This window comes from Gordonia westfalica (genome assembly GCF_900105725.1).
GTDB classification, from domain to species: domain Bacteria; phylum Actinomycetota; class Actinomycetes; order Mycobacteriales; family Mycobacteriaceae; genus Gordonia; species Gordonia westfalica.
The window spans coordinates 2,875,438-2,932,485 of the sequence record NZ_FNLM01000034.1 but is presented as its reverse complement, the minus strand read 5'-3'; the positions used below and the strand labels follow the sequence as shown (position 1 = coordinate 2,932,485).

The following is a 57,048-nucleotide window of genomic DNA, read 5'->3' as shown; positions in this document are numbered from 1 at the left end:
AGAAGCTCATCTCGGGCGACATCATCAAGGTTGCCGAGATCGTCCGCGACCTCTGGCGTCGTGAGCAGGACCGAGGACTGTCGGCCGGTGAGAAGCGGATGCTGACCCGTGCTCGTCGCGTCCTCGTGGACGAGCTCTCGCTCGCACAGAACACGAACGACGAGAAGGCAACCAGCATCCTGGACGAGGTCCTCGCTGCCGCTTCCTGATCTCAGGTTCACCTGGATCAGGATCGAATACACATGACCACTACGCCGGAGGATTCCGGCGCAGAAGTCTGCGTCATCATTCCGGCTGCCGGGTCGGGAACCCGACTCGGCGAGCCGGTACCCAAGGCCTTCGTCGACCTCTGTGGCCGGAGCATCATCGAACGATGCGTCGACAACATCCCCGCCTCGCTCGGGGCGTCGATCGTCGTCGTGGTGCCGATCGACCTCGTGGAGCGTGCTCGAGAGCTGCTCCCCGGGGTCGTCGTCGTACCCGGCGGCGCTCACCGATCGGACTCGGTGCGCGCGGGAATCGCCGCGGCCGGCGCCGCGCAGATCCTCCTGGTCCACGACGCGGCGCGCCCGCTCACGCCCGCTCACGTCTTCACCGCAGTGGTGGAGGCCGTCGCCGCCGGACATCGAGCAGTGGTGCCCGGAGTGCCCGTCGTCGATACCCTCAAACAGGTCACGCCGGGCTCTGACGGGCTCGAACTCGTGGCCCGGACCGTCGACCGCGAAGAACTCCGCGCGGTGCAGACCCCGCAGGGCTTCACCCGCGAGGCGTTGCTGCGTGCACACGCCGACGACTCCGGTCTCGCGACCGACGACGCCGGCCTCGCCGAACGCTGCGGCATCCCCGTCCACGTCGTCCCGGGAGACCCCCTCGCCATGAAGATCACCACGCCGTGGGACCTCCGCATCATCCGGGATGTCGTCGGTGAACCGGCTCTCGACTCGGAGGTCGGGCGATGAGGGTCGGCATCGGGACCGACGCTCATCGCATCGACGCATCCGCCGAATGCTGGATGGTCGGTCTGCACTTTCCCGACGAGCCCGGCTGTGAGGGCCACTCCGACGGTGACGTCGGTGCGCACGCACTGTGCGACGCCGTGCTGTCTGCCGCGGGACTCGGCGATGTCGGCTCGGTGTTCGGCACCGGGCGGCCAGAGTGGGAGGGCGTCTCCGGGGTCGCCATGCTCGCCCACGTCGCCGAGCTCGTCGCCGCCGAAGGCCTCCGCGTCGTGAACGCCGCCGTCCAGGTCGTCGGGAACCGTCCCAAGATCGGTCCGCGCCGCGCCGAGGCACAGGAAGTGCTGTCGGCGGCGGTCGGCGGGCCCGTCTCCGTGTCGGCGACCACCACCGACGGACTCGGCATGACCGGTCGGGGCGAGGGAATCGCCGCGGTCGCCACCGCTCTGCTCGACGACGCGTGACCGCGCCGCCCGCTCCTCGGCCTCAGTGTGAGGCGGCGTCCAGCAGGGTCTCGCAGGCGCTGGCGACGGCGTCGGCCGGCGGCGTGAGCCGTTCACCGAGGCGCGTGGCCGCCGCCGCGACTGCCGGATCGGTGAGCGGGTCGAGGTCGGACGGGCCGAACCGCGCCAGCTTGTTGCCCGACCCGGCTCCGTTCCGTCGGAGCGCCGCGGCCCACATCGGCTGATCCGCACTGAGCCAGGTGATGACCGACGGGATGCCCGCGCGGGTCGCCGCCGCCGTGGTGCCGGCACCGCCGTGGTGCACCGCACCGCGACACCGGGGCAGCAAGGTCTCGTGATCCACCGGCTGGTCGAGATGGAGCAGCCGATCATGCTGGGAGAGTTGGTGATCGGTGTGTCCGATCACGCGGAGCCCACGATCGAGAAGAGTGGTGACGATGCCGCCGATCTGGTCGGCGGTGATCTTCATGCTGCCGAAGCCGACGTAGACGGGTGCCTCGTCGGCGTCCGCCCATTCGACCGCCGGCGAGGTGGCGTCGTCGCCGTTCGACAGTGCTGCGCGAGTGTCCTTGTCCGGCAACAGGAATCCGACGAACGGACGCTGCGGGCCCCAGTCGTTCTCGAGTCCGGGGAACAGCGCGGCGTCGTAGGCCTGGATCTCGGGCACACCTGCACTCCGAAGCCGTCCTCCCAGAGGTCCTTTCGCCGGTGGGAGCCCGAGTTCGGTGCGCAGTCTCCGGTCGGCGCCCCGCAGCGTGAGCCAGTAGGTCTGATCGGCGAGGCGCCACATCGCCTGTGAGACCGGACGCGGGTACTCCCGGTAGCGGACGTCGAGGCTGGCGTTGGGGCGCAGCGGACAATAGTGCAGCGGAACGAATCCGATGCCGCGACTCTGCGCAATGGCGTCGGCCCGGTCCTGTGCCAGCGGCCCGGTGACGAGCAGATCGGAGACGTCGGCGAGTTCGCCCATGACGCGTTCGGAAGTCGCGCGACCGTGGTCGGCGACCTCGCCCAGGGCCTTGAGCCGAACCCGGGGGTTCTTGGACTTCAGGCGTTCCTTCACGAGTGGGCTCGCCAGCAGCTCCGCGGTCGACGGCGTGAGCACCTGCGTCGGCAACCCGGACGCAGCCGTCAGCTCGACGAGATCCTCGGGCACGGCGACCCGGACCTCGTGGCCGCGGCGCGCGAGCTCGGCCCCGATGGCGACCGCGGGCTGGACATCGCCCCGACTGCCGTGGACGGTGAATGCGATCCTCATGCGCCCCAGTGTTTTCCGTGCAGGCCCCAGGCGGCGAGTTCGGCGGCCACCAGCCGGCGCATGGTCGCGACGTCCGGGATGCGTACCGGGTCAAGTGAACTCACGCTGAACATCACCGTGTCGGCGCCGACTGCGAGCCAACCGCTGATCCCGCCCTTGCGGTCGCGGAGTCGACGGGGGTCGTCGGTGGCGGTGACGGCCCGGACGGAGAGTTCGCCGTGTTCGCCGGTGCCCAGTGTCGCGAACTCGTCGGGAACCAGCCCGACGTTGGAGGCGAGGCACAGTGGCGTGGTGACATTGGCGGCGAGGCGTCGGGTGAGCGATGCACTCAGCACCTGCAGGACCACCGCGCGCTGCGCGACCTTGCCGGAATTCGCGGCCAGGCGGTTGTAGGCCTCCTTGCACGCCGCCCGGACGGCCGTCAGGTCCTCGTAACGGTCCGCCGACGCCTCGACGAACGCGGTGGCGCCCGACGTCGCGTTCGCGCGGCGGTCGTCGGGTGTGCGCGACGAGACGGGTAGCGAGACCGGGACGACGTCACCCGGGGACACCCGGCCGCACCGCTCCAGAACCCCCACCATCAGGGCCGCGAACAGGCTGTTGTCGGTGCCGCCCCGGGATTGCGCCGCGGCCGCGAAATCGACGGTCGGGATCAGGACGGTCACGTTCGGGGCGATCTCGGCGCCGGCGACGTCGGTCTCGGGAGCAGGCCGGCCGGTCACCCGGGCCGGTGAGACCGGCGGCCCCGACCTGCTCGCGCGGGCCATCTGGACCGCGGTCTTCCCGGCGTTCCAGAGCAGGTCGCCGGCGTCGAGGACATTCGACACGAGGCCCGGCGCGGTACCGGGGGTGTAGTCCAGGCCGTGGACGGCCTCGATCACCGCCACCGCACCCGTCCCGCCGTCGGCGATGACATGGGAGATGACCAGCGACACGAGCACGGAGCTGTCGTCCGCTGTCCGCGCGGCGACGAGCCGCCACGCGGGACCGTTCTCGATGTCGAGTTCGGCGTCGGCCTGGGCGCGCCCCCATTCCTCCTCACCGCCGACCGGGACGGGCTCGGCCTGGACGGAGAAGTGGCCGGCGTCGGGGGTGTAGCGCCAGTGGGCGCGGCCAGGACCGCGATGGGTTGCGACGAGACGGCTCAGGCGTCCACGGCGCAGCTTCTCGGCGAGGGACGCGAAGGCATCGATGTCGACCGTGCCGGGGAAACGCCAGAGCGTCTGGTTCACGACGGGAAGGCCGAGGATCACATCCATGCGGACGAAGAGGTCGTCGTCGGCGGTGAGCCGGTCGACGGTCGGGTCCTGTCCTACGCCGGGTGCGTTGCCGACCAGGGATGCGAAATTCATGACTGCGCCTGCCGTTCGTCGAGAGTGATACTTTCCACATTCCGACGGGCGTGGGTCTCTCGATCGCGCGCCGATGCCATGTGCCTTGTGTCACAAAGAGTTCCCATATGAGCGCCTCCCGGGTGTCTTCCTACGATCGCCGGACCGGTGGTGAGCCGGCCGGTGTGAACATGCCCGCCTGATCGGCGTGGACCATCTTCTGTCGGCGGGGCCGGGTGGATGGTCGCGCGAACCTGCGGATTCGGTGATCCGTCATCGGCATCGACAGCACCCGACCCGCGTCGCCGGCGCCGGGACCGTGCAAACCCTACCCGAGAACTCCGTGGTGGCCCGGCCTCGAACAGGTGGGCGAACGGCCTTCCGGTGACGTCTCGAAACCCTCGATATCATGGATCTTTAAGGGTTGCCTTGCTGAAACTCAATTCGTATGCCGAACTATCCAACCGGATGAATTCGGGTTACTGTCGTGACCAATGTGCAGGACCGCCTGATGGGCGGTCCTGGACTTTTTGTTTGAACACCGGTGGTGAGAACTCGGAGGACGCGACGACATGACGGGTATCGCCCGACGCAGTGCCGTTCGTCGCGACTTGACCACGACCGGCCGGCTTGCCCGGAAATCCTCCGGAACAACGTCACAGTGGGGCGATACATCGGGGTCATCGCGCTGCCAGTCGACACGAACATGGGCACAACCGTTCTCGGTTCCGGGGAGGTGTGCCCACGTCGGTCACGACCGACAACATCGCTAGCGCGCGGCAGCGCAGTGGCTCGGGGAGGAGCCGGAGCAAGACCATCAGTCGGGGGCCGAGACGTGTGTCGACACGGGAGGTTTTGATGGAATACACCGAACTCAATGACTATTCGATGCCCGGCGGTACGGTCACCGCCTGGGAACCTGCGGTCGAGGCATCGGAATGGCAGGCCGACTCGCGGCAGCTGTCGTACATGCACCTCGAACACGCCCGACGGGCGGTTCGTGAGGGCGACGACTGGTACAGCCAGTGGATCGGGACCGCATTCCGCATCGAACGGCCGCTCGATCGTGATGCGTTCTCGCGCACGCTCGTTGCGTGGTACCGCAGGCATGAGGCGTTCCGGACCTCGGTGCGCGTCCACGAGGCCGGCCACCTGCAGGGCGATCTGACCCGCATCACCGTCGCGGCGGACGCGATCTCGGTGCGCGAGCGGGCGTTCGGGACAGATCTGGAGCCCGCCGAGGTCTCCGAACTCGTCACCGAGTACTTCAACACCACCGTCACGCCGCTGGCGTGGCCGCACTGCATCGCGGTGACGGTCGAGACGCCCGGCGTCGACGACAGCTTCCTCGTCGTGTTCGCCGCCGATCACACGGTGATGGACGCCTACACGCAGGTGTTCGCGATCCGCGAGCTGACCGCGCTGTACCTCGCCGAGGTCACCGGTGAGACGCACGGACTCGCCGATTTCGGCAGTTACCTGGACTTCAGCGACGCCGAGCGTCGTCTCGGTGAGCAGATCGACGCCAACAACGCGGCGGTCAGCCAGTGGCGCGACTTCTTCGACGACACCGCCACCGCGGTACAGCCGGAGTCGATCCCGCGGTTTCCGCGGTTCGACGTCCCCGCTGACGCACCGCGCACCATCACGGCCCAGCGCACCCCGGACGAGGGCTTCCAGGCGACGCTGTCGCACTGGCTGCTCGACGCCGCGGAGACCAAGCGGTTCGACTCGATCTGCAAGGCGGCCGGGTCGTCGATGACCGCCGGTGTCTACACCGCGCTCTCGATGACGTCGGCCGCGCTGGCCGGCTCCGCGGATCTCCGTTTCATCGGTCCGGTACACACCCGCAACGCGATCGAGTGGGGCGAGGCCGTGGGCTGGTTCGTCGGGATCATCCCCGTGGCGGTCCGTCCGGGCCGGCCGGTGAAGTTCACCGACGCGCTCACCGCCGTCGCGGCCACCTCCGCCCAGTACAAGGATGTGGGCGGCGCCCCGTTCGCCCCGGTCGCCGAGCTCATCGGGGGAGACGTCACGCCTCCGGGATTCGTGGTGTCCTACATCGATCTTCGTCACGCCGAGGGGGCGGCGGAATGGGAGCCGCGGGCGGCACGTGTGCTGCGCAGCGCGACCCGCGACGCCGACGAGGTCTACTTCTGGATCAACCGAATCCCCACCGGCGTCAACGTGTCCTCGCGCTTCCCGGCCGAGGATGCCCCGGCGGTCGAGGTCTTCCTGTCGACCTTCCACGCGCTCCTCAAGCAGATCGTCGCCGACGGTGACTGCGAGTACACCTACCGCACCGCCGAATTGGTAGCCGGAGGGTCGACGGTCGCATCGGACCGCTGATGTCCGGCACCCTGCGGTCCCCACGCGTCTCACCCGGGTTCGGTGTCCCCGGGTCGCTGACCGTTCGACTCCGTCCACACCTTCGTGGTGGACGGATCGTCGAATGGGAACTCGGCGACCCGGAAGGCGCCGCCCGGGCGGCGCGGCGATGGGGCGACGGGGTGTCGTTCCTGCAGTCGGATCATCTGGCGACCATGGCGGACAAGCGATCCGACGGTCGGCCTCACCACGGGTTCCTGCTCGCCGCCGCGCGTTTCGACGGCCCGCTCGACGAGGCGGCGATGAGTGGCGCACTCACCGAGTTCGTCCGCCGGCACGAGGAACTGCGTGCCCACTACCGCAGAGGCGCCACGGGGCCCGAGCGGTGGGTCGCGCCACCGGAGGCGTTCGAGTTCGGTGTCGCCGAGCGCACCGGGGAACCGCTGGTGGTCTCCGACGCCGAACTCGGGCCCTGGGTGGGGCGCCGCGCATCGGAAACGGCTCGCGCGGAACTGGTCCCGGGCACCTGGTGCGCCGCCGCGGTCTCCGATGGCGCCTTCACCTTCTTCTACGCCACCGACCACGCCCATGGTGACGGCTACTCGTCGGCGCTCGCGCTGTCCGAGATCGTCGCGCTGTACCGAGGTAGATGTGCCGGGGAGCCCGCCGGACTCGGTCCCGCGGGTGCCTTCGGTGACGCGATCGCGGCCGAGCGTGCGGCCGCGGAGATCCTGACCGCGGATGACGAGCGCGTCGCTCTCTGGCGGGATGCGTTGTCCGCGAACGACGGTCGGGCTCCGCGGTGTCCTCTGGAGCTGGGCCTGACCGACGGTGAACCGCAACCGGCGGTCGCGGTCGAGCACTGGCTGCTGGCCCCTGACGACCTGGCGCGCTGTGACGCCCGGCTCGCTGCGGTCGGCGGCAACTTCGCGGGACTCCTCTACGCCGCGCTCGCGGCCCGCCATCGTGAATCCACCGGGGAGTCACGATTCTTCGTGTCCACGGTACTGGCGAGCCGAGGCGCCGGGCACGAACGGACGCAAGGCTGGCTCTGCAACTTCGCGCCGGTCATCGTCGACGCGCCGCAGCACCCGGGCGCCTCGTTCGACGACCACGTCCGCGTCGCGACGGACAGTGTGCGTGCCGCCCGCCGCGCCGCCTCGGTGCCGGCCCACGGCGTCCTGGGTCTGCTCGCCGGCGAAGGGGTCTTCAAGGGCCTCGACGGAAGCCCGTACATGATGTCCTACACCGATGTTCGCCGTCTCGGGCTCGGGGACGACCCGGTCCTGTCGACGATGCAGACCTCCAGCGGGGTCGGGCCGACCCGTAATGCCAACCTGTGGTTCACGCGGACCGACGCCGGGCTCGTCGTGCGCTCACACGTCCCCGACAACGACGTGGCGCGCGCTTCGATCCTCGATCTGATCGAGCGCATCGAGTCCATCGTGACCGACTACGCCGCAGGCGACCCCACGCCCGAACCGACCCCCGAGCCCCCATCTGCCGACCCCCGCCAACCGAGAAGGAGTGCGCGATGAAGCTCTCGAGTTCCGAGTCGTGGGAGGTCGAGCCGGGTGAACTGGTCCGGTGGCGTGCCGTTCCGGGCGGGGCGGCCGCCAGGTCGAGCGCACCGGTGTCGGAGAACGAACGGTTCCACCTGTCCTCGATCGCCGCCGGGCAGCCGGGCTGGATGGCGCTGACCCTGGACTTCCCGGAGGTGCTCGAGGCGGATCTGCTCGGCGAGGTGTTCGGCACGATCATCGCCCGCCACGACGCTCTGCGCAGTCACTACGTGCCGACCGACGACGGCGGCGTCGCCCGGTTGCTGCACCCCGGCGTCGATGTCAAAGAGGAGTTCCGCGAGGCGGGAGACGGACTCTCGGCGCAGGCGTTCGCCGCGCGGCTGATCGAACACATCGGTGCGACCTGTAATCCCTTCGAACCGATGCCGCATTTCCTGGCGGCGGTCATCCGCCCCGGCGTCACGACGCTGGTCTGCGCCTTCGACCACTGTTATGTCGACGCCCGATCCCTGGCCGTCGTGTCGACCGAGATCTGCGAACTGCTCGCCGGACGCGGGCTGGCGCCGGCGGAGTCGGGCCTCGACGCACTCCGGGTCCTCGCCGGGGGTGAGGCGTCGGTGACCGCCGACGATCCGCGCCTCGGTGGCTGGGAGCAGTTCCTCACCGCGACCGGCTGGACGGTTCCCGAGTTCCCGCTCGACCTGGGTGTCGCCCCCGGGGACAGCCTGCCCGTGCACACGATGGTCCGGACGCTGCTGTCCGGCGACGACGCCGCGATCTTCAGTTCGTCGGTCCACCGTCGCGGAGCCCGGACCTATCCGGCCGTCCTCACCTGTGCGGGCATGGCCGTCCACGCCGCCGGCGGACCCGACGAGGTGGCCACCGTGGTGCCCGCCGGGACCGGGGCGGGGCCGGGCTGTGTGAGCTGGTCGGTGGGGAACGCGCCGATGCGGATCAGCGCGACCGGCGACCTGTACGCCGCCATGTACCGCAACACCCGACGCCTCGCCGCGGCGCTCCCGCTGGCCGAGATCGGGCTGACCCCGGTCTACGCGGCCTTCGGTGATCGCCTTCGTCCCGGGCGCAGCGACGTCTTCATGATGTCCTACGTCGACTACACGCGACTGCCCACGCCGCGCGGTGACGTCGTCGTCCGGCAGATCTCGAGCCAGAAGCCGACCGACACCGCCCAGTGGTGGTTCTGGCGTGACCGCGACGGCATCCACGTGCGGGTGCGGTACCCGCACACCGAACAGGCCGTGGCGGTCCTCGCGGACACGCTCGACACGATGCAGGCGCTGGTCGACTCGATTCTCGACCCGGTCCTCGCCGCCGACGCGGGCTGATGGCATTCCCGCTGCGGAACGGCCCTCGCCCGGCACCTCGGGCGGTCAGTGGCCCGCTCGTGGTCCGGTAGGATTGCCGGTCGTGACCCTGCGCCTACATGACACCAGCTCCCGAGAGGTGCGCGACTTCGTGCCGCTGCACCCAGGCCAGGCATCGGTGTATCTCTGTGGCGCGACGGTGCAGGGTGTCCCGCACATCGGCCATGTCCGTAGCGGTATCGCCTTCGACATCCTCCGCCGCTGGCTGACCCACCAGGGGCTCGACGTCCTGTTCGTCCGCAACGTCACCGACATCGAGGACAAGATCCTCCACAAGGCGGCCGACGCCGGTCGTCCGTGGTGGGAGTGGGCGGCCACTCACGAACGCGCCTTCGACGACGCCTACCGTGCTCTCGGGGTCCTGCCGCCGTCGGCGGAACCGCGCGCCACCGGCTTCATCACCCAGATGGTGGAGTACATGGAGCGGCTGATCGACCGGGGCCATGCCTACGTCGCCGACGGCAACGTCTACTTCGATGTCCGCAGCCTCCCCGAGTACGGCTCGTTGTCCGGGCACAAGCTCGACGACGTGCACCAGGGCGAGAGCGCCGGCACCGGAAAGCGCGACCACCGCGACTTCACGCTGTGGAAGGCGGCCAAGCCCGGCGAGCCGTCGTGGCCGACGCCCTGGGGCCCCGGCCGCCCCGGCTGGCACCTGGAGTGCTCGGCGATGGCCACCAGTCTACTGGGTGCCGAATTCGACATCCACTGCGGCGGTATGGATCTGGTGTTCCCGCACCACGAGAACGAGATCGCCCAGGCGCACGGTGCCGGAGATCCGTTCGCGCGGTACTGGTTGCACAACGGCTGGGTCACCATGGGTGGCGAGAAGATGAGCAAGTCGCTGGGCAACGTGGTGTCGATCCCCGCGATGCTGCAGCGGGTCCGTGCCGTCGAACTGCGCTATTACCTCGGCAGTGCGCACTACCGGTCGATGCTGGAGTACTCGCCCGGAGCGCTCACCGAGGCGGCCGCCGGCTACCGGCGGGTGGAGTCCTTCGTCGAACGCGTCGCCGCCCGTGTGGGTGATGTGGTGGTCGGCGAGATCGACCCCGAGTTCGGTGCCGCACTCGACGACGATCTCGGCGTCCCGGCCGCTCTCGCGGTCGTGCACAACGTCGTCCGCCAGGGCAACACCGCCCTCGAGGCGGGTGACGGGGCGGCCGCGCTCGCCGCGGCGTCGTCGGTGCGCGCGATGATGGGGATTCTCGGCGTCGACCCGCTCGACGACCAGTGGGCCGGTTCGGCCGACGACTCGGCCGCGAACTCCGCACTGGACGTGCTGGTACGAGCCGAACTGCAACGACGCGCCGACGCGCGTTCCGCCAAGGACTGGGCGACCGCGGATGCGGTCCGAGACCGCCTGGCCGAGGCCGGCATCGAGGTGACCGACACCCCTGATGGTGCACAGTGGGCATTGAAGGGTGAGGCGTGATGGCAGGAAATTCCAAGCGTAAGGGTGCGATCCGCAAGTCGGGCACCAAGAAGGGGCAGGTCGTCGGGTCCGGCGGTCAGCGCAGGCGCGGTCTCGAGGCCCGCGGCGCCACCCCGAAGGCGGTCGACCGCCCCTACCACGCCGCGCACAAGAAGGCCAAGGCCGCGGCGAAGTCGAACACCGGACGTAGCGGTGGCGGCGGGGCGCGAGCAAAGGACGACGGGCCCGAGTACGTCCTCGGCCGCAACCCCGTGGTCGAGTGCCTGCGTGCCGGTGTGCCCGCGACGGCGCTCTACATCGCCACCAACTCCGAGCCGGACGAGCGTGTCGCCGAGGCGGTCAAGATCGCCGGCGACCAGGGCATCGCCATCCTCGAGGTCGGCAAGCCCGAGCTGGATCGCCTGTCCACCAACGGGATGCACCAGGGTGTCGCACTTCAGGTGCCGGAGTACCAGTACACCCATCCGGACGACCTGATGGCCGAGGCCAAGGCGAGCGGCAATCCGCCGCTGCTGGTGGCGCTCGACAACATCACCGACCCGCGCAACCTGGGTGCCGTGATCCGGTCGGTGGCCGCGTTCGGCGGACACGGCGTGGTGATCCCGGCGCGCCGCAGTGCGAGCGTGACCGCCGTGGCATGGCGGACCAGTGCCGGCGCCGCCGCACGGCTTCCGGTCGCGCGCGCCACCAACCTCACCCGCACCCTCAAGGACTGGGCGGACTCCGGTGCCCAGCTCGTGGGACTGGACGCCGGCGGCGACGTGACCCTCGACGACTACGACGGCACCGGCCCGACCGTGATCGTCGTGGGGTCGGAGGGCAAGGGTCTGTCGCGTCTCGTGCGCGAGAGCTGTGACTCGATCCTGTCCATCCCCATGGCCGGTGATGTCGAGAGCCTCAACGCGTCGGTCGCGGCGGGCGTCGTGCTCGCCGAATTCGCACGTCAGCGGCGTCGGTAGCCCCCAGCGCCCCGGTTCACCACCGGCTGCGGGCGACCTCGATCCCGGCTCGGGCGAGGGCCTCGCGGACCGCGCGGGCGTGGCAGACCGCGCCCGGGGTGTCGCCGTGCAGACAGATCGAATCGGCGGCGACGCCGACCACGGTGCCGTCGATGGCCGTCAGGCGCCCGGTGGTGGTCATCTCGACGACCCGCCGGGCTATCTCGGTGCTGTCGGACAGCACCGCACCCTGCTCGGTGCGGGGGACCAGCGTGCCGGCCGGCGTGTAGGCGCGGTCGGCGAAGGCCTCGGTGATGATCGGCAGTCCGGCGCGTTCGGCGCGCGCGAGGACCACCGAGTTCGGTAGGCCCATCACCGCGAGTCCCGGGTTCACGTCGCGGATCGCGGCCACCACCGCGTCGGCCTGCTGATCGTGGTGGACGACCGTGTTGTACAGCGCGCCATGGGGTTTCACGTAGGTCACCGTCCCGCCGACGGACCGGGCGAGGGCGTCGAGCGCGCCGATCTGGTAGACGAGGTCGGCGATCAGATCCGGCGTCGACATCTCCATGAACCGGCGGCCGAACCCGGCGCGGTCGGGGTAGGAGACCTGGGCGCCGATCCGGACTCCCGCGGACACGGCCGCCCGGCACGTCGCCAGGAGATCGGCGGGTGTTCCCGCGTGGAAGCCGCACGCGATGTTGGCGCTGGTCACGATGGTCAGCATCGCCTCGTCGTCGCCGACCCCCTCGCCCAGGTCCGCATTGAGATCGATGCGGATGGGCGCCGGGTCAACGGAAGCCCTGTCGGCGGTCATGGGCCACATTCTAGATCCGTCGCCGGATGACCAGACGAATCGGACGATTCGTCTACGGTGGGGTCATGGCACTGCTCGACACCAAGGTCACCACGGTCAACGGCGTCGTCGGAGGCGCCCGGGGGAAGCGGCTGCGCCGCGGCACGATCAGCTGGCGGGGAATCCCGTTCGCCGCGCCCCCGGTGGCCCACCGCCGCTTCCGCGCACCCGAACCCGCACCCGACTGGCCCGGCGTGCGCGACTGCACCAGGCTCGCCAAGGCCGCCATCCAGGAGAAGCGGTTCACCGCCGTCGCTCCCGGCAGGTTCGCGCCGATGGCCGAGGACTGCCTGACGCTCAACGTGTTCTCGCCGGACGTGGCGTCGTCGCGGCCGCGGCCGGTGATGGTCTTCATCCACGGCGGTGCGTTCATCCTCGGAACCGCCGCGACACCGCTCTACGACGGCGCGTTCCTGGCCCGTGCCCAGGACGTCGTGGTGGTGACGATCCAATACCGCTTCGGCCCGTTCGGCTTCCTCGATCTCTCGCAGTTCGCCACGGACGACCGGCCGTTCGACGCCAACGCCGGCCTGCGCGACCAGATCGCCGCGCTGCGCTGGGTGCAGGAGAACATCGCGGCGTTCGGCGGCGACCCCGCCAACGTGACCGTCTTCGGTGAGAGCGCCGGCGGGTCGTCGGTGCTCTCACTGCTGTCCGCGCCCGAGGCGGGTGGTCTGTTCCACCACGCCATCGCCCAGAGCCCGGCTCCCGAACTGGTTGTCGAACAGGACGAGGCCGGCGTCTACGCCGACGAGTTCGTGCGAATCCTGCGTGATCCGCAGCGCCGGAGCACCACGATGGAGCGGACCGAGGAGCCGATCGATCCGGCCGAGGCGCAACGTCTGCTCACCACACCCAACCCGGCGCTGCTGCTCGAGGCGGGTAACCGCCTCATGCGCTTCGCGGCGAAGTCGGGCGGCGGCGCCATCCCGTTCGCGCCGGTCGTCGACGGGGATCTCCTGCCGCTCTCGCCTCTCGCCACAGCGGCCGCCGGGCGGACGATACCGGTGCCGTTGGTGGTCGGCAGCAACAAGGACGAGGGGAAACTCTTCGCGAAACTGTGGAACGTCCTACCCGATTCCGAACGCATGTTGATGCGAGTCGAGGACGAGGAGGTCCGCCGCGAGATCGCCTCCCACTATGAGAACGGCGACCGCGATCGCATCCGCCTGGCCGGCGACTCGATCTTCTGGGCGCCGATGAGTGCATTCGCCGACGGGCACTCCAAGGTCGCGCCGACCTACGTGTACCGCTACGACTATCGGACGAAGGTGCTGGACGTCACGGGATTCGGAGCGACACACGCGACGGAACTGTTCACCGTGTTCGGTGCCTACCGCGCACCCATGGGCGCGGGCCTTGCCGTCGCAGACTGGCCGGGCACGCGTCGCGTCACCGACAGCATGCAGGGCCGCTGGGGTGGTTTCGCCCGTACCGGTGATCCCGGTCTGGGCTGGCCCGCCTACACCACCGCCGAGCGGAAGGTCCTGGTCATCAACGACCCCGACCGCGTCGTCGCCGACCCGGACACCCTGCGCCGGCAGGCGTGGTACCGGGTGCACGCGCCGTCCGAGGCCTGAGCGCCGGTGCGCGCCCGGTCACTCCGGTAACCACTCGGTGGGCGGATCCGCCGCCAGGAACGACAGGACCAGCGGATTGAACAGCTCCGGGGCCTCCACGGGCAGGATGTGCGTCCCGGGTAAGACGGCGAGGCGCGCGTTCGGCAGGGTCCGGACGATGTCGAGGGCGTGCTCCATCCGGACCAGTCCGCGATCTGCGACCACCACCAGGGTCGGGGCGCGGACATCGGCGAAATCGGCCACCGCATAGTCGGGTTCGGTGGACAGCATGCGGATCGTCTTGTCGTAGACCACCGAGAAGTGTTCCGGCCCATCGGGAGACGTCGCGTCGTGGTGGGTACGCAGGTACTCGACGGTGGTCGGGTTCCGGTTCAACACCAGTTCGACGAACCGATCGGTCTGGCGCCCACCGCTGTTCAGATAGCCGCCGACGTATACGAGCCGGTTGACCAGGTCGGGCCGGTCGCGCGCGACGACGAGCGCGATCGCCGCGCCGTCGGCCCAACCGACGAGGTTCGCCGGCCGCCCGACGACGGACTCGAGGTAGGCGATCGTGCGCGCGACGATCGAGGCACAGGTGAAATCGCCGTCCACATCGGGACTGTGACCGTGTCCGGGACGTTCGGGTAGGAACAGTCGCAGTCCGGCGTCGAGGAAATCGGGGACCTGCGCGCCCCAGGACGCGGCCGACGCGAAGATGCCGTGCAAGAGCACCGTCGGCGCGCCCTGCGGGTTCCCGTCGGAGAAATGCCAGAGCGTCTGGCCGGCGACATCCACATACGTTCCGCCGTCGATCCGGTCACCGACGTGGACTGGGCGCATGGGAGTTCCTCGGGTTCGGCTTTCTCGTGCTCTCTGGGATCGGTCATCGGGTTGTCGGCCCGATCGCCATCGTCGCAGACATCGGTGCCGCACCGTGGAACGTTCGGGATTCGAACCGCGTCGCCGGTGCGCTCCCACCGGGCGGGGATTTCGGAGGCCAACCGCTGTGGCAGGACATTCCCTAGGCTAACTTTGCGGGTGGGGCGGTTCGCGGTGGACGTTGGGGTACTCGGAGGAATGGGATTTGCACGTGTCCTGTGGACGTCGGTCGTATGGTCGCGGGCGGTTGCCGGCCCGCGTGGTGGGTGTCCTGCTGGCGGGCCTGATCCTCGCCCTCGGTGCGGGTCTCGAAACGTTGTCGGCGCCGTCGGCGTCGGCCGCTCCCGGTGACCCGCCGCCCCCGTTGAGCCTGCGTGACCTCGGCTCGTCGGCGACCATCGGATTTCCCGGGCAACAGGGTGAGGTCAGTCTGTCGCTTGCTGTGCCGCCGGGGTTGACCCCCACCGAGATCCGCGGGACGGCGCAGTTCCCGACCTTCGTCACCGGTGGCAATGTCGATGTGCTGCAAGGGGATCGGCTGATCTCGCGCACCCCGATCGATTCCGCGGTGAACTCGCCGATCGCGTTGCCGCTGCGCGGGATTCGCGTCGAGCGCAATTCCGCCGACCTCGTCCTGCGGACGTATCTGCGTACCGCGGGCTCATGTCTGTTCGACGACAGTTCGCGATTCTCGATCCAGAACTCGACCGTGTCGTACTCGGGCCGCGAGTCGACGCCGGAGACCGTCGCCGGGTTCCTGCCGCCGGTCCTGCGCAAACTCACCATCTTCGTACCCGACGACGTGCAGCCGGCCGAAGGCGCTGCGGCCGTGTCGCTCGCGACCGCGGTCGTGGCGAACTACGGGTCGGCGACCGTCGACGTCGAGGTCGCCTCCATACGGCGCGGGAGCACCGCACCGAGGCAGGAGGTGGGCCCGCTGGAACGTCAGGTGGTCATCTCCACCACCATGCCCGAGGGGCTCAGCCTCGGACCCGGTGCCGGTTGGCCGGTGTTGCGTATCGGCGGCAGCGCCGAGGAACTCCCGGCGCAGGTGGAGTTCCTCGCCTCTGATCTGTCGTCGATCGCGGTCAGTTCGGCGGCCGTCGCCGGACCGCCCTTCGCGGCACCGCAACTCGCGCCCGCTGTCAGCAGCCTCGCGGATCTGGGGGTGGGCGATCAGCTCGTCACCTCGTCGGGGTGGCCCTCGATCGGCTTCGGGATCGACCAGGCCCGGCTCGGCCGGCCGTCGAAGGACGTGCGCCTGCAGCTGTCCGGTACGTATACGCCGCTGGGCGGTCAGATCGCGGTGTCGGTGGGTGAGCGCGTCATCGCGTCCTGGCCCGCCGACGCATCGGGCAGCTACAACCGGTGGGTCGATGTACCGGCCGACGTGCTCGGTCGCTACACCGAGGTCACCGTGACCTACAACCACGGCGACGTCGGCGAGGAATGCGGTTCGGGAGTGCGCAGTTCGCTGAGCCTGAGCTCGGCGGGCGAGGTCCGTTCGGAGGCCGCCGATCCGCCGGCCCCGCCGGGATTCGGCTCGCTGCCGCAGGCTCTCATGCCGCGGGCCTCGCTCGCCTGGACGAACGGCGGAGTCGACGATGTCGCGCGCGCCGTATCGATCATGTCGGGTCTGCAGCGACTGTCGGCGGTCCGGCTCGGGGTGGACGTGGTGTCCGTCGACGACGCGATGTCCTCGAGCGCACCTGCGGTGATCATCGCCGCCGACGGGCAGCGGCTGCCCGACCTGACGTTGCCGGTGACCGCCGACGGTCAGACCCTGACCGTGCTGGGCGCGAACGGCCAACCGTCGAACGTGGTCCTGACCCCCGGGGTCAGGTTCGGATCGCTCCAGGTCGCGCGTGACGCCGGCCGGACGGTGCTGGTCGCGACGTCGACCCGAGACGCCGCCGACCTCGACGCCGTACTGCGCTGGCTCTCCGCCGATCCCGATCGCTGGTCGGCACTGAGCGGGCAGGCCCTGATGCAGGTGGCCGGTCAGCAGCCGGTCGTCGTGCCCGCCGGCGAGCAGGCGCAACCGGACGACTCCTCGTCGACCGGGGTGTCGTGGGTGACCGTCGTCGTGGCCGCCGTCGGGATCGCGCTCGTGGCCGCGCTCGCGGCGACACTCGTCCTGCGGCGTCGTCGCCGCGCACACGTAGAGGACTGACCGTCGGTGGTCTCCGCGATCACGAAGGCAGCTGCGGCGGCCACCGAGAGACGGCCCGGCGGGTTCATCGCCCTCCGGTGGCTGTTCCTGGTCGCCTGCACCGTCCTCGCGTTCTGGAACACGATCGTGGCGGTCGTCGAGGAGATGCGGGCGCAGACCCTGATCGTGTATGTGCCGGTGCTGATCATCCTCTGCGTCATCGCGGCGGTGGGGGTCTCCTGGCGGCGCGTCGACGAGCCGCCCATCTACGACCGGCAGACCGACGTGATCGTCGGCATGGTCGTGCTGATCCTGGCTCTGGCGATGAAGTCCCTGGTGAACCCTCGCTACACGCGTTCGTACCTGACGACGCACATGGATCTGCTGGCGCTGTGGTTGTTCGTGCTCGGTGCGGCGATCCTGGTGTTCGGTCTGCGCCCGGTCGCCCGATACCGGTGGGTGTGGCTGCTGTTCCTGCTCGTGTTCCCCGTACCGATGCGCGCGGTGCTGCTCTCGATGGGCGGCACATCGCTTGCGGCGGGGTTCATCCTGGTGCTCGTCGCGATGGCGGCCACCGCGATCGCGGTCGGGACGGGGCGTAGCACAAAGCGGTCGCGGCGCTGGTCGCCGGAGCCGTCGGGTTGGTCGTGCTGGGCGCTCTCTACCTGATCGGTGTCCCTCGAAACCTGCTGATCCCGGTCCCGCCCCTGGTCGCCGCGTTGGTGACCCGGTCCCTCATGCTCTACGACCACCGACGGCGCGGCGGACAGGAGTGGTCGCCGCCTGCGCGCGGCCAGATCTCGGCCCCCAAGGTCGCGGCCGTCGGCCGCCCGCTGTTGGTGGTTCTCGTCGCGGCGATCGCGTTGGCCTTCGTGCCGACCCCGGCGGTCGGCAGCACCTGGCAGAGCAACCGGTATCCGCAGCTCCGGATCGGTGAGCCCCTCGTGGTGCCGGACGGCTGGCGGCAGGAGTCGGCGGAGATCTACCGGTGGGGTTCGAAGATGTACGGCTCCGGGGCCGTGCTCGTCCGGCAGGTCCTGGTCCAGGGCGTCGGGAGCCGGGCCTTCGACAAGTTCGGCCGGCCACGCCGGGTGGTCGTCGACAGCGTCGACTCCAGACGTCCACTGGCACTCGAGGTCTACCCCGATCTCTTCCGCTACGACCTGTCCGACGAGCGGGTCAGCGAGCCCGTCGCCGTCGCGCTGCCGCTCGGTGTCGAGGGAAAGATGTGGAACGTCGTCGACGATGACAAGTACCTCACCTACACCGTGGTCTCGTGGTGGTGGAACAACGGAAGCCGAACCCAGCAGGTCATGCTCTGGGCCGTCGACAACCACGAACCCGAGGCCTATTTCCCGCAACCGCGCATCACCATCGCGGCGAACGTCAGCGCGCTGATGACGGTGCTGTTGCGCGGCAACGCTGTCCTCCTCGACAGCAATCCCCAGTACAAGGACCGGGCGCTTCTCGTCGGCCTCGCTCGCGACCTGATCCAGACACAGCTGGACCCGGATGCGGGGGAGAAGCCATGAGCCGCAACCGCATCGATGCACCGGGGATCGCCCGGAGCACACGTCCGACCCGGCCGGTGCGTGAACTGCTCGTCGACGAGGAGTACCGCGCGGAGGCTCTGCAGGACGCGGTGAACCGCCTGCGTGACGCCGACGAGGACATGTCGGCGTCGGTGCCGTTCAACCGAACCCAGAAGATCATCGGGTTCACGATCGTCGGCGTCGTCGCGATCCTGCTGGTGTTCTTCCCGGTCGGCACGTTCGCAACGCTCATCTCCGTCGCCACGATCGGGTACGTCGTCACGATCGCCGACCGGGTGGTGATCTTCCGGCGCGGGCTGGTCAACGGCGCCATCCGGGTCTCCGATGAGCAGGCCCGCTCGATACCCGACTCGGAGTTGCCGTTCTACACCGTCTTCGTCCCCGCCTACGGAGAACCCGAGGTGGTCGGCGACCTCGTGGCCGCGATGGAGACCATCGAGTACCCGCGCGAGAAATTGCAGGTGCTGCTGCTCCTCGAGGAGGACGACGAACCGACGATCGAGGCGGCTCGCGACGTCGAGAAGACCGGGATCGTGACCGTGGTCCTGACCCCGCCGGCCCAGCCGCGGACCAAGCCGAAGGCATGCAACTACGGGATGCACTTCGCGACCGGCGACATCGTCACCATCTTCGACGCGGAGGACAAGCCCGAGCCGCTGCAGCTACGACGTGCCGTGTACGTGCTCAACAACACCGACGACGAGTCGGTCGTCTGTGTCCAGGGCGAGTTGAGCTTCCACAACGTGCGCGAGAACCTTCTCACCGAGTGGTTCACCGCCGACTACGGGATCTGGTTCGGTTTCCTGTTGCCCGGCATGATGGTCAGCCGCGCGCCGATCCCGTTGGGCGGCACGTCGAACCACTTCAAGCGTGATGTCCTCGACAAGATCGGGGCGTGGGATCCCTTCAACGTCACCGAGGACGCCGACCTCGGCGTGCGCATCGCCGATCACGGCTACCGCACCGTCGTGCTGGATTCGGTGACCATGGAAGAGGCCAACGTCGACGCCATCAACTGGGTGCGGCAACGATCCCGTTGGTACAAGGGCTACATGCAGACGTGGCTCGTCCACATGCGGCACCCGGTCAAGCTGTGGGAGATCCTCGGACCGGTCGCCTTCGCACGATTCACGCTGCTCATCGCCGGCACCCCGGTGATCGCCTGCCTGAACATGGTGTTCTGGCTGATCCTGGCGTTGTGGATCGGCGGCCAGCCGCCGATCGTCGCCGAGCTGTTCCCGGGGCCGATCTACTACCTGGCGCTGGCGTCGATGATCCTCGGCAACGGCGCCGCGATCTACATGAACCTGATCGCGATCCGTGAGGACGACCGGAGTGAACTGCTGGTCTCGGCGTTGCTGATCCCGCTGTACTGGCTGATGATGAGCGTCGCCGCCATCAAGGGTATGTGGCAGATCCTGGTCAATCCGTCGTATTGGGAGAAGACCTACCACGGCCTGTCGACGAGCCACGGGGATTCGACGAGCCATGGGGATTCGGCGGGTGACGGGGATTCGGCGGGTGACGGGGACACGGCCGACACCAGAACCGAAGCCGGAGAGGCGACATGAGCCGCCGGCTGCAGGTCGGGGTGCTGATCTTCCTGGCCGCATGGCTGCCGTACCTGATCATCGGGGTGTACCTGGCGACGGAGGTGCAGTGGTTCTTCGGCGACGCCCTGTCGAGGGTGCAGTCGGCGCAGAGTGTGCTGTTCAGTCGGAGCCCGCATCTGTCGGCCATCGGCTTCGTCTTCACCCCGCTCACCGCGATCGTCCAACTGCCCCTCGTCGCGCTGTCGCCGTGGTGGCCGGAGATGACCACGCAGGCCCTCTCGGCGGTCATCATGTCGTCGGCGTTCATGGCCGGCTCGGTGGTCCAGGTGTCGGGTATCGCACGCGATCGCGGGTTGGATCCCTTTGTCGCGGGCCTGTTCACGGTCTGTTACGCGGCCAACCCGATGGTCGTGTTGTACGCCGCCAACGGGATGAGCGAGGCGCCGTACCTGTTCTTCCTGGCCTGGGCGTCGCGGCGACTGATCCGGTGGATCACCACCGACGACGTGCACGAACTCGTGGTCACCGGAATCGCCCTGGCCCTGGCATACCTCACCCGCTACGACGGGGAGCGGCTGCGCTGGCGGCCGGGCTCGTCGTCGGCTGGGTGACCTACCGCCGCCGCGACGCGCGGAAGAGGTTGTCGCGCAGCCTCGTCGACGTCACCCTGGTCGTCGCCCCGAGCGCTCTCGCCTTCGTCGCGTGGGCGATCACCGGATGGCTCATCACCGGCAATGCCTTCGCCCAGTTCACCTCCGAATACGGCAACGCCGCGATCATCGAGCAGTCGGGCGGTAGCGGATCGTCGACGACGAGCGATGCCATCTGGTTCTCGATGACCGAGATGGCGATCCTCGCGCCGCTGCTGCCGATCCTCGTCCTCGGGCTGATCGGCGTGCGTGCACGGCGGCGCCGGCTCTCGCCGCTGCTGCCCGGCCTCATGATCGTGGCGGTGCTGGCCTTTCAGATCTTCGGCTATGCGCGGGGTTCGACCTTCGGCTTCCTGCGGTTCTACATGACGGTGATACTGCTCGCCGCCATCGTGGCGTTGATGTCGGTCCCGTTGCGTCGGCCGATCCCGATGCGTCGCGCGGGCGCCCGCGCGGACCTGGCGCCGGCGCGGCCCTACGCGTCGCGGTGGGGGTACACGATCGCCTGCACAGTCGCCGTGGTGGTGATGGCTGTCGCGATCCCGGTGACCGCGAAGGGGATGACGTCACCGAAGCACGCACCGCAGGAATTCGCGGTGGGGTCGGTGGTCGATCCGCGCCCGCAGTCCGTGGAGAAGAAGTACCTCGACGAACAGCGCGTGGTGCGGTCCTTCTCGACCGAACGTGCGCTGGCGAAGTATCTGGACTCGCTCGCACTGCCGGACGGGGCGGTCCTGTGCGACACCGTCTACGGCTTCGCGGTGGTCGCCCAGTCCGAGCGGCCCCGGCAGTTCGTCATCCCGTCGGACCGGGACTTCGCGCAGCTGCTGAACGATCCCGTCGGCGGCGGGGTGCAGTACTTCCTCACCGTTCCGGCGGAGGGGCGCGGGTCATCGGATGCCATCAACCAGCGCTATCCGACGATGTACGAGAACGGCGCCCAGATCGGTGTACTCGTTCTCGAGGCCCCCAACGACGGTGCCGATCTACCCGACTGGCGCATGTACCGGATCACGGGTTAGGAGACCCTCGCGCGCACCACATCCCACGCCGGGTCGTGGGGGCCGATGTCGTAGGTGCACCCGGAGGTGCGGGGGTCGGGCACGAATGACCAGAGCAGTGCGCCCGCGGCGCCGGCGTCGCGCCGACGGGATATCGCGGCGTCGAACTGCCGTGCGCGGGTGTCCACCGACAGGCATGATCCGGCCTTGATGCCGATCTCGTTGACCACCAACGGTTTGCCGAGCCGTCGGGACTGGTCCGCCCGAGTGCGCAGGTCGCTGCCCTGCGGCCCGGGAGCAGGGTCGGTCGCGGAGCTGTAGTCGTGGAAGTCGAGGACGTCGATCCCGCTGGAGTCGCCGACCTCGAGGTAGCTGTCCCGGGCGATCCCGCACTGGTCGCCGCCGACGAGTCCGGAGAAGATCGGGCGCGAGTGGTCGAAAGATCGCAGATGGGCTCCGGCCCGGTCGAAGAACTTGCGCAACACGGCAGTGGCGTCGGCGGGACACACGCGACGCCTCCAGTCGCAGGTCTTCCCGCAGATGCCGGGCTCGGGTTCGCCGACGAGTTCCCATCCGACGACGGACGGTTCGTCGTGCCAGCGGGACACCGCGGTCTCGATCCAACCGGCATAGGTCAGTTGATCGCCGGAGGTCTGCGAGAGAGCGGTCTTCGAGAGCCACCCGTCCACATAGAAGTCCCGCTCCTTGAACCGGCCGTCCTCGCAGTCCCCCGAGCCGCCCGCCAGCACCGGCAGCACCAGTTGCTCGTGGCGTGCGGCCGCTTCGAAGACCCGGTCCAGCGGTCCGAAGTTCAACAGTCCGGTGTGTTTGTCGAAGGCGAAGGACGAGTAGAGATCGAACCGTGTCAGGGCGCGCGGCGGGAGCGCACCGAAATAGGCGTCCAGATCGACCTCGGCGCCGCAACCGGCGTTCACCGACCAATCGGTGCCCAGCTGGTAGGCGTTGAAACCGACCGGCCACCAGGGTTTCCCGTCGAGCGTCAGGCCCTCCGGAGTGGCCCGTACGCGGGTTTGGGTCGACTGGGCATCGGGTTCGGGACCGCGGCCGCAGGCGCTCACGCCGAGCAGCAGTGCGACGACCACGACGGCGAGACCGAGCGTCCGCGCGAGCGACGACGACCGGATTCTCATCCCAGGCGATCGCCGGTGAATCACAGCTGCAGGTTACCCGTGGCCTACGGTGGCGGGATGAGGACGAGTCCGGTCGGGGGAAGAACGGCGCGAATATTCGCCGCGGCGGGCGCCGGGTGCGTTGTGACCTCGCTGTTCCTGGTGGCCTGCGGCTCGGAACCCCACGGCACCGTTTCGTCCACCGTCGCCGGCCCGTCGACGACCGAGGTGATCGCGGATTCTGCGCCGACGAGCGCGAGCAGGGGTTCCTCGGTCTTGCCGACCACGCCGACGGTGATCTATCGGCCGCCCTTCATCGAACGCGTCGAGTGGACGGAGACGGAGGTGGGGCCAAGCCTCTCGGTCTTCCCGACCACGTCGGGCCGGTACACGCAGGACCCGACCGGCATGGCCGCCGCGTGGGCCGAGGTCGTCGCACTCGACCCGTCCGCCGACACCCCCGGTATGCAGGCACAGTTCGACTGCCACTGGCGATTCGCGCGGATCATCGAGCCCGAGAAGCCGAGCTGGAACCTGGAACCCGGACGGCCCGTCGTCGCCGAGGAGGACATGATCGGCGCCCGCTGCAATCCGGGCTTCGCCGAGGAGTACTAGCGGCCGCTACCGCGTGACGTGCACGCGACGTGAGCCGATGATCCGGCAGACGACGTAGATCACGAACGAGATGATCGTGACGAACACCGAGACCGGGAGCTTCGGCGCGAGCGACATCAGCAACCCGCCGACCGCGGCGATCTCGGCGAACACGACAGACAACACCAGCGCCCGCATCGGGTTGGCGGTCACCCGCGCGGCAGCCGCACCCGGGGTGATCAGCAGGGACATCACCAGCAGGGCGCCGATGATCTGCACTCCCTGAGCACAGGCGAGGCCCATGATGACGGCGAAGACCACCGACAGCGTGCGCACCGGCACGCCGTGCGCCTGCGCCACCCGCGGATCGGTCGACGCGAACAGCAGCGGCCGGTAGATCACCGCCAGGACCGCGACGACGATCGCCGCCGTGATCGCGATCGCGACCAGGCCGTCGAGTCCGACGCTGACGACCTGCCCGGTCAGCAGCGCGAAGCCGGTGCCGATCCGGCCGTAGAGGGCGAGGAACAGGACACCGATCCCCAGGCCGAAGGCCATCACGACACCGATCACCGAATCGCGTTCGCGGGCCTTGTTGCCGAGGATGCCGAAGACCGCCGCGGCGAGGACCGCGCCGATCACGCCGCCGAGATTGACGCTGAACCCCGCGAGCAGGGCGGCGGCCGCGCCCGTCACCGACAGCTCGCTGCAGCCGTGGACCGCGAACGACATCTGGCGCGCGACGATCAGCGGGCCCAACAGGCCGCCGACCAGGCCCAGCAGCACCATCGCCAGCAGCGCCTGCTGCATGAAGTCGTAGCCCAGCAGGTCGATGGTCGTCGAGAAGTCCCAGAGGTCGCTGAACTGACGTTCGGCGGCCAGCGGAGTCACGCTCATGCGGACTGACTCCCCGCCTCTGCGTCGACGCAGTGGTGTGCGTCCTCACCGCCGATCACGATGAGACGGCCGTTGACCCGGAGGACCTCGACGTCGCTGCCATACAGCTCGCTGAGCGTCTCGGTGGTCATCACCTCGTCGGGTGTGCCGATGCGGAATCGCCCGCCGACCAGATAGAGCACGCGGTCGACGTAGGGGAGGATCGGGTTGATCTCGTGGGTGACGAACACGACCGCGGTCCCGGCGCGTCGCCGGCGCTGGTCGATGAGGTCGACGACAACCTGCTGATTGGTGGGATCGAGGCTCGCCAGCGGTTCGTCGCACAGCAGGAGTTCGGGGTCGCTCACGACCGCCTGGGCCACACGCAGCCGCTGCTGTTCGCCGCCGCTGAGGACCCCGAGCGGGGCGTCGGCGTAGGGGAGGGAATCCACTGCGGCGAGCGCCTGGTCGACGAGTTCGCGACGCCGCGACCGGCCGCGCAGGCCGAGTCCCCACCGGCCGCCGTCGACGCCGAACCCGACCAGGTCCCGGCCCCGGAGGGCCATCGGGTCGGCCTCGTCGGCGTGCTGCTGCGGGATGTAGCCGATGGCGTCGGTGGTCTCGACGGTGCCGCGGTCGAGGGGGTACTGACGCAGCAGGACACGGAGGAAGGATGTCTTCCCGGACCCGTTGGGGCCGAGGACGGCGACGAACTCGCCGGGCTCGATCGTCAGGTCGAGGTCGTCCCAGAGTACGCGGTCGCCGAAGCCGAGCCGTGCGCCTGAGAAGGTGACCACGGGGGCGGATCCCGACGCCATCGCGGTCACTTCTTCTCGGAGTCGAGGGCGGCGGCGAGCGCGTCGATCTGTCCGCGCTGCCAGACCAGGTAGTCGGTGACGCCGTTCGGCAGGGTCTCGGTGAACTCGACGACGGGCACCCTCGAGGACTTCGCGACGTCGAGCATCGCCCCGGTCACCGGGTCGATGGCCTGCACGTTGTAGATCAGGACGGCGACGCCGCGGGAGGCGAGGAGATCCTGCATCGCCGCGCGGTCTGCGGCCGACGGTGACTGGCCCTCTTCGACGGCCTGGGTGAACCCGGCGGGAGCGGCGTCGATGAGGCCGGCCTCGGTGAGCAGGTAACCCGCGAGGGGCTCGGTCTGGGCGACCTTCGTGCCGTCGTGCGCCTTCCGGATACCGGCGAGTTCGGATCGCAGGCCGTCGATGCCGGTGGTGAAAGTCGCGGCGTTCGCGCGGTAGGCCTCGGCGTTCTCGGGGTCCTGCTCGGCCAGAGCATCGGCGACCTTGTCGGCGACCTCCGCGACCACGGGCAGGTCGTAGAAGACGTGCTCGTTCTCGGTTCCGTGGTTGTGACCCGCGCCGTCGTGGTCCGCGTGATCGCCGTGGTCGTCCGCGTCGTGGTCATCGCTGCCGGCGAGGGCGAAGGCGTCGACGACGGTGGCGCCCGAGGACTTCGCGGCCTGCTCCATGTAGGCGTCGTAGTGGCCGCCGTTCATCACGAGGATGTCGGCGTCGGCGATGGTCGCGGTGTCGGCGGCGGACGGTTCGAACTCGTGGGGATCGCCGTCGGCGTTGGTGTAGAGGGCGGTGACGGTCGCCTTGTCGCCGGCGACCGCGGCGGCGACCGAGCCCCAGACGTTGGTCGACGTCACCACGGTCGGGGTGCCGTCGCCGTCGCCGGAGTTGCTCGAGCAGCCGGCCAGCACCAGTGCGGCCGCGGACAGGGCTCCGGCCGCGGCAAGAAGCGTTTTCCTCATGACACCCTTTACGCAAATGACAATCGTTACCGAAAACAGTGTAGGGGATCGCCGGGCCGGACGCGAAGCCGCGGGACCCACTCCGGTGAGCGGGGTGGAAGCGGAGGGCGCGCGTCGTCGCCTACGCCATTTCTCTAAGGTGGAGACCATGACCTCCAGCCCGTTGCCGCGGCGTGTTGCGCTGATCTCCGTGCACACCTCGCCGTTGGCGCAGCCGGGCACCGGCGACGCGGGCGGGATGAACGTCTACGTCTGGCAGACGGCGATCCGGCTGGCGCGGCGCGGCATCGAGGTCGAGATCTTCACCCGGGCGACGTCGTCGGCCGACGCACCCTCCGTCGCGGCAGCGCCGGGTGTGACCGTCCGCAACGTGGTCGCCGGGCCGTTCGAGGGTCTGGACAAACGCGACCTCCCCGCCCAGCTGTGCGCTTTCACCGCGGGAGTGTTGCGCGCCGAGGCGGCGCAGGCCCCGGGGCACTATGACGTGATCCACTCGCACTACTGGCTGTCGGGGCAGGTCGGCTGGTTGGCGCGCGACCGGTGGGGCGTGCCACTCGTGCACACCGCCCACACGCTCGCCGCGGTGAAGAACGCGGCACTTGCCGAAGGCGACACCGCCGAACCGCAGTTGCGCGTCATCGGCGAGCAGCAGGTGGTGGGTGAAGCCGACCGCCTCGTCGCGAACACCGGAACCGAAGCGGCAGAACTGCTCTCGATGTACGACGCCGACGCCGACCGCATCGACGTGGTGACCCCGGGCGCCGACCTGGAGTGCTACACGCCCGGGTCGTCGGCCCAGGCACGGTCGATTCTCGGTCTCGATCCTGATGAGACGATCGTGACGTTCGTGGGCCGAATCCAGCCGCTCAAGGCGCCCGACCTCCTGGTCTCGGCGATTGCGCCGCTGATCTCCGACGCCGTCGGGTCCGGACGCAGGCTGCGACTCCTGATCGTCGGCGGGCCGTCGGGCTCGGGGCTGCAACGGCCGACCGCCTTGATGGATCAGGTCGCCGAGCTGGGGATCTCCGATTCCGTGACCTTCCTGCCGCCGCAGCCGTCGGACCGCCTGGTCCAGGTGTACCGTGCGTCGGATGTGGTCGCCGTGCCGAGTCATTCGGAGAGCTTCGGGCTGGTGGCCATCGAGGCGCAGGCGTGCGGGACGCCGGTGATCGCCGCCAACGTAGGCGGCCTCGGTGTGGCCGTCGACGACGGGCGGACGGGTGTGCTGGTCAACGGTCACGCGGTCGGCGACTGGACCAATGCGCTGGAAAAGCTTCTTGCGCAACCCGATCGGTTCGCAGAACTCGGCCGCAACGCACGCCGCCACGCCGAGAAGTTCTCCTGGGAGCACACCGTGGACCAGCTGATCGAGAGTTATGGGCGCGCGATGCAGTCGTTCGCCGCGCAGACGGGCGCGTCCCAGTCTCCGGGCGGTCCCGCACGAGTACGCCGACGCTGGCGTCGGCGGCGTAACCGGGTGACCGTCTGAACGGTCTCGCCGAACCCTGTTCCCCAGCCGAGAGGATGTCGTGAGTCGCACCGAGGTCGTCGACCTGCTCGAGAAGACACTGACCGAGAACGAGATCGCCTACTCGCGGAAGAGCGGCGGCGGCGCCGACGTCGACCACGTCATCCTCGAACTCCCCGGTGAGCAGAAACTCAAGACGACGGTGCTGCTCACCGCCAGCGAGCACGGGGTCAGAGTCGAGGCCTTCGTGTGCCGCCGGCCCGACGAAAACCACAGCGGCGTCTACAAATACCTGCTGAAGCGCAATCGTCGGCTGTACGGCGTCGCGTACACCATCGACAACACCGGCGACATCTACCTGGTCGGCCGGATCTCGGCCGACGCGCTCGGCTCCGACGAACTCGACCGCGTCCTCGGGCAGGTCCTCGAGGCCGCCGACGGAGACTTCAACACCCTGCTCGAACTCGGCTTCCTCGCCTCGATCCAGCGCGAATGGGCTTGGCGCGTCTCGCGTGGCGAATCCCTGCGCAATCTCCTGGCCTTCGAGCACCTCATCGACAAGGAATCCCTCCCCGAGGCGGGTGCGCCGCTCGAAGGGCGTTATGTCCCAGGCGAATCCGTTGTCGAAGGTGCCCAGACCTCAAGCGACGAGGGCCCGTCCGAGGACTGAGGGCAACGTCGGCCGGCGCCGGTCTCGCTCACCCATTCCGTTCCCGCTCACGTTGCAAAGGTGAGCGGGAACGGAATGGGTGCGCGGGGAATCGCTTACACACTGTGGAGTTGTCAAAGAACGGATGCGGTCCCGGCTGATGTCGGCTACCACTGCTGGTTGAGTAGGTGAGGAGCTTGCGACGAGCCGTATCGAAACCCTGCTGCGCGAAAGCTTCTCTCTGTCAGGCGGCGTCGTCGAGTCGCATGGTGCGGCGGTTGTAAGCGGGTAGCGCGCGGCGTCGGGGGTCGACGTCGGCCGGCGGGATCAGCCACGGATGGCGGTCGAAGCCCATCATGATGTCCCACCCGTTGTGGTGGACCTGGGTATGACAGCGTTGGCAGAGCAGGCAACCGTTGTCGAGTTCGGTCTCACCGTCGTCGGTCCAGTGCTCGATATGGTGCACCTGCGTATGTGATGGTGGGGCACCGCATTTGATGCAGTTCTGGTCGCGGATGATGATCGCCTTACGCAGGTGCGGCGGGAACAAGCGTCGTTCACGCCCCATCTGCAGTGGCACGGTTTCGCCGTCGATGATGATCTCGGTCAGGGTTCCGTCGCAGGACAATCGTTTCGCGGTTGCTTGGGTGGTTGGTCCGGTCCAGGGCAGGGATGCGGGGTTGCCGCCGTCGGCGGGGATGGTGAGCAGGGTTTGGGTTCGCGGTGTGCCGATGGTGTCCATCGCCGCACCGACGGCGGCCTGGTCCAGCAGGGTCTCGAGGGCGTCGGCGCGTCGTTGGTCGGCGGAGCGTCGGTCAAGTGTGCCGTCGGGTTCGGGACGCGGCAGGGAGCGTTCGTCGATCATGGCGATGAACTTCTCGCCGACGGTCTGGGTGACGTTGGCGTGGATGTCGACGCGACTGTCATCAGTCAGGTGGTGGGACAGGGTGTCGAGGGATCGGTCGTCGCACGCGGGGATGCCACCCTGATCGTCGGCGATGGTGTTGCCGATCGTCTGCGCATGTTTCTGTATTTCGGTGGGTGTGGCACCGGATAGTGCTTGGGTGAGGAGTTCGGTCTCATAGACGGCTCGCTCGTCGTCGGAAAGCTGTGTGGGTGAGCGCTTCTCGATCACAGTAATGCCACGGACGATGGCGTCGACGATCTCGCCGGAGAGCCGGCCGTCGGCGGCGTAAGCCTCGACCTTGCTCAAGGTGCCCATCGCGTTGGCGATGCGGGTGGTGCGCGTCGACACCGTGGGTGCGAATCCCATCTCGATCAGTAGCTTCTTGGTGGTCGAGCCGGCCTTCTCTGCGACGCGTAGGCCGTCGAGTGCGGCTGTGTGAGAGACGATCTGGTGGTCGACGGTGTTGCGGACCAGACGCAGGAACTCCAACCGTTGGAAGGTCGAACGGCCGGTGGGGTCATCGGAGGGCGGGGTGATCTCGCCGAGTCGGTCGAGGACGGCGTCGAGCGAATGGGTGTCGATCATGACGGCAGCTTTCCCTCATGGGAGTGTCGATGGGGTTGGTGAGGTCCGTCGTTGGCTGCTGCTCTGTCATCAATGTTGGTGCGTTCAGTTCTACCTTGGGGGTCTGACAAGAACTGCGGTCGACTCTGTCGGCGGATGCGGAAACGGTTGAGGTGCATCGCGAACTGGTGATGGGACATCGTGCGAATAGACCTCGGGGAACTCCAACCGTGCGCACATCCTGCGATGGGTGGGGTGATCTCGCCGAGTCGGTCGAGGACCGCGTCGAGCGAAAGGGTGTCGATCATGACGGCAGTAGTCCCCTCTCGTGGGGGCGTGAAAGCGGTTGGATGGACCGTCGTTGACTACTGCTGCGTCATCAGATTTCTGTGTCTTCAGTTGTACCCCGGGGGTCTGACAAGAACTGCGGAGCTCCGACGGGAGGCATCGTTCCCGGCGCGGCCGTCGAAAGTCCCGACGCCGCGACGTGGATTCGGGAAGACTGGGCCGTGAACGAGGTCCAGGTCACACCGTGTCAATGCCTGTTGATACGATGCGCGGGCGAAACCCACCCACCACTGGAGGTGCCATGAGCTTCACGAGTCCTTTCCCCAACGTCGAGATCCCCGATGTGAGTGTGTTCGACTACCTGTTCGGGTCGATCGCCGACGAGGACCGCGAGCGGACCGCCCTGGTGGACCCGAAATCGGGTACGACGACCACGTACGGTCAGCTCCTCGGCCAGATCGAGGCCGCGGCCGGCGCGCTCGCGTCGCGCGGGATCGGGGTCGGGGACGTGGTGGGAATCCTCTCGCCGAACATCCCCGCATTCGCGACCGTGTTCCACGGCATCCTCCGCGCCGGCGCCACGGCGACGACGATCAACGCGCTGTTCACCGCGTCCGAGATCGCCAAGCAGCTGCGGGATTCGGGCGCGAAGATGCTGGTGACGATCTCGCCGATGTTCGAGCAGGCGAAGGCGGCCGCCGACGAAGTGGGTCTGTCGGCGGAGAACCTCATCGTCCTCGACGGCGAGGGGCAGGAGGCCTCCGGACACCCCAACGCGATCGATCTGCTCGGCCCCAACCTTCCGGCCCCGGACGTCTCCTTCGACCCGGCGACCCATGTCGCCGTCCTCCCGTACAGCTCGGGAACGACGGGAAACCCGAAGGGGGTGGCGTTGTCTCACCGCAACCTGGTGGCCAACGTCGCGCAGCTCCGGCCGTTGCAGGGCATGACCGCTGATGACGTGGTCATCGCGGTGCTGCCGTTCTTCCACATCTACGGTATGACGGTGCTGCTCAACGCTGCCCTGTCGGCCCGGGCATCGCTCGTCGTGATGCCCAGGTTCGACCTCGTCGAGTTCCTGGAGAACATCCAGAACCACAAGGTCACGATGGCCTACATCGCCCCGCCGGTCGCGGTGGCGCTCGCGAAGCATCCGATCGTGGACAACTACGACCTGTCCTCGCTGCACACGATGATGTCGGGAGCTGCACCGCTCGATGACGAACTCGGACAGGCGGTGGCCAAGCGTCTGGACCTGCACATGCTGCAGGGCTACGGCATGAGCGAGCTGTCCCCGGTGTCCCACATCATCCCGTTCGACACCCAGGCCACGCTGGGGCGTGAGGACCCGCCGCTGTCGTCGACCGGGTGGCCGGTGCCGAACACGGTGAACAAGGTCGTCGACCCGGCCACCGGCGAGGACATCCCGCTGCCGCAGGAAGGACTCTCGGAGCCGGGTGAGCTGTGGGTGAAGGGGCCGAACGTTATGCTCGGTTACCTCAACAACGAGCAGGCGACGGCGGACACGATCGATGCCGACGGCTTCCTGCACACCGGTGATCTGGCGCAGGTCGACCCGACCGGCTGTGTGTTCATCGTCGATCGGCTCAAGGAGCTGATCAAGTACAAGGGTTATCAGGTGCCGCCGGCGGAGCTGGAGGCGTTGCTGCTGACCAATGACAAGATCGCCGACGCCGCGGTGATCGGTGTGATCGATGCCGAGTCGGGGGAGGAGATCCCCAAGGCGTTTGTCGTGAAGCAGCCGGATGCGGAGATCGGCGAGGCCGAGGTGATCGAGTTCGTGGCGTCGAAGGTGGCCCCGCACAAGAAGGTTCGTGCGGTGGAGTTCATCGAGGCGATCCCGAAGTCGGCGTCGGGCAAGATCCTGCGCAAGGACCTGCGCGCCTAGGTCTGCCCTCGCGCGAGCCCCCGATTTGGTCTGGCTGCGTCCCGCAGATAGTGTTGCTCCTTGCAACGCGGGGTGGAGCAGCTCGGTAGCTCGCTGGGCTCATAACCCAGAGGTCGCAGGTTCAAATCCTGTCCCCGCTACCAAAGAAATAATGTTAGAACCACGGTCCTCAGGGGCCGTGGTTCTTTCTTTTTCCCACGGCATTGCACCTCTGGGGCGTTCGATCGTCAGGACCCCGGGGATTCGGGCGTCTGGGGCGGTTCTACGGGCGCGCGTCGGCAGGTCTCGGAGGGTTGATTCACCACCCCTGTCGCCGATACCAGTGACCTTTGTCGCTTCGATGAGGTCCGTAGTTCTAACGACGGTGTTCTGGTCCCGCTTCCGTTCGGCTGCCAGCGTCGCGGCCAGATCGTCGTTCATGAGCAACTGGTACGCCGGACTCAGGTCGCTAGCGACGATGTCGTCGTCGTGGACATAAAGGTGCGTGAAGATGCTCTGGTTGAGGTCGCGCCGCGATTTCGCGTCAGCTGACAAGTAGTGTTCATGTGCGTTCCCGAGGAGCGCCAGGCAACCTTCGAGCTTCGTGGTGAGGTGTGATTCCTGGAGATCGAACTCGCCGAGCCTCGCCTCCGACTTCGCGCGCTCAGCCGCGATACGCGCTTGCTCGTTCCGGAGTTCGGGCGTGTCTATCGCGTCGGCATAGAACGCTTCGAGCAGCTTGCGGCTCTCCTGTTCGAGTTGCTGGAGTCGTTCGGAGGCTGACTGTCGTGCCTGGGCTGCGTCAGGGAGCAGGATACGCATGTGGTCGAGGACGAGCGCACGGATCGCGGCGGTCTGCGTCTCGTTGAGTGTCACGGTCTGCCAATGAGCGGTCACGAGGTCTTCGAGGTGCGGCGCTTGGATGGCACGGAAGGTGCAGCCGTTCTTGAGTCGCTGACGGCCGAGGCAGTAGAAGTAGTCGTAGACGGTGCCCACCCGATTGCGAGTCTTCTCAAACGTGAGCGGTTCGCCGCATTGTCCGCAGAAGACCGATCCTTTCAGGTAGTGGTTGTGTACACGCGGCTTCTCGCGGCTTTGGTGGCGGGCCTGGCGGACGCGCTGGACCTCGGAGAAAAGTGCCTCGCTCACAAGAGCTGGGTGGCTACCGGGATACTCGACCCCCTCGAACCGGACGGCACCGGTGTAGTAGCGGTTCTGGAGCATCGCGGTGATATGAGAGTGAGCGATCGGTCGGCTGGGGCGGTTCGGTCGGGTCACGGTGGTCACGCCGCGTTTGTCGAACTCGTCTTTGATCATTCCGGCTGTCCATTCACCGGTGGCGTAACGCTCGAACATCCAGGTGACCCACTGGCCACGCTCGGGGTCGATGATGACGGTCTTCACTTCTCTGCCGTCGTCAGTGCGGGTGCGGCTGTTGAGGTAGCCGAACGGTGCCATGCCTGGGGTGCCGCCACCCTTCGCTTTCTGCAGCATGCCCTTGCGCGATTCGGTGGCCAGGTTGCGGCTGTAGAACTCGGCGATCGAGCTCATGATGCCGTGGAGCAGCATGCCACTCGGAGTCTCGTCGATGTTTTCCGAGCAGGAGACGAGCTGGGCACCAACCGACGTGAGCTGCAGATTGATCTCGACGTCGTCGACGCGGTTGCGTGCGAGACGGTCGACCTTGTGCACGATGACGTACTGGATCTTGTGCGCCTTGACGTAGTCGAGCATCTTTTTCAGTTCCGGGCGATTGGCCGAGCGGGCGCTTTCACCGGCATCGACGAACTCGGCGACGGTCACCGCATCCAGTGACTGTGCCTTGCGCAGACAGGCTTCGCGCTGTGCAGGGATCGAGAAGCCCTCGGCCTCACCGCCTCGCTCGGCTTGGTCTTTCGTGCTGACGCGAAGGTAGTGAACCGCCAGCGGCTTGATTCCAAGTGATGGTGCGGCGGTCATGCGTAGCTCCTCTGTCGGTTTGAACGGGGTGCGCGGATGAACTTCTGGCGCTCGTCATGGTTGGTGTAGATAGGCCGGGCGCAGCGGTTCGCGAGGGGCGCATCGTCGGCCTTGTCGAGGCCGGTTTGCGCGAGACGGACGCGGATCGCGGGTTCGCTGACGCCGAAGTGAGATGCCAGGTCGGCGACGCGCTGTATGCCGTTACCCCAGGCGGCTTTAAGCGATCGCTTAGAGACCAGGGCGCAGCCCGCGAAGTAGTCGGCAGCCGCTTCGGCCTGCTCGGCCGCAGTCATCTTGTGGGTAGTGCGGTAGAGCTGGGCTGTACGCCCGTGATCGATGATGTGCTTGAACTCGTGCAGGAGCGTGAAGCGTTGGCGAACGGTGGGTTCATTAGCGGAGAGCACGATCACCCACTGCTGGCCATTCCAGTAGCTCATGCCGGAGACCGGGATGCGCTCGCGGATGACGACGATGCGAGGCAGCCCAGTGATGTGGTGTTCGAGGATGCCGCGTTCGTCAGCGATCAGGTCGGCGAGCTTGGCGGCCTGAATCTCAGCGGTTCGTAGTGCTTCGAGGAAGCTCGCATCGCGTTGAGGAATGACAGCGCGGAGGCTCGTCAGTACTGATGGTTTGTAAGTATGTGTCATGGTGAGCCTCCTTTCATAGTGGGCTGGTAGTTATTCTCTTTCGTCTTCTCCGTCGTATGGTCCACTCGGGTCGTATCCGTGTTTCGCGGCAATTCGCGCGAAGCTGGCTTCCATTTCTTTTGCTGCCGATTCGGGGAGATCTGCGTACCTGCTTCGCAGGTAGGGAGAGAAGCTCGGCAGTGTCCTCGGCTGGACGTAGCCCGCGAGGTTGAACAAGTCGGAGAGTTCAAGACCCAATACGTCTGCCAGTGACTTCAAGGTTTCTGGTCTCGGCTGAGGGATGTCACCGCGCTCGATACGCAGTACGTTGGAGTCCGTCATACCGGAGCGGCGAGCAACTTCCTTGATGGTTAACTCGAGTTCGGTCCTGCGCTCTTTGAGCGCGTTTCCGAGTTTGACTGCGTTAGTAGTGGTTGCCATAGTGGTTATCTCCGATTTCTTCGTTTCTTATATCTATTTTATTCCCAAAATTGCATAAATGCAGTACTGAAATCGTTGTAGAATCGGCGAGGTTTCCCTCACCTCTATAGGATTTGTCGAGGGATATTGGGGAGTCAGGGAGTTGCTGGCTGCAACTCGACCTGACTCCCCGGTTTTGTGGATGGGTTGACTCACTCCTTGGTCTGGCGGCCACGCGGTGTCGTCCGTTTGCTGGTGCCGAACAGGGTGGCGATGGCGTCGCGTTGTTCGGCAGCTTCACGGTCGATCTCGGCGGTCAGTGCCTCGGCTTTGGCCGCGATCTCTGGATCGGATGCCAGCGTGGCGATACGGCTCTCGATGGCGTCACGGATGGTGTCCGTGAGCGATACGCCACTGAGCTTGGCCAGAATCGACAGACGTGCGTGCTGCTCGTCTTCGAGACGAATTGCCAGTGTTTTCATGAGTCTCCTACTCCTTCCTGAAGGTTGTTTCCGGGTGCCCGGTCACCGTCTTCGAGGTGGTGCGGCCGGTGAGCGGAATGCTCACTGAGACGGCCGCAGTCTCTCGACAACGGATGACCGGCTATTTAGATCACCCGGAAGAGCCAGACTTTGCCGTCCGGTGCGGTCTCGATGTGGACATCGCCGCCGAGTTGGAGGTCACGGGCGAATCCGTCGTAGTCGAACTGGACGTAGGCGCGGAGGTCAGCCGGTACTTCGCGGTCGAGCGCCTCCTCGATCCCACTGCCGTCAAGTACGTCGCGGGCCCAGTCCGTCGGTGAGTCATAGGTGCCGATGAAGCAGTCATCGAACTGGGCGAGCATGTCGGGATTCCCGTCGTGCATCTCAGCCCACGTGGCGAAGGCTGGGCCGTGCGCGACGATCCCGCACGCGACGGCTGAGACCTGCTCGAGCGTGTCGTACTCGCCGACGTGGAAGTCGCCGAAGTCGTCGTAGTCGAAGATGCCCCACTCTTCGGCGTCCGGTTCGTCAGATCCGGCCAGGATGCGATCGACGGCCGCTCGGAGGTCGCTGGGGTCGACGGCGGCGTCACACCAGTCGCCGTGGAGCCGTCCGGCGTTGTAGTCCGCCAAGCTGCCGATCCAAATACGGGGCTGGAGTTTTCGGGTTGATTCGTCCTCGTGATGGGGTTCGTGGGTGTGTTCATGGTTCATAGCACCTCCTTTCGTTTTGTAGGTTGTGGTGTGTTGGGTTGCCGGGTGGTTTGAATCCGCTGTTCCGCAACCTCGACGTAGCGGGGGTTGATCTCGATCCCGAGCCAGTCGCGCCCCGTACGAGCTGCAACGACGGCCGTCGTACCTGAGCCGATGAACGGATCGAGAACGAGTCCGGGTTCGGCGGGTGCATCGCAGGCGCAGCTCGGCCGAGGTGGTTTCCGGTGCGCCTGATCACCGTGCCGCACCAGCTGCCGTGTCCATGGGGATCGGCAGTGGGAGCACCGCAGCCGTGGACAGCCGGCCAGAATCATGCGACGGACAAGTGACTCCGGGTAGGTCGCGATGTGGCTGCTCCGGAAGTTACTGACGCTCATCGCCCAGACATCGCCGGGGTTCTTGCCGAGGGGATGTCCGACTCGTCCGTTGGCTCGGAGATCGAGCAGGCCGCGATCGCTGTGGGTGTTCGGCCCGCGCCCTGCTTTCTCGGCGCGGTTCACTGGTCGAGGTGATCGTCGCGGTGGTTGAGAGACATGCGGGATGCGGATCTCGTCGAGATCGAAGTAGTAGCGCGGCGAACGCGTCAGCAGGTAGACAACCTCGTGCGAAGCGGTGAGCCGGTCCCGCACACTCGACGGCACCGTGTTGGTCTTGGCCCAGACGATCTTGTTACGGACGACCCAGCCGTCTGCAATCAAGTGGAGCGCCAAACGTTCCGGACCAAGCAGCAGACTCTTGCGCTCAGCACCTTCTCTGATATGGGTGCTGTAGGTGTCCCCGAGGTTGAGCCACAGAGTGCCAGTCGGTACAAGGACACGGGCACATTCAGTGAGTACAGCGCGCAGTTGAGCCACCCAGGCGTCGACGTGCGATTCGAGGCCGAGCTGGTCACCGTGGCCGTAGTCCCGCAGCCGGAAGTATGGCGGGCTGGTGATGATGCAGTCGATCCTGGCGTCTGGCAGGAATCTCAACTGAGTGAGCGCGTCGCCGGTCAAGACCTGGTTTCGTAGTGGCCCGCTCACTGCAGCCACTCCTGTGCGCTGGTCGCGAAACGGTCGGCCGTCACCACGCGGTACAGATCGGGTGTCAGTCGGGGCGAGCGCAGGATCGAGGACTGCACCTTTTCGGCATGCGTCTGGCTAGTGAAGATCCAGATCACCAACGGGAATGCGTGGTGGACGTCCTGCTCGATGCCGCTGGCTCGATAGCTCTCGTACTGGCCGCACTTCTTGAGTACGGTCGGGAGCGATTCGGTGCCGAGGTCGACCTCGATGAACCAACGATCGACGTAGTCTCTCGTCCGGACGATGCTGGCGAGATCGGGCTGCAGCAAGCGCTGTTCACCGCCGGTGCCCACGAAGCGTCGCCAGGAGTTGGGCTCGGTCGCGACGTCAATTGTCTCGACGGTGTCGATGGTCGTCAGAGCGCGCAGACCGAGGTGGACGTCGGCGACGGCCAGGCAGTGCTGAAGGAAGCGCAGCGACGGTTCATGGCTGCGGTAGGTCTGCCCCTCATCTCGGAGCAGTCGAGCACCAGCCGGGGCCAGTTGCCAGATACGAGCGGCGCTCCCTGCGCGGACTCCACCGATGCGGCGCGGCAGTGCTCGAATCAACGCCAGACGTTCGAGCCGAGCTAGGACGTAGCGGGTGGTGCGAGCAGCCGAGTCGGTGCTGCCGTGATCGGTGAAGATGAACGACTGAATGTGGTGTGTAGTGAGGTAGCGATGCTCGTCGATGCGGCGCAGAACCTCACGGTCCCGCTCCGGCATAGCCTGACTTATGCGCCCAAGTTCGTCGCGGTCGATCCGGCGGCGTCGCTTGTCCGGCTGCAGGACTCGGGCGCTCTCCGTCGACATCGTCGGCGGAGTATTCGTCCCCTGAGGGTGTACAGATTCACGACTGACCTGCGATGTCGGCGAAACGGCGGATGAGCCGACCGGAATGGCGGGTGGAATGCCCTGTCCTGGGGTGTAACTAGTCATGACGTACCCCCTTCCGTGTCGGATCGCTTGGTGCGACCGAAGGATTCACGGACGGTGCGGCGTTCGGTCAGTGACAGCAGATCGGCTTCGACCTCGCTGAGCGGCTGACCGTAGCGCTCGCGGGAGCGCCGCCGGATTGATGCGGCTGACCGGACAGGGTCGGGCATCTTCGTGGTAGTGACACTTACCCACGGTCCAGGCGTGTTCTGGTGCAGGATCTGGGCGTACGCATGGAAGGCCGGGAGTGTCTCGAAGTCGGCGGGTTCGAGCTGACCGCTGGTGAGACTGGCGAACTCGCGGGCGTCAGGGTGACTCAGCTGGAAGGCAATGCGCGTTCTGGCGTTCGCAGTAACGGCTTCGCGAATCGACTTGGGAAGCTGACCGAGGTGCTGGTGTGCCAGGGTATAGCCGACGCCGAGCCCGCGTGCTTGCGCCAGTGCGTCACCGATGTCGCCTGGGAGCCGAAGGTAGTCCTGGACTTCGTCGATCAAGATGGTGACCGGGTGCCGAGACTGCGGTGACTGAGCGGCTCGAGCGAGGGTCGCGGTCCAAAGTTGCGAGACGATCAGGGACCCGAGCAGTGCGGCAGCTTCGGGGCCGATCTTGCCCTTCTCCAGACTGACCAGCAGGATGCGGCGCTTAGTGAAAACGTCGGACAGATCGAATTTGGGACGGCGCTGGCCGAGGATGCCCCGCAGGCCGGGACGAAGCAGGATCGGTCGCACCCGGCGCAGCAGCGGCGCGGTGGCCTGAGCCTGCTCGTTGTCGCTGAGGCTCTCCCACCATGCCCAGAACCCACCGAGCCCCATCGGGTCCTCGCGCGCCACTCGACCGACGATCGAACGCCGAAAACCGGGATTGGTGAGCAGCAGCGGCAACATGGCGATCGAGGCGTCGCCGCGTCGGGCGAGTGTCAGGAGGCTGGCGTGTAGGACGTCTTGCGTGCGTGGTCCCCACGCGTCGGCCCACAGCGAGTGGAAGACGCCGAGGGTGGTGTCGGCCGCAAGGTCTGGATCGGTCGCACCGACCAGGCCGTTGATGCCGATGGGCGCCGAGTCGGTGGCGTCGACGACGGCGATGTCATCGAGTCGTGATTCGTCGGCACGCTGCAGGATGTCGTCGATCAGGTCGCCCTTTGGGTCGATCACGACAAGTCCGCGTCCTGCCGCAATATCTGCCAGCGCAAATTGGCCGAGCAGGTTTGATTTACCGACGCCGGTCGGTCCGGTGATGGCGATGCCGGACAGCGAGTCGCGAACCGAGATAGCAATTGGTCGCTCCGGCTGTGCGGTCGATACCCCAACGGTGCGCCCCTCCTTCAGCGTGCTGGCGGAGGCGGGAAGTAGCTTCGGATGTCGCGACGGCACTCCGGGAAGCGGCGCGGCGTCGCGGTGCGCGATGGGCCAGGCCGTCAGTGCCACGACCTCACTGACGCTCAGCGTCGTCGTCCAGAACCACGGTGCACGCGCGCGGTCGAATGACGTAGTGGCCATGCGGGTGGCAGTGAGCTGGGCGGTCGGGGCGTTCAGTCCGCGAACTGCGGCGATGACGCGTTCCGCCAGGTGTCGAGCTCGGTCGTCGTCTGCGGCTGTTGCCGCGACGCGGATAGCGCAGCCGAACCGAAACTCGCGGAGCTTGGCGACGGCGAGCGTGCGGTCTCCGCCGCGGAGTTGCTGAGGCGGCAGCTGGGGGGTCTTGCGTGGTCCGAGTATGACCTGGAGGTGGACGCGCTCATGCCGACCGGCGACCGCCAGCGCACCGAGGACTCCCCGTGTCACCGATTCAGTGGATTCGTGTGCGAGTGAGCCCTCGACCACAGACCGTGACCGGACACGGATCTTCGCGGCGACATCGGCGCGCGGCCCGGGCGCGAGGGGCTTTGGCTCGTCGACGACGAGGCCGGGAAGATGGGTGCGCAACACCTCGATCACTTGGTGGCGGTGGCGCACCGGCGTTCCGATGCGCCACCGCACGTGTCGATTGTTGCCAAGCGCCTCGATGACGATCTGCGGCTGCCTACTGAGTCCCGCCAGAGCGACCACGGCGGCGTGAGCGGCCTCGAGCGATAGCGGGGCGGGGATCGACAAGGTGACAAAGACCAGTCGGGTGGCCTCATTCATCGTCGGTCTCCTGGTGCTGCGCGCGTCGTTCGACCTGTTCCTGTGCTTCTTTCTCGGCCTGTGCGACGGCAATAGCAACTACCGTGCGGGCGATCCGTCCCAGGTCGGGGTCGGATCGAAGTTGGCCGCGAATCCGTAGCTGCCGATTTCTCCCACGCTTAAGCGGTTGCGATGTGCGCGAGTGTTTTTTGGACATAGTGAAGACACCCTCCTTTCGGTGGTTAGCTAATAAGTTGAATGGCGATTGGTGTGCTGCATTTATGCAGCGGCCATGCCCTTACTATGAGCTGCACGAATGCAGCAGTCAATATGCCCGACGCATTCCACAACACCGGCCGGAACTCGTTCGGACCTGAATTACCAGCGGCGAAAATGTCGATAAATGAGCGTGAAAGATCCGCCGATAATCGCAACGGTTGCGATGGTGATGCAGAGCGGTACCCAGATCGCTTGCAGGATGTAGATCGCACCGTAGAGCGCCATCGCGCTGACGAATACAGCGAGACAGGCGTTGAGCAGCCGGCCCCCGAGCCCACCGGGATCGCCACTCACGACGACCCCCGGCGGATCTCACGCAGGATGCCCTGCTCGAACCCGTATCGCTGACACTCCAGATCGAACAGTTCCTGATCGGCCGGAAACCGACGGGCCACCGCGTTGATAATCACCTGGCCGAGTGTGTCGGCCTTCAGGAAGGCGTATTCCAGGCTGTGCGGGCCGAATCCCTCTCGCTCCAGTTCAGACAGGTGCCACAAGGCCAGCTCATACTCATCAGGGAGCGAGAAGCTGAGGCCGCGTTCGACATGCGTCACGTCGTGCACGAATCGCCAGGCGTAGTTGGCGTCGGGTGACGTCAGGATCACCGAGGCCGAGTTCTCCGACGACACCGGCAACGACTCGCCCGACTCAACAGAGCGGGCGTGCGCGGCGCACAGGTCCGGATACGTTGACGGCGCGTCCGGCCGTGGCGTCCATGCGAAGCCGCACTCCCGAGCTATAGCCTTCGCGGTAGTGAACACCCAGCGAGTCAGGCTCTGCCTAGCTTGATCGATCTGCTCTGTCGATATGTAGTCGGACTGAACTCCGAGCGTCACGACCTCGAGATCGGCTGTCGTCATGGCTGGCCTCCTCGCCCGACGCACTGTGCGCACTGGCAGAAGATGCCGTGCGGTGCGGCCGCTTCGGTCATCTGCTGGATTGCGGACGAGGTGAGACGGTTCATCCGCGCCTCGGCTTGGCGACGCTCTCGCCTGACGCGGGCAATCTCGATCTGGCGGTCGGACTCGTCGCAGATGTCGATGAGGAATCCGACGAGATAGAGCGTCGCTAGGATCGCGGCTGCGGCCACCAGGATGATCACGAACGTGGTCATCGCCGGTTCACCGCCCGACCTGTGTCAGCGACGATCTGGCCGATACCGACGACGGTCATGGTCTTGATGAAGTCGAGATCGCCGGACGCTGCCGGGGCCGCCAGTGCGAGCTGTTGCTGCATCTGCGACAGCAGTGCAACCTGCTGCATGGCGTACGCGCCAGCTCGAGCGACGGCATCAATCCGTGCCTGCTGAACCTCACCGGCCGCCGCTACACGAGCGGTACTCACCTCGGTCGAGTGATTGATGGCCGCGAGGTCGCGGGCGACCTGGCGCGACAGTGCTCGACTACCCAACCAGCTGTTGCTGACGCCTGCAGCCGGCGTTGTGAAACGTTCAATCTCAGTCATGATGTCTCCGTTCGGGTTTGGGGCAAATCCGCTGACCACCCTCTACCTCTAGGTTTGCGGAAATCGCGCCGTACTTTTTGGCAGAGAACTGGGCAGTTGCCGGGCAAAATGGGGTCATGCCGGAATCGAGCCTTCGTGATCGCCTCGTCGTTGACTTGAAGGTCGTGCGGCGGCGTGGATTGCACAGGCTGGTGGACTACATCGGCGACGTGCCCGCACTACGCGAAGTGGCCATGCAGACCACCGGGGCAGACAACGCGGAGCATGTCGAGAACCTGCTTCGTAGCGTGTACAAGATGCGGAGTGAGGGAGCGCAGGGAACGGCAATCGGCATCTTGCTTGGGCTTGAGCAGGGACGCAGAGGAGCTAGTCCGACGGTTCTCCGCGAAGCCGCAGCCACGCGATTGGGCTATCACTCGGTCGACACGTTTCGGAAACAGCCCGAAGCGAACGCGCTGCTTACCTTTGCGAGTTTGATTGAGACATATAGCCTCGAGTATCAAAACTCGTCGCAACCTGAGGATTACAAAATCAATATCGCATTGAATGCGATTAAGGAGCTCACACTGACTGAATACGCCGAGTTGATTCGGCGACTACGGGCGTGGTTCAAGGAAAACGGTCGTGGCTTCTACGACGCCTAAGGCTGCGCTCAGTGCCTGGCCGGGCAGTTGTCCTCCGAGTGACGGAATGAGGCTGATCACGCCGTGTCCGCTCCGTGGTGTCCGACTGGTTTGACATGCTATCCGTGCGGCGGCGAACCACTCCGTGATTCTTCGCACATTTGTTCGAACTAGTGGTAAAATGGCATCAGATGCCTGGAAGAAGCGAAGGTAGACCAGCTGTGGCACTCAAGAAGTCGGACCTCTACTCATCCCTGTGGGCAAGTTGCGACCAGCTTCGAGGCGGCATGGATGCCTCGCAGTACAAGGATTACATCCTGACCTTGCTGTTCGTGAAGTACGTCTCCGACAAGGCGAAGGCTGATTCGGCCAGCCTGATCGACGTGCCAGAAGGCGGATCGTTCGACGACATGCTGGCCGCGAAGAACGACAAGGAGATTGGCGACAAGTTCAACAAGATTATCGCCAAGCTCGCCGACGCCAACGATCTGCGTAATGTCATCGATCTAGCCGACTTCAACGACGAGGAGAAGCTTGGCAAGGGCAAGGAGATGGTGGATCGCCTCTCCAAGCTTGTCACGATCTTCAACGACCTCGATTTCCGAGGCTCACGTGCTGAGGGTGACGACCTGCTTGGTGACGCCTACGAGTACCTCATGCGCCACTTCGCCACGGAGTCCGGCAAGAGCAAGGGTCAGTTCTATACCCCAGCCGAAGTGTCGCGCATCCTCGCCAAGGTCGTCGGAATCGGCGCGCAGACCCGGCAGGATCAGACGGTCTACGACCCGGCCTGCGGCTCCGGCTCGCTCTTACTTAAGGCGGCAGCTGAGGCTCCGCGCGGCATGTCGGTCTACGGCCAGGAGAAGGACAACGCCACCTGGGCACTGTCCAAGATGAACATGATCCTGCACGGCAACGAAATCGCCGAAATCTACAAGGGCGACACCATCACGAGCCCGCAGACTGTGGCGGGTAGTCACCTCAAGACCTTCGACTTCGTGGTCATGAATCCGCCGTTCTCGGTGAAATCCTGGAACAACGGCCTCGAACACGACTACAACCGCTTCGAGTACGGCCGCCCGCCAGAGAAGAACGGCGACTACGCGTTCCTGCTCCACGCACTGACATCACTCAAGAGCGCCGGCAAAGGGGCGATCATCCTGCCGCACGGTGTGCTGTTTCGAGGCAACGCCGAAGCCGGCATCCGCAAGCGCCTGCTTCAGCATGGATTTATCAAAGGCATCATCGGCTTGCCCGCCAACCTGTTCTATGGCACAGGCATCCCCGCCTGCATCGTCGTCCTCGACAAGGAGAACGCGGTCGGACGCACCGGTGTGTTCATGATCGATGCGTCCAAGGGTTTCATCAAGGACGGCAACAAGAACCGTCTCCGTAGCCAGGACATCCACAAGATCGTCGACACTTTCAACAACCAGCGGGAGATCGAGCGGTACTCCCGCATGGTGCCGATGAGTGAGATCGCCGACCCGAAGAACGACTACAACCTCAACATCCCGCGCTACATCGACTCCTCCGAGCCGGAGGATCTACAGGACCTGCACGCACACCTCCACGGCGGGATTCCGGATCGTGACCTCGACCTGCTCGACGACTACTGGCAGGCGTTTCCGCAGCTCCGCGCGCAGCTCTTCAAGCCGAATCGACCTGGCTACAGCGATCTGACCCTCGACGTAAGCCAAGTGCAACAGGCGATCCTGGACTCCGCTGAGTTCCAAAAGCTCGCCGAAGAGGCGCGATCGATCACGACGGATTGGTTCGACGCACATCGTGATGCTCTCGTCGCGATCGACGCCGACACGAAGCCTAACGATCTCATCGCCACGATCGGCGACGACCTACTGGATCGATTCAAACCTGTGCCGTTGCTCGACGAGTACGACGTCTACGAGCAGCTCATGGCCTATTGGCACGACACGATGCACGATGACGTCTACCTGATTATGGCCGACGACTGGACGGCAGCTGCCAAGCCGCGCCTGACGATCAACGACAAGGAACGCAAACTCACCGAGGAACCCGATCTCATCATCGGTTCGGGCAAGAATGCCCAGAAGTACAAGATGGACCTGATCCCGCCAGCCCTGATCGTGGCGCGATACTTCGGCGAGCAGCAGGCCAAGGTCGACGAAATCGTTGCTGTAGCCGAAGAATCCACTCGCGCCGTTGAGGAATACGTCGAGGAGCACGCCGTCGAAGACGGACTCCTTGCCGATGCCATGGACGATGACAAGATCACCAAAGCGCTTGTCGCTGCTCGACTCAAGGCCGTCAAACGGGGCGGCGACCCCGAGGAGGTTCGGGCTCTCCAGCACGCCGCCAAGCTGTACAACGCCGAAGCTGCCGCCAAGAAGGCTGCCAAAGACGCTCAGGCTGAGCTTGATCTCACCACGCTCAAAAAGTACGGCGCTCTGACCGAGATTGACATCGAGGCGCTAGTGATCGATGACAAGTGGCAGGCCACCGCTGTCCATCGGATCGCAGGCGAGGTCGAAGCACTCACGCTCGACCTTGTGGCACGCATTCAACAGCTCGGCGAGCGATATGCGGCGACCATCGATGATCTCGACACTGAGCTTGCGAGAATCGAGGGGAAGGTTTCGGCCCATCTCGCAGCGATGGGGGTAGAACGATGAGCCAAACGTCTACGGTGCAAATTAGAGAAGTTAGTGACCTTGTAACAAAGGGTACGACTCCGACGAGTCTCGGCCGAAAGTTCACTACCAGCGGTGTGAGGTTCCTCAAAGTCGAAACCTTCGCTAGTGATGGAACATTCATTCCTGGCCGTGAAGCGTTTATCGATCGTCAGACCCACCAGCTACTCCGGAGGTCGCAACTTGCCGAAGGTGACATTCTCTTCTCGATTGCTGGCGCCCTTGGTCGCTCGACGGTAGTTGAACAGGCTTGGCTCCCAGCCAACACAAATCAGGCCTTCGCAATTATTCGCCCATCGACGAAGCGTCGATCGGTAGTGGCGAGGTATCTGCTTTGGCAGCTCCGTAGCCCTGCTATCGCACGGCGGATCGCTGAGATCAACGTGCAGGCAGCCCAGGCGAACCTTTCCTTAGAGCAGGTGCGCGACTTCGAGATTCCGATTGTATCTAGTCTTGAGCAAGAGGCAATCGCAGATGCTCTCGATGACGTGAATGAACTGATTGCCACTCTCGAACGCCTCATCGCCAAGAAGCAGGCGATTAAGCAGGGCATGATGCAGCAGCTCCTGACTGGCCGCACCCGCCTGCCCGGCTTCACTGGCACCTGGATGGTATCCACGCTCGGAACCCTAGCTCGCGTCACGGGGGGCGGAACACCTTCAACTCGCGTCGCTTCGTACTGGGGTGGCGGTATACCGTGGTTTACTCCCGCCGAGATCAAGGCCCAGGGATCAGGTCTCGTGTCATCTTCAGAGCGAAGAATCACGCAAGCGGGCCTTGCCAGCTCCGCGGCAACGCTACTGCCAGCGGGTACGGTGTTGGTGACTTCGCGCGCAAGTATCGGAAACTGTGCAGTTGCCGCTGTTCCGGTGTCCACAAATCAGGGATTCGCCTCGATGATCCCCAAGGATTCACGCTCGACATGGTTCTTGTACTACTGGGTTCAACAACATCGGTCGGAATTTGAATCACGCGCCGCAGGCAGTACCTTCCTTGAGATCAGCGCAAGCAAGGTATCAGCCATTCCATTGCGTAAGCCCAATCTTGATGAGCAGGCTGCGATCGGTACCGCGATTCGGGACGTAGACGCAGAACTCGACACGCTCAGTAACCGCTTGATTAAGGCCCGCGCAATCAAGCAGGGCATGATGCAGCAGCTCCTGACCGGTCGCACACGCTTGCCTGTAGAGGTTTCGTCATGAGCGATGTGGGTCAGATCGAGCGCAAAGCGCAGGATCGCGTCGTCAGACTGTTCCGCGAACAGCTCGGCTATGAGTATCTTGGCAACTGGGAAGGCCGCGCTGGAAACTCGAACATCGAGCGGCAGTTGCTGATTCAGAATCTTAAGGCTCGTGGTTACGACGACAATCTGGTTAACCGCGCCGTCGAGAAGCTCGACAAGGCTGCCGCTGTGGGCGCTGGTCACGACCTGTACGAGGCGAACAAAGATGTCTATGGCCTGCTTCGCTACGGGGTAAAGGTACAGCCGGGCGCCGGTGAGAAGTCTGAGACAATCTGGCTCATCGACTGGGCGACGCCCGAAGCAAATCACTTCGCCCTGGCGGAAGAAGTCACGATCGCCGGAGAGCACACCAAGCGTCCTGACATCGTCTTCTACGTCAACGGTCTCGCACTGGGGACCCTCGAACTCAAGCGGTCGAAAGTCGCGGTCTCCGAAGGTATTCGGCAGACAATCGGCAACCAAAACAAGCAGTTCATCCGCTCATTCTTCTCGACGGTTCAGTTCGTCTTCGCCGGCAATGACGTCGAGGGACTGCGCTACGGCGTGATTGACACACCTGAGAAGTACTGGCTGGAGTGGAAAGAGCCCTCGGATGTCGAGGACCCGCTTGACCGGGCGCTGCTGCAACTGTGCGACAAAGACCGGTTCCTGGAACTCGTTCACGACTTCATCGTCTTCGACGCGGGCGTGAAGAAGGGGCCGCGCCACAACCAGTACTTTGGCGTGAAAGCCGCGCAGGAGCGCATCGCCAAACGTGAGGGCGGCATCATCTGGCACACCCAGGGCTCGGGTAAGAGCTTGACGATGGTGTGGCTGGCCAAGTGGATTCGGGAACATCAGGACGATGCGAGGGTTCTGCTGATCACCGACCGCACCGAGTTGGACGACCAGATCGAGGGCGTCTTCAACGGTGTCAATGAGCAGATCTATCGCACCAAGAGCGGCTCAGACCTGATCGGGACTCTCAACACCTCCGAGGAGTGGCTGATCTGCTCACTGGTGCACAAGTTCCGTGGGGCCGATACCGACGCCTCGGACGACGACGCGACCACAGATTTCATCAAAGAGCTGAATGCCAGACTACCGAAGGACTTCAAGGCCAAGGGCAACATCTTCGTCTTTGTCGATGAGGCGCACCGCACCCAGTCGGGCAAAATGCACACCGCCATGAAGGAACTGCTCCCGGGCGCGATGTTCATCGGCTTCACCGGCACGCCACTACTGAAGGCAGACAAGGCCACCAGTATCGAGACCTTCGGCTCGTTCATCCACACCTACAAGTTCGACGAAGCTGTCGAGGACGGCGTGGTACTTGACCTGCGCTACGAGGCTCGCAACATCGATCAAGACCTCACGTCACCGGACAAGGTCGACAAGTGGTTCGAAGCCAAGACCAAAGGTATGACCGACCTGTCAAAGGCAGAGCTCAAGAAGCGCTGGGGCACGATGCAAAAGGTCGTGTCTAGCGAGCCGCGTGCTCGTCAGATCGTTGACGACATCCTGATGGACATGGAGACGAAGCCCCGCCTGATGGACAAGCGTGGCAACGCCATGCTGGTCGGTTCGTCGATCTACCAGGCGTGCAAGTTCTATGAGCTGTTCAACGCCACCGACCTCAAAGGCAAGTGCGCAATCGTCACCAGCTACACCCCGAACGCCAGCGACATCTCCAAAGAAGACTCCGGCGAAGGCAAGACCGAGAAGCTACGCCAGTATGACATCTACCGTCGCATGCTGGCTGACTACTTCGGTGAGTCCGAGGACGCTGCGATGGGCAAAGTCGAGCAGTTCGAAAAAGAAGTCAAGGAACAGTTCGTCAAGCACCCTGGTCAGATGCGCCTGCTGATCGTGGTCGACAAGCTCCTAACAGGCTTCGACGCACCGAGCGCCACCTATCTCTACATCGACAAGAAGATGCGCGACCACGGTCTGTTCCAAGCGATTTGCCGCGTCAACCGCCTCGACGGCGAAGACAAAGACTACGGCTACATTGTCGACTACCAGGACCTCTTCAACTCACTCGAAGATGCCATCACCGACTACACGTCTGGTGCGCTGGACGGCTACGAGAAGAAGGACATCGACGGCCTCCTGAGCGACCGCATCGAGAAATCGCGCGACGACCTCGACGATGCCCTTGAGCGAATCCGGGCACTCGTCGAGCCCGTGGCACCGCCGAAGGGCACCTTGCAATATCAGCAGTACTTCTGTGCCAAGGACCAGGGCGACGCCGAGCAGCTTAAAGCCAACGAGCCGAAGCGCGTCGAGCTGTACAAAGAGGTGTCGGCGGTGTCCCGCGCCTACAGCAACCTAGCCAACGAGATGGCCGACGCCGGCTACAGCGACTCCGAGGCTGCCGCGATCAAGACGGAGATCGCGCACTACGTCGACGTGCGTGCCGAGGTGAAGCTGGGCGCGGGCGAAGACATTGACTTTAAGCAGTACGAAGCTGGTATGCGCTACCTACTCGACACCTACATCCGGGCCGATGCCAGCGAGGTCGTATCCGAGTTCGAAAACACTGGCTTGGTCGATTTGATCGTCAAGCTCGGCGCAGGGGCAATCGACAAGCTGCCGCCAGGCATCAAGAAAGATCCCGAGGCGGTCGCTGAGACGATCACCAACAACATGCGCAAGGTGATCATCGACGAGCACGCCATGAACCCTAAGTACTACGACAAGATGAGCGAGCTACTCGACGCCATCATCGAACAGCGCCGCCAACAGGCCATCGATTACCAGGCGTACCTGGCAAAGCTGCTGGAAGCCGCCAAGAAGCTCGGTACCGGCGAAGGTACCGGCCACAGTTACCCAGACTGGGTCAATGATGGCGCGCGTAAGGCGCTCGTCGATTTCACCTGGCCCGACGTCGAGATCGCGCGCAGCCTGGACGAAGCTGTCCGGACGACGAAGCCCGATGCCTGGGTCGGTAACCCGCTCAAGGAGAAAGTCGTCAAGCGTGCGCTGCGCCGTACCCTGCCCAACGACTACGACGATGACAAGCTCGATGAGGTATTCAACCTAGTGAAGGCTCGAGATGAGTACCGCTAGCGCCTACCTCAGCATCCGAGGCATCGACGTCGACGTGATCTACAAAGACATCAAGAACCTGCATATCGGTGTCTACCCGCCTCTCGGTCGTGTCCGTGTCGCAGCACCGATGCGGCTCGACGATGACCAGGTGCGCCTCGCCGTAATCCAGAGACTTCCGTGGATCAAGCGCCAGCGTGAGCAGCTCAAAGCAGCCCCGCGCCAGAGTGAGCGTGAGATGACGACCGGCGAGAGCCACTACGTATGGGGCGTCCGCAAGCGACTTAAGGTCATCGAAAGACCCGGGCGTACGCACTTTGAGTCCGAAGGCGATCGGCTTGTCCTCTATGTACCGCCTGGGACCGATGCCAAGAAGCGACGCAGCTACCTCGACCAGTGGTATCGCGAACAGTTGCGACACGCCCTGCCCGATTTGATCACCGCATGGGAGCGCAGGCTCGGCGTGACCGTCCCCAAGTGGTCAATTCGACGCATGAAGACCAAGTGGGGGTCATGCAATCGGGAGACTCGACATATCTGGTTCAACGTCGAACTCGCCAAGAAGCAGCCTGACTGTCTCGAATACATCGTCGTCCATGAGATGACGCACTATTTCGAACGCAACCACGGGGAACGGTTCACGACACTGATGGATCAGCACTTACCGGACTGGCGAAGCAGGCGGGATCAGCTTAATTCGGCCCCGCTGGGACCGGAGGAGTGGTTTTGAGAGCGCTCGAGGAAAAGCTTGCTGGGTGGCGAGAACCTTCCAGTGCGACGGAGCAGGATAAGCAAGAACGCGCCGAGCGCATGGTTCGCGAAGCTGAGCTGGCTAAGACCATCGAGGATGAGAATCTCCGTACCGACAACGCGCACACCTTCGTCGCTACGGCGTTCCGCGATAACGCACTGCGCATTGCCGGCACTGCGATCACCAAGGTGCTCTCGCCAGTGTCCCGATTCGCGAGCCGCGGCGGTCATGACGAGAAAAAGCTGCGTGTGATCGAGACACTCGGTGCGTCTTTTGAACCAATCTTCGGGCTGAGTGTCGGTAGGAATGATTGATGTTCAAACGAATTGACAGAGTCAAGAGTTGCGGGATTTTTGAGAGCTACCAATGGGACTCCGCGTTGCCGGACCTCGGCCGGATCAACGTCATCTATGGCCACAACGGCGCGGGCAAGACCTCATTGGCCAATGCGTTCGACGGTCTACGTCACGCGGACGATGGACAGGGTCATACCCGAGTTTCGGTCACCCTTGCCGATGGGGCTGGCATTCGAACGACAGAGTTTGCTGATGACGCGGTTTTCGATCGCGTCCACGTCTTCAGTGAAGGGTACGTAAACCGCAGTCACCGGTTCACATCTGGGTCTGCCGAGATGGACGCGGTACTGACCATCGGAGAACGCCCTGTTGACGCTGAAGAACGTCTCGATCGACTTCGGACTGAGCTAAAAGAGAAGACGCGGCAACGCGACGAAGCCACTGCGGCCGAGCGTGAGGCCATCCGGACTGTTGAGCGCGCCTACGTGCGGGTATCACAAGAGGTGGTCGATGTTGCCAGTCGTGCAGGCGGAAGGTGGCGCTCCCGAGGAAACTTTAGCGCTGGCGAGGTGCGAAAAGCCTTTGCTGGATCACACGATGACTGGTTCGAGCTGAGCGAGGAGAATTTTCGAGACCTAACGGGCATCATCAACTCCGACAAGTCTGAAATGCTGCCGGATCTTGCGTTTGTAGTCGAAGTGCGCGCAGATCTTGAGCAGCGATTGCGCACTGCCTTATCCACGACGCCTAGTACTGTGATTCTTAATACCCTTGCTGCGCAACCAGAAGCGACCTCGTGGGTGGATGCTGGACGTCACTTACACACGGAGATCGACGTATGCATCTTCTGCGGTTCGGATCTGACGGAAGATCGTAAGGCGCTGATCGACCAGCATTTTTCCAACGAGGTCGAACGGCTGCAGGCAGTGTTGACAAGTATCGCCGACGAACTTGACGGCATCATCACGAGCAGCGATCGTACATTGGCGGCGATCCCGAGCAGAGGGCTGTTGTATGAAGACTTGCGATCGCGCTATGACCAGGCCGCGGAAGTAGCTCGCACCGAATTGGCAACGCTCCGTGAATGGGCCAATGACATGAAAGGACGTGTGCAGACCAAAGCCTCCAACGTTCTCAGGGCGGTTGACTCGTCCGTTGCATCTGTTCCCGCCGTGGCCTTCGCAGATCTGCTCAGTTTGTGTCGCGAGCACAATGCGCGCGTGGAGAGTCACGAAGACCTCGTCAAGAGCGCGGCCCAGCGGATAGAGCGTCACTACCTGAAGCAATCCGAAGCAGAAGTAACAGCACAGACCGGCCTTGCTGCCGAAAAACGTCGCGTCGTGAAGAACCTCGATTTTGAACTGGAGCAATGCTCGACAGATATCGCTACCATTGAGAATGTTGAAGGCGATCCAATGCCGACTGCCAAAGTGCTAACCGACGAGGTTGCACGACTCCTAGGGCGTAGCGAGTTGGTATTCAAGACGGTAGACGGCCGCTACCATGTTACCCGGTTCGGCGAACCCGCGGTGGGTCTCAGTGCCGGTGAGCGGACAGCCATTACACTCGTGCACTTCTTTGAATGCGTCGCGAGGTTCGACGCGACCAGCGGTAAGCCAATTGTCATCATCGACGACCCGGTCTCTAGCCTGGATAGTGGCATCTTCATGGGAGTCTCTACTTATATTTGGACCGAGGCAGTCGTCAAGGATCATATCGAGCAGCTCATTCTTCTGACACACAACTTTGAGCTGTTTCGTCAATGGGATATCCAGGTTGAAGGCCTGCACAGAGGAGGAAAGAGGCTCGTTGAGCTCTACCCGGCTCGTTTCTTCGAGATCAGATCGCAGCACGTCAGTATTGCGGGCAGTAGCAAGCGACGCCCAGCGCTGAGGAGTTGGCCTCCATCAGAAGAAGTTCGCAAGAAGGTGCGATCCACGTATCTCCATGCATTCATCTCGGTCGCCGAGGTACTACAAAAACTGCAGACCGACGACTCAATGGAGAACCGCCTCGATGCGCAACTGCTGTTTCCGAACGTCGTCCGCCGGATGCTGGAGAGTTTCCTAGCCTTCAAGCGACCTGAATGGGTGGGGGACCTCGGCAAGGCCATGAGAAATTCAGCAGAGTTGTTGACTGACGCGGGATATCGTGGCGACGCGAATGCGCTTCGGCTTCGATTGACGAGGTACGCCCACGCGTATTCACATGGCGAAGACCCTTCGACAGACCGAACTGTGAGTCCGGACGAGGTTGAGACAGCGATCCGCGCCGCGTTTGAGTTCATGCACACTATCGACCCTGCCCACTTCAACGGGCTCTGCGAGGCCGCCAAACTGAATTCGTCCGCGCTTCTGCCAGACCCGCTACCCGAGCTTGTTGATGAAGCCGGAACGCTCGCGGCCGTAGAGCCACTTCAAGCCGGTTGATGTCTGTATGTGGGGTCAGGCCGAGAATTCCGGCCAATCTCCTTGGCGCAAACTCGAAGGATCGGGCTGGCCACCCAAGTTGGTCAAGAGTAGTGAACGCCCCGAGGCCGCATCTCGACGCCTTCTTGCTTCAGAATCGTCAAGACAGTCGTCTTGCCAACTCCTGTCTCTTTGGCAACCTCGCGGCTCGTGAGCCCACTCTCATAGAGACGGACCACGTCACCTCGTAGTCGTTCCGTAATTCTCGATCGGAATTTGACTTCAGGAGATAATCGGCTCTTCCTGATTCAGAGTGCGTGTAGGCGTTCTGCCAGGCCGCCGGAGTGGATGAGTGACCGCAAGATGTAGTGGTTGAGGTTGCGGAAGCCGAGCGCGATCCCGCGCAGGTGTTCCAAGCGTCCGTTGATCGCTTCGACCGGGCCGTTGGAGGCACCGGTGTCGAAGTACGCCAGGATCTCTTTGCGTCGGGCCCACAACGAACGGCCGAGTTGGGCAAGTTCGGCGAGTTCTTTCGGAACGCCGGTGTGGATGCGTTTGAGCAGCTTGTACATCGCGATCTTCCCGTCACGCTTGTGCGGTTGGCCGTAGGCGTCAATCAGGTCTTGATAGACGGCGTAGGTGACCGCGACCGCCAGATGTTCCTCACGCGCTTCGAGGCCGTTGGTGATGCGGGTCTTCTGCTTGTCGGTCAACAAGCCGATTCGGGTGAGCAGAGGGCGGCGGATGCCGTAGAGCGGGTCCCCGGTGCGGCCGCGGTGTCCGCACGTATCCTGTTGCACGCGTTGACGACACACCGTGAGCTTGTCTGCGGCCAAGTGCACCACATGAAACGGATCCATCACCGCACGCGCCTTGTCCAGGGTTTCAACGGTCGCGGTGCGATACCCGGCGAACCCGTCCATGGTGACGACCTTGATCCGGTCACGAAATGCAGGATCGCGCGCGGTCAGCCAATCCTTCAACGCGGCTTTGGAGCGGCCGGCGACCATGTCCAGCAAGCGTGCCGGGCCGGTACCATCGACGATCGGTGTCAGGTCGACGAGCACGGTCACGAAACTCGAATCCCCCTTGCCGCGAACGTGTTTCCACTTGTGCTCATCGACCCCAAGGACCCGCACACCGTCCAGGCGGGCCGGTGCGGACGCCAGCATGCGGGCCTCCTCGAGTGCGAGCGTGTTGACGGTGTTCCAACCCAACCCGACCGCCGCGGCGACCGCCTTGACCGACATCTTGTCGACGATCATCGCCCGCAGAATCCACGTGGTGGTGCGGCGGGTGACGTGGGCCCGTGGCGCCACGATGGTCGAGATGTCGGCACGAAAGATCGTGGTGGCACAGTCCGGGTTCTCGCACAGGTGGCGCGGCACCGCGATATGCAGCCGAGTCGGATGCCCCACGATCGGCAGATCAGCGACCTCACGATCGATGTGGTCACGCAGCCGACCCGGCTGTCCGCATCCGGGACATGTGTTCTTCGGTTCCAGGACCTGGCAGAACACGTGGGTGCGGTCCTCGCCGTCGAGGGCGGCACCGGTGATCGTCACCCCGAGCTCGATGGTGCGGCAGATGGTGTCGGCAATAGCGCTACGCTGCAACGTGGGTCCTGTTGGTGTCCGGGTGGGTGTGTGAGAGCTTTCATCCTCACACCACAGGACCCGCCTATATCTCCAGGCTCACCGCCCACACCCCGCGATCTTGCTCACCCCTACATCTTGTGGTCGCAAGAACCTGTTCCACGCACCGTCAATCAGGAAGAGCCAGATAATCCCTGATCAGATGCGGTACTGGGCCGAATGGGGGTGTTGACCTTGGCTCCAGCGAGGACTACCAGAAACCGGCCCCCACCGCAGGTGATCACGTCACCTCCGGTGGGGGCCGGTCGCTTTCGGTCCCGTCGGGCTGTCGGCGAGGGCGTCTACTTCATCTGGTGCGGTGGCACCTCGTCGTAGCTGATCGCGCGGTCACCGGATCGCTTGTGCCACCAATACGTGAGCGCCCACAGGACCACTCCGAGCAGCAGGAGCCAGCCGGCGATCACATACTGTTCGGGGTCGCGGCCGGTGATCGGCAGGGTGAGGTATCCGCACGTGACGGCACCGAGGACCGCGACGGGGGTGTAGGTCCGGAAGTGTTTGTGTTCCACCTTGTCCCGCCGGAGGACGAGCACCGACACGTTGACCACCGTGAACACCGCGAGCAACAGCAGCGCGGTGGTGCCGCCGAGCAGCCCCACGATGGAGCCCTTCGGATCAGAGCTCACGTAGGTGAGGAGCAACAACGCGACGACCGTGGTGAAGATGACGGCCCCGAACGGGGTCCGGCGACCCGGGTGCACGTAGGCGAGGAACTTGGGGAGCACGCCGCGCTTGGCCATGCCGTAGAGCAGGCGGCTCGCCATCATCATGTTGATGAGCGCGGTGTTGGCGACCGCGAACATCGATATCCACGGCAGCAGATCCGACATCGGGAAGTCCGGCGCCGCCGCCTGGACGACGTCGACGAGCGGGGTCTCGCTCTCGGCCAGCACGCCCACGGGGACGATGGCCACCGCACAGATCGCGATGAGGACATAGACCGTCGCAGTGATCCCGAGGCCGCTCAACATCACCTTCGGGAAGATGCGGGTCGGCTCCTTGCACTCCTCGGCCATGTTGACCGAATCCTCGAAACCCACGAGGGCGAAGAAGGCCAGCGAGGTCGCCGCGGTGACGGCGATGAAGACGTTCTTGTCGTCGGGACTCTCGAAGGCCACCACCGCATCCCAGTGATCGGCGTTGCCGCCCACGATGAACCAGTACCCGATGAACAGCACGAGCAGCAGGCCGGTCAGCTCGACCAGCGTCAGTACCACGTTGGTGCCGACCCCTTCGGCGACGCCGCGGAAGTTGATGAACATGACCAGCAGAAGGAAGCCGACCGCCACTGCGTACAGCGCCGGATTCGTGGCGTCGGGGGAGTCGCCGCTGAATGCGGTCAGCATGTTCACCGCGAAGGCGCGCGACGCCGTCGTCGCCGATGTGATGCCCGAGCACATCACCGTGAACAGGACGATGAAGGTGACGAAGTGGATGCCGAAGGCCTTGTGCACGTACAGCGCTGCGCCCGCGGCCTGCGGATACTTGGTCACCAGTTCGAGATAGGAGAACGCGGTGAGCGTCGCGACGGCGAAGGCGATGAGGAACGGCAACCACGCCGCGCCCCCGACCTCGCCGGCCACCTGACCGGTCAGCGCATAGACGCCGGTGCCCAGGATGTCGCCGATGATGAACAGGAGTAGCAACTTCCAGCCCAATACGCGTTTGAGCTCGGGCTGCTGTTCCGCATTCTTGCCGGTCTCGCCGGCGTTTGTGCTGGCTGTCATGGGATAACGCTAGACCTCGGATGCATGCGCCGCCGGGCGAACCGCGGCAGTTCGCCGCCGGATCGTCGTGCGGGGTCGCGGTGGTGCCGGGGGCGGTGGGAAGAAGGCTCCGGCCGTCTATGCGAAACTATCGCCCATGAGCAACGGCACCCTGATCCTGATGCGTCACGGCGAGAGTGAATGGAATGCGTCCAACCAGTTCACCGGATGGGTGGACGTGGCGCTCACGGACAAGGGTAAGGCCGAGGCCGTGCGGGCCGGCGAACTGCTCATCGAGCACGATCTGCTGCCCGACGTCCTCTACACCTCGCTGCTACGCCGCGCGATCTCGACGGCGCAGATCGCCCTCGACCGCGCCGACCGCCATTGGATCCCGGTGGTCCGCGACTGGCGTCTCAACGAGCGTCACTACGGTGCGCTCCAGGGCCTCGACAAGGCGGACACCCTGGAGAAGTACGGCCAGGAGCAGTTCATGCTGTGGCGTCGCAGCTACGACACCCCGCCGCCGGCCATCGAGCCCGACGCCGAGTACAGCCAGGTCGGCGACCCGCGGTACGCCGACCTCGACGAGGTGCCGCTGACCGAGTGCCTCAAGGACGTCGTGGCACGCATGATCCCGTACTTCACCGAGACGATCGCCGCCGACCTCAAGGCC

The 57,048-nt window shown here is 65.3% G+C and carries 50 protein-coding genes, 1 tRNA gene and 1 pseudogene (2 of these 52 cut by a window edge); 28 read left to right on the top strand and 24 right to left on the bottom strand.

Annotated features, from left to right (window positions below; translation table 11 throughout):
- The 3 genes in view from BLU62_RS18710 to ispF are tightly spaced (at most 33 nt apart) and all read left to right on the top strand, a layout consistent with a single transcriptional unit that may run on beyond the window.
- On the top strand, positions 1–209 hold the final stretch of the coding sequence (locus BLU62_RS18710) for a CarD family transcriptional regulator (RefSeq protein WP_074851259.1). 280 nt of this gene lie to the left of the window's left edge; only the last 209 of its 489 coding nucleotides appear in the window; its start codon lies off the left edge, out of view; the stop codon is at positions 207–209.
- A 33-nt stretch (positions 210–242) separates the two neighbouring features.
- Positions 243–959 (top strand): 2-C-methyl-D-erythritol 4-phosphate cytidylyltransferase, encoded by a 717-nt coding sequence (gene ispD, locus BLU62_RS18705; protein ID WP_074851258.1) that lies wholly within the window; start codon positions 243–245, stop codon positions 957–959.
- Positions 956–1,420: a 2-C-methyl-D-erythritol 2,4-cyclodiphosphate synthase gene (gene ispF, locus BLU62_RS18700; RefSeq protein WP_074851257.1), complete on the top strand. Its 465-nt coding sequence runs from the start codon at positions 956–958 to the stop codon at positions 1,418–1,420. Before ispD ends, ispF begins: the two co-directional genes overlap by 4 nt.
- A 22-nt stretch (positions 1,421–1,442) precedes the next feature.
- On the opposite strand, the gene BLU62_RS18695 is transcribed toward ispF, so the two are convergent.
- The gene (locus tag BLU62_RS18695; RefSeq protein ID WP_074851256.1) at positions 1,443–2,678 is read right to left on the bottom strand and encodes a nucleotide disphospho-sugar-binding domain-containing protein; all 1,236 of its coding nucleotides are present in this window, start codon (positions 2,676–2,678) and stop codon (positions 1,443–1,445) included.
- A complete protein-coding gene (locus tag BLU62_RS18690) occupies positions 2,675–4,030 on the bottom strand; it encodes a condensation domain-containing protein (protein WP_074851255.1) in 1,356 nt (451 codons plus the stop codon). Before BLU62_RS18690 ends, BLU62_RS18695 begins: the two co-directional genes overlap by 4 nt.
- An 837-nt stretch (positions 4,031–4,867) precedes the next feature.
- On the opposite strand from BLU62_RS18690, the gene BLU62_RS18685 reads away from it, so the two are divergent.
- The 5 genes from BLU62_RS18685 to rlmB all read left to right on the top strand — a co-directional run bounded on the left by BLU62_RS18685 (position 4,868) and on the right by rlmB (position 11,639).
- Positions 4,868–6,358, top strand: coding sequence for a condensation domain-containing protein (locus BLU62_RS18685; protein WP_074851254.1), 1,491 nt, complete (start codon positions 4,868–4,870; stop codon positions 6,356–6,358).
- On the top strand, positions 6,358–7,875 hold the full coding sequence (locus BLU62_RS18680; RefSeq protein WP_074851253.1) for an acyltransferase: 1,518 nt from the start codon (positions 6,358–6,360) through the stop codon (positions 7,873–7,875). The genes BLU62_RS18685 and BLU62_RS18680 overlap by 1 nt, the downstream gene beginning before the upstream one ends.
- Positions 7,872–9,206 carry a condensation domain-containing protein gene (locus BLU62_RS18675; RefSeq protein ID WP_074851252.1) on the top strand — a complete coding sequence of 445 codons (1,335 nt, stop codon included), beginning with the start codon at positions 7,872–7,874 and terminating at the stop codon, positions 9,204–9,206. Before BLU62_RS18680 ends, BLU62_RS18675 begins: the two co-directional genes overlap by 4 nt.
- An 82-nt stretch (positions 9,207–9,288) precedes the next feature.
- On the top strand, positions 9,289–10,680 hold the full coding sequence (cysS, locus tag BLU62_RS18670; RefSeq protein WP_074851251.1) for a cysteine--tRNA ligase: 1,392 nt from the start codon (positions 9,289–9,291) through the stop codon (positions 10,678–10,680).
- Positions 10,680–11,639 carry a 23S rRNA (guanosine(2251)-2'-O)-methyltransferase RlmB gene (gene rlmB, locus BLU62_RS18665; RefSeq protein WP_074851250.1) on the top strand — a complete coding sequence of 320 codons (960 nt, stop codon included), beginning with the start codon at positions 10,680–10,682 and terminating at the stop codon, positions 11,637–11,639. Before cysS ends, rlmB begins: the two co-directional genes overlap by 1 nt.
- 16 nt (positions 11,640–11,655) lie before the next feature.
- Here the strand turns inward: rlmB and BLU62_RS18660 are convergent, their stop codons facing one another.
- Positions 11,656–12,435, bottom strand: coding sequence for a LamB/YcsF family protein (locus BLU62_RS18660; protein WP_074851249.1), 780 nt, complete (start codon positions 12,433–12,435; stop codon positions 11,656–11,658).
- A 65-nt stretch (positions 12,436–12,500) separates the two neighbouring features.
- On the opposite strand from BLU62_RS18660, the gene BLU62_RS18655 reads away from it, so the two are divergent.
- Entirely contained in the window at positions 12,501–14,054 is a 1,554-nt protein-coding gene (locus BLU62_RS18655; protein WP_074851248.1) for a carboxylesterase/lipase family protein, read from the top strand.
- Positions 14,055–14,072: 18 nt separating this feature from the next.
- Here the strand turns inward: BLU62_RS18655 and BLU62_RS18650 are convergent, their stop codons facing one another.
- Positions 14,073–14,876 carry an alpha/beta fold hydrolase gene (locus BLU62_RS18650; protein ID WP_074851247.1) on the bottom strand — a complete coding sequence of 268 codons (804 nt, stop codon included), beginning with the start codon at positions 14,874–14,876 and terminating at the stop codon, positions 14,073–14,075.
- 286 nt (positions 14,877–15,162) lie between these two features.
- On the opposite strand from BLU62_RS18650, the gene BLU62_RS18645 reads away from it, so the two are divergent.
- The 5 genes and pseudogenes from BLU62_RS18645 (at position 15,163) to BLU62_RS18630 (ending at position 21,845) form a co-directional block, all read left to right on the top strand.
- A complete protein-coding gene (locus BLU62_RS18645; RefSeq protein WP_244278251.1) occupies positions 15,163–17,088 on the top strand; it encodes a hypothetical protein in 1,926 nt (641 codons plus the stop codon).
- 6 nt (positions 17,089–17,094) lie between these two features.
- Positions 17,095–17,736: a hypothetical protein gene (locus BLU62_RS33920; protein ID WP_084811835.1), complete on the top strand. Its 642-nt coding sequence runs from the start codon at positions 17,095–17,097 to the stop codon at positions 17,734–17,736.
- Positions 17,715–18,599 (top strand): hypothetical protein, encoded by an 885-nt coding sequence (locus BLU62_RS33915; protein ID WP_084811834.1) that lies wholly within the window; start codon positions 17,715–17,717, stop codon positions 18,597–18,599. The genes BLU62_RS33920 and BLU62_RS33915 overlap by 22 nt, the downstream gene beginning before the upstream one ends.
- A complete protein-coding gene (locus tag BLU62_RS18635; RefSeq protein WP_074851245.1) occupies positions 18,596–20,191 on the top strand; it encodes a glycosyltransferase in 1,596 nt (531 codons plus the stop codon). The genes BLU62_RS33915 and BLU62_RS18635 overlap by 4 nt, the downstream gene beginning before the upstream one ends.
- Positions 20,188–21,845, top strand: a pseudogene (locus BLU62_RS18630) (ArnT family glycosyltransferase). Before BLU62_RS18635 ends, BLU62_RS18630 begins: the two are co-directional and overlap by 4 nt.
- Here BLU62_RS18630 and BLU62_RS18625 read toward each other — a convergent pair.
- On the bottom strand, positions 21,842–22,975 hold the full coding sequence (locus BLU62_RS18625; RefSeq protein WP_074851244.1) for a beta-mannosidase: 1,134 nt from the start codon (positions 22,973–22,975) through the stop codon (positions 21,842–21,844). The pseudogene BLU62_RS18630 and the gene BLU62_RS18625 sit on opposite strands and share 4 nt — an antisense overlap.
- Positions 22,976–23,032: 57 nt before the next feature.
- Here BLU62_RS18625 and BLU62_RS18620 point away from each other — a divergent pair, with 57 nt between their 5' ends.
- A complete protein-coding gene (locus BLU62_RS18620) occupies positions 23,033–23,569 on the top strand; it encodes a DUF2599 domain-containing protein (protein ID WP_074853013.1) in 537 nt (178 codons plus the stop codon).
- Positions 23,570–23,575: 6 nt separating this feature from the next.
- On the opposite strand, the gene BLU62_RS18615 is transcribed toward BLU62_RS18620, so the two are convergent.
- Genes BLU62_RS18615 through BLU62_RS18605 form a run of 3 tightly spaced genes read right to left on the bottom strand, consistent with a single transcriptional unit; the run spans position 23,576 to position 26,201 of the window.
- Complete coding sequence (locus tag BLU62_RS18615) at positions 23,576–24,445, bottom strand: metal ABC transporter permease (RefSeq protein WP_074851243.1); 870 nt, start codon at positions 24,443–24,445, stop codon at positions 23,576–23,578.
- A complete protein-coding gene (locus BLU62_RS18610) occupies positions 24,442–25,242 on the bottom strand; it encodes a metal ABC transporter ATP-binding protein (protein ID WP_074853012.1) in 801 nt (266 codons plus the stop codon). The genes BLU62_RS18615 and BLU62_RS18610 overlap by 4 nt, the downstream gene beginning before the upstream one ends.
- A gap of 5 nt (positions 25,243–25,247) precedes the next feature.
- Entirely contained in the window at positions 25,248–26,201 is a 954-nt protein-coding gene (locus tag BLU62_RS18605; RefSeq protein WP_074851242.1) for a metal ABC transporter solute-binding protein, Zn/Mn family, read from the bottom strand.
- Between the two features lie 148 nt (positions 26,202–26,349).
- Between BLU62_RS18605 and mshA the strand changes: the two genes are divergently transcribed.
- Both mshA and BLU62_RS18595 read left to right on the top strand, forming a co-directional pair.
- Positions 26,350–27,690, top strand: coding sequence for a D-inositol-3-phosphate glycosyltransferase (mshA, locus tag BLU62_RS18600; RefSeq protein ID WP_074853011.1), 1,341 nt, complete (start codon positions 26,350–26,352; stop codon positions 27,688–27,690).
- Positions 27,691–27,730: 40 nt separating this feature from the next.
- Positions 27,731–28,339 carry a type III secretion system chaperone family protein gene (locus BLU62_RS18595; protein ID WP_074851241.1) on the top strand — a complete coding sequence of 203 codons (609 nt, stop codon included), beginning with the start codon at positions 27,731–27,733 and terminating at the stop codon, positions 28,337–28,339.
- Between the two features lie 223 nt (positions 28,340–28,562).
- Here BLU62_RS18595 and BLU62_RS18590 read toward each other — a convergent pair whose 3' ends face one another.
- The gene (locus tag BLU62_RS18590) at positions 28,563–29,810 is read right to left on the bottom strand and encodes an HNH endonuclease (protein ID WP_074851240.1); all 1,248 of its coding nucleotides are present in this window, start codon (positions 29,808–29,810) and stop codon (positions 28,563–28,565) included.
- Positions 29,811–30,378: 568 nt separating this feature from the next.
- Between BLU62_RS18590 and BLU62_RS18585 the strand changes: the two genes are divergently transcribed.
- Entirely contained in the window at positions 30,379–31,986 is a 1,608-nt protein-coding gene (locus BLU62_RS18585) for a 4-coumarate--CoA ligase family protein (protein ID WP_074851239.1), read from the top strand.
- A 66-nt stretch (positions 31,987–32,052) separates the two neighbouring features.
- Positions 32,053–32,129 (top strand) — tRNA-Met (locus BLU62_RS18580).
- Here BLU62_RS18580 and BLU62_RS34955 read toward each other — a convergent pair.
- From BLU62_RS34955 to BLU62_RS18530, 8 genes are all read right to left on the bottom strand, one after another.
- Positions 32,086–33,924 carry a recombinase family protein gene (locus BLU62_RS34955; RefSeq protein ID WP_425284606.1) on the bottom strand — a complete coding sequence of 613 codons (1,839 nt, stop codon included), beginning with the start codon at positions 33,922–33,924 and terminating at the stop codon, positions 32,086–32,088. The genes BLU62_RS18580 and BLU62_RS34955 overlap by 44 nt on opposite strands.
- Positions 33,921–34,571: an ImmA/IrrE family metallo-endopeptidase gene (locus tag BLU62_RS18560; protein ID WP_074851238.1), complete on the bottom strand. Its 651-nt coding sequence runs from the start codon at positions 34,569–34,571 to the stop codon at positions 33,921–33,923. The genes BLU62_RS34955 and BLU62_RS18560 overlap by 4 nt, the downstream gene beginning before the upstream one ends.
- 30 nt (positions 34,572–34,601) lie before the next feature.
- The gene (locus tag BLU62_RS34950; RefSeq protein ID WP_074851237.1) at positions 34,602–34,991 is read right to left on the bottom strand and encodes a helix-turn-helix transcriptional regulator; all 390 of its coding nucleotides are present in this window, start codon (positions 34,989–34,991) and stop codon (positions 34,602–34,604) included.
- A gap of 191 nt (positions 34,992–35,182) precedes the next feature.
- Positions 35,183–35,452, bottom strand: a complete 270-nt coding sequence (locus BLU62_RS18550; RefSeq protein WP_074851236.1) for a DNA-binding protein — start codon at positions 35,450–35,452, stop codon at positions 35,183–35,185.
- Positions 35,453–35,577: 125 nt separating this feature from the next.
- A complete protein-coding gene (locus tag BLU62_RS18545) occupies positions 35,578–36,165 on the bottom strand; it encodes an antirestriction protein ArdA (RefSeq protein WP_074851235.1) in 588 nt (195 codons plus the stop codon).
- Positions 36,162–37,160 carry a DNA-methyltransferase gene (locus BLU62_RS18540; protein WP_244278248.1) on the bottom strand — a complete coding sequence of 333 codons (999 nt, stop codon included), beginning with the start codon at positions 37,158–37,160 and terminating at the stop codon, positions 36,162–36,164. Before BLU62_RS18540 ends, BLU62_RS18545 begins: the two co-directional genes overlap by 4 nt.
- A gap of 23 nt (positions 37,161–37,183) precedes the next feature.
- Positions 37,184–38,020, bottom strand: a complete 837-nt coding sequence (locus BLU62_RS18535) for a replication-relaxation family protein (RefSeq protein WP_159441565.1) — start codon at positions 38,018–38,020, stop codon at positions 37,184–37,186.
- A 122-nt stretch (positions 38,021–38,142) separates the two neighbouring features.
- Positions 38,143–40,266 (bottom strand): type IV secretory system conjugative DNA transfer family protein, encoded by a 2,124-nt coding sequence (locus tag BLU62_RS18530; RefSeq protein WP_139180044.1) that lies wholly within the window; start codon positions 40,264–40,266, stop codon positions 38,143–38,145.
- On the opposite strand from BLU62_RS18530, the gene BLU62_RS32910 reads away from it, so the two are divergent.
- Positions 40,253–40,405 carry a hypothetical protein gene (locus BLU62_RS32910; RefSeq protein ID WP_159441564.1) on the top strand — a complete coding sequence of 51 codons (153 nt, stop codon included), beginning with the start codon at positions 40,253–40,255 and terminating at the stop codon, positions 40,403–40,405. The two genes, BLU62_RS18530 and BLU62_RS32910, sit on opposite strands and share 14 nt — an antisense overlap.
- Before the next feature lie 218 nt (positions 40,406–40,623).
- Here BLU62_RS32910 and BLU62_RS18525 read toward each other — a convergent pair whose 3' ends face one another.
- The 4 genes from BLU62_RS18525 to BLU62_RS18510 are packed head-to-tail and all read right to left on the bottom strand — an operon-like array spanning position 40,624 to position 41,988.
- Positions 40,624–40,818: a hypothetical protein gene (locus BLU62_RS18525; RefSeq protein WP_006437530.1), complete on the bottom strand. Its 195-nt coding sequence runs from the start codon at positions 40,816–40,818 to the stop codon at positions 40,624–40,626.
- On the bottom strand, positions 40,815–41,360 hold the full coding sequence (locus tag BLU62_RS18520) for a hypothetical protein (RefSeq protein WP_244278246.1): 546 nt from the start codon (positions 41,358–41,360) through the stop codon (positions 40,815–40,817). The genes BLU62_RS18525 and BLU62_RS18520 overlap by 4 nt, the downstream gene beginning before the upstream one ends.
- Before the next feature lie 20 nt (positions 41,361–41,380).
- A complete protein-coding gene (locus tag BLU62_RS18515) occupies positions 41,381–41,638 on the bottom strand; it encodes a hypothetical protein (RefSeq protein ID WP_006437532.1) in 258 nt (85 codons plus the stop codon).
- Entirely contained in the window at positions 41,635–41,988 is a 354-nt protein-coding gene (locus tag BLU62_RS18510) for a hypothetical protein (protein ID WP_074851230.1), read from the bottom strand. The genes BLU62_RS18515 and BLU62_RS18510 overlap by 4 nt, the downstream gene beginning before the upstream one ends.
- 116 nt (positions 41,989–42,104) lie before the next feature.
- On the opposite strand from BLU62_RS18510, the gene BLU62_RS18505 reads away from it, so the two are divergent.
- The 7 genes from BLU62_RS18505 (at position 42,105) to BLU62_RS18475 (ending at position 53,032) form a co-directional block, all read left to right on the top strand.
- Complete coding sequence (locus tag BLU62_RS18505; protein ID WP_139180043.1) at positions 42,105–42,632, top strand: hypothetical protein; 528 nt, start codon at positions 42,105–42,107, stop codon at positions 42,630–42,632.
- A gap of 200 nt (positions 42,633–42,832) precedes the next feature.
- Positions 42,833–45,265, top strand: a complete 2,433-nt coding sequence (locus BLU62_RS18500) for a type I restriction-modification system subunit M (RefSeq protein WP_074851228.1) — start codon at positions 42,833–42,835, stop codon at positions 45,263–45,265.
- Complete coding sequence (locus tag BLU62_RS18495) at positions 45,262–46,485, top strand: restriction endonuclease subunit S (RefSeq protein WP_084811831.1); 1,224 nt, start codon at positions 45,262–45,264, stop codon at positions 46,483–46,485. The genes BLU62_RS18500 and BLU62_RS18495 overlap by 4 nt, the downstream gene beginning before the upstream one ends.
- Positions 46,482–49,577, top strand: coding sequence for a type I restriction endonuclease subunit R (locus tag BLU62_RS18490; RefSeq protein ID WP_074851226.1), 3,096 nt, complete (start codon positions 46,482–46,484; stop codon positions 49,575–49,577). Before BLU62_RS18495 ends, BLU62_RS18490 begins: the two co-directional genes overlap by 4 nt.
- A complete protein-coding gene (locus tag BLU62_RS18485) occupies positions 49,564–50,286 on the top strand; it encodes a M48 family metallopeptidase (protein WP_074851225.1) in 723 nt (240 codons plus the stop codon). The genes BLU62_RS18490 and BLU62_RS18485 overlap by 14 nt, the downstream gene beginning before the upstream one ends.
- Entirely contained in the window at positions 50,283–50,621 is a 339-nt protein-coding gene (locus BLU62_RS18480; RefSeq protein ID WP_244278245.1) for a type I restriction endonuclease subunit R, EcoR124 family, read from the top strand. The genes BLU62_RS18485 and BLU62_RS18480 overlap by 4 nt, the downstream gene beginning before the upstream one ends.
- Positions 50,621–53,032 carry an AAA family ATPase gene (locus tag BLU62_RS18475; protein ID WP_074851223.1) on the top strand — a complete coding sequence of 804 codons (2,412 nt, stop codon included), beginning with the start codon at positions 50,621–50,623 and terminating at the stop codon, positions 53,030–53,032. The genes BLU62_RS18480 and BLU62_RS18475 overlap by 1 nt, the downstream gene beginning before the upstream one ends.
- 83 nt (positions 53,033–53,115) lie before the next feature.
- On the opposite strand, the gene BLU62_RS34945 is transcribed toward BLU62_RS18475, so the two are convergent.
- From BLU62_RS34945 to BLU62_RS18460, 3 genes are all read right to left on the bottom strand, one after another.
- Positions 53,116–53,274 (bottom strand): helix-turn-helix domain-containing protein, encoded by a 159-nt coding sequence (locus BLU62_RS34945; protein ID WP_425284605.1) that lies wholly within the window; start codon positions 53,272–53,274, stop codon positions 53,116–53,118.
- A 45-nt stretch (positions 53,275–53,319) separates the two neighbouring features.
- The gene (locus tag BLU62_RS18465; protein ID WP_074851222.1) at positions 53,320–54,627 is read right to left on the bottom strand and encodes an ISL3 family transposase; all 1,308 of its coding nucleotides are present in this window, start codon (positions 54,625–54,627) and stop codon (positions 53,320–53,322) included.
- 320 nt (positions 54,628–54,947) lie between these two features.
- On the bottom strand, positions 54,948–56,393 hold the full coding sequence (locus BLU62_RS18460) for an APC family permease (RefSeq protein ID WP_074851221.1): 1,446 nt from the start codon (positions 56,391–56,393) through the stop codon (positions 54,948–54,950).
- A gap of 136 nt (positions 56,394–56,529) precedes the next feature.
- Here BLU62_RS18460 and BLU62_RS18455 point away from each other — a divergent pair, with 136 nt between their 5' ends.
- A protein-coding gene (locus BLU62_RS18455) for a phosphoglyceromutase (RefSeq protein WP_074851220.1) crosses the window boundary here: on the top strand, positions 56,530–57,048 show its 5' portion. It continues 228 nt past the right edge of the window; 519 of the gene's 747 nt are visible here — the first part of the coding sequence; its start codon is at positions 56,530–56,532; the stop codon falls past the right edge of the window.

Bases quoted from the DNA above. Each gene is read 5' to 3' on its own strand.
- ispD (WP_074851258.1), top strand. From the start codon at position 243: ATGACCACTACGCCGGAGGATTCCGGCGCAGAAGTCTGCGTCATCATT.
- ispF (WP_074851257.1), top strand. From the start codon at position 956: ATGAGGGTCGGCATCGGGACCGACGCTCATCGCATCGACGCATCCGCC.
- BLU62_RS18695 (WP_074851256.1), bottom strand. From the start codon at position 2,678: ATGAGGATCGCATTCACCGTCCACGGCAGTCGGGGCGATGTCCAGCCC.
- BLU62_RS18690 (WP_074851255.1), bottom strand. From the start codon at position 4,030: ATGAATTTCGCATCCCTGGTCGGCAACGCACCCGGCGTAGGACAGGAC.
- BLU62_RS18685 (WP_074851254.1), top strand. From the start codon at position 4,868: ATGGAATACACCGAACTCAATGACTATTCGATGCCCGGCGGTACGGTC.
- BLU62_RS18680 (WP_074851253.1), top strand. From the start codon at position 6,358: ATGTCCGGCACCCTGCGGTCCCCACGCGTCTCACCCGGGTTCGGTGTC.
- BLU62_RS18675 (WP_074851252.1), top strand. From the start codon at position 7,872: ATGAAGCTCTCGAGTTCCGAGTCGTGGGAGGTCGAGCCGGGTGAACTG.
- rlmB (WP_074851250.1), top strand. From the start codon at position 10,680: ATGGCAGGAAATTCCAAGCGTAAGGGTGCGATCCGCAAGTCGGGCACC.
- BLU62_RS18660 (WP_074851249.1), bottom strand. From the start codon at position 12,435: ATGACCGCCGACAGGGCTTCCGTTGACCCGGCGCCCATCCGCATCGAT.
- BLU62_RS18655 (WP_074851248.1), top strand. From the start codon at position 12,501: ATGGCACTGCTCGACACCAAGGTCACCACGGTCAACGGCGTCGTCGGA.
- BLU62_RS18650 (WP_074851247.1), bottom strand. From the start codon at position 14,876: ATGCGCCCAGTCCACGTCGGTGACCGGATCGACGGCGGAACGTATGTG.
- BLU62_RS18635 (WP_074851245.1), top strand. From the start codon at position 18,596: ATGAGCCGCAACCGCATCGATGCACCGGGGATCGCCCGGAGCACACGT.
- BLU62_RS18625 (WP_074851244.1), bottom strand. From the start codon at position 22,975: ATGAGAATCCGGTCGTCGTCGCTCGCGCGGACGCTCGGTCTCGCCGTC.
- BLU62_RS18620 (WP_074853013.1), top strand. From the start codon at position 23,033: ATGAGGACGAGTCCGGTCGGGGGAAGAACGGCGCGAATATTCGCCGCG.
- BLU62_RS18615 (WP_074851243.1), bottom strand. From the start codon at position 24,445: ATGAGCGTGACTCCGCTGGCCGCCGAACGTCAGTTCAGCGACCTCTGG.
- BLU62_RS18610 (WP_074853012.1), bottom strand. From the start codon at position 25,242: ATGGCGTCGGGATCCGCCCCCGTGGTCACCTTCTCAGGCGCACGGCTC.
- BLU62_RS18605 (WP_074851242.1), bottom strand. From the start codon at position 26,201: ATGAGGAAAACGCTTCTTGCCGCGGCCGGAGCCCTGTCCGCGGCCGCA.
- mshA (WP_074853011.1), top strand. From the start codon at position 26,350: ATGACCTCCAGCCCGTTGCCGCGGCGTGTTGCGCTGATCTCCGTGCAC.
- BLU62_RS18590 (WP_074851240.1), bottom strand. From the start codon at position 29,810: ATGATCGACACCCATTCGCTCGACGCCGTCCTCGACCGACTCGGCGAG.
- BLU62_RS18585 (WP_074851239.1), top strand. From the start codon at position 30,379: ATGAGCTTCACGAGTCCTTTCCCCAACGTCGAGATCCCCGATGTGAGT.
- BLU62_RS34955 (WP_425284606.1), bottom strand. From the start codon at position 33,924: ATGACCGCCGCACCATCACTTGGAATCAAGCCGCTGGCGGTTCACTAC.
- BLU62_RS18560 (WP_074851238.1), bottom strand. From the start codon at position 34,571: ATGACACATACTTACAAACCATCAGTACTGACGAGCCTCCGCGCTGTC.
- BLU62_RS34950 (WP_074851237.1), bottom strand. From the start codon at position 34,991: ATGGCAACCACTACTAACGCAGTCAAACTCGGAAACGCGCTCAAAGAG.
- BLU62_RS18550 (WP_074851236.1), bottom strand. From the start codon at position 35,452: ATGAAAACACTGGCAATTCGTCTCGAAGACGAGCAGCACGCACGTCTG.
- BLU62_RS18545 (WP_074851235.1), bottom strand. From the start codon at position 36,165: ATGAACCATGAACACACCCACGAACCCCATCACGAGGACGAATCAACC.
- BLU62_RS18535 (WP_159441565.1), bottom strand. From the start codon at position 38,020: ATGTCGACGGAGAGCGCCCGAGTCCTGCAGCCGGACAAGCGACGCCGC.
- BLU62_RS18530 (WP_139180044.1), bottom strand. From the start codon at position 40,266: ATGAATGAGGCCACCCGACTGGTCTTTGTCACCTTGTCGATCCCCGCC.
- BLU62_RS18515 (WP_006437532.1), bottom strand. From the start codon at position 41,638: ATGACCACGTTCGTGATCATCCTGGTGGCCGCAGCCGCGATCCTAGCG.
- BLU62_RS18510 (WP_074851230.1), bottom strand. From the start codon at position 41,988: ATGACTGAGATTGAACGTTTCACAACGCCGGCTGCAGGCGTCAGCAAC.
- BLU62_RS18505 (WP_139180043.1), top strand. From the start codon at position 42,105: ATGCCGGAATCGAGCCTTCGTGATCGCCTCGTCGTTGACTTGAAGGTC.
- BLU62_RS18495 (WP_084811831.1), top strand. From the start codon at position 45,262: ATGAGCCAAACGTCTACGGTGCAAATTAGAGAAGTTAGTGACCTTGTA.
- BLU62_RS18490 (WP_074851226.1), top strand. From the start codon at position 46,482: ATGAGCGATGTGGGTCAGATCGAGCGCAAAGCGCAGGATCGCGTCGTC.
- BLU62_RS18485 (WP_074851225.1), top strand. From the start codon at position 49,564: ATGAGTACCGCTAGCGCCTACCTCAGCATCCGAGGCATCGACGTCGAC.
- BLU62_RS18475 (WP_074851223.1), top strand. From the start codon at position 50,621: ATGTTCAAACGAATTGACAGAGTCAAGAGTTGCGGGATTTTTGAGAGC.
- BLU62_RS18460 (WP_074851221.1), bottom strand. From the start codon at position 56,393: ATGACAGCCAGCACAAACGCCGGCGAGACCGGCAAGAATGCGGAACAG.